Raw genomic sequence first — 45,720 nt, forward strand, 5'->3', positions numbered from 1 at the left:
GCCGTGGTGCCGGCCCCCGTCCCGACGGCACCCGCGACAGCTGTCCCGTCCCCCGTCCCGACGACGACGGAGCCGCCGCGCCCGATACCGACGGCATCGATCCCAGCGACCCCGACCCCCGCACCGACACCGACACCGACACCGTCGGCGCCGACCCCCGCTCCGACGGGTCCGCCGCCGACCGCACCGCCGACGGACACTCCTCCGACCCTCGCCCTGACCGCCGACCCCTCGGGGAGGCTCCTCCCCGACGCGCACGGCACTGCCGCTCCGGAGGCGGTCGTGACCGTCGAGGACGCGACCACGGGTGCGGCCCGCGCCTCGACCCGCGCCGACGCCGACGGCGCCTGGTCGATCGAGCCGCTGCCCCTCCCTCCGGGCGCCACGACGATCGTCGCCGTCTCCGGCGGGCGCAGCACCCCGCTGACCGTCCGGCTGCAGGCTCCCCGACCGCTCGCTCCACCGACGGCGAGCGCCGGCGACGGCGTCCCGCTCGTCGTGCTGTCGGCGACCGGACAGGTGGACGTGCTCGTCGACGGCGTCCTCCGGCGGAGCGTCCCGGCGCGGGCTCCGGGGTTCACGGTCTCACTCGACCTCGCCGGCGGCGAGCACCGCATCGGCGTGCGGTACGCCTCCGCGGACGGCCGCTACGGGGCCGAGGCGACCACGCGGGTGCGCGTCCTCCAGGACGCGCCCGCCAGCAGGGCCACGGCCAGCACGAGTCCCGCCGCGTAGACCACGGCGGTGCTCTCGAGGCCGAACGCCCCGTAGACGACCGAGCCGACGAGCGCTCCCGCTCCGATGCCGGCGTGAACGATGCCGTGTAGACCGCCGTCGCGGTGTCGCGGATGAGCGGATCCGCCACCTGCAGCAGCCGTGTCTGCAGCAGCGAGGGCAGCACCCCGAACGCCACTCCCCACACCGTGAACGCGGGCAGGGCGAGCAGCGGCTGCACCGGCGCGAGGTTGAGCACGACGGACGACACGAGGACGACGCCCAGCGCGAGCAGGAGGGCGGCGACCGGGCGGCGGGTGACCGCTCGCGTGCCGGCGATGACGAGTCCGACCGCTCCGGCGGCTCCGTAGACGAACAGCAGCGGCGACACCGCCCCGGCGGGCGCCTCCATCCGCTCGGTCGCGAAGGGGACGAGATAGGTGGTGAAGGCGTAGTGGCCGGTCATCGCCACGGCGACCGCGACGCACAGCACGGCGACCGAGCCGACGCCCCGGCCGGGCCGCAGCGCCTGGATCGATCCCGTGGTGGTGGTCGGGACGGGAGTCTCGACGCCCGGGAGCACGCGGAGGACCAGCAGGACCCCCAGGGCCATCAGCCCGGCCACGATCAGGAACGACACCCGCCAGCCGACGAGCTGCCCGAGCGCCGTGCCCAGCGGGACGCCGAGGACGAAGGCGAGCGTGCCGCCCGCGAAGGTCACCGCCACCGCCCGGCCGAGGTCGCGCGGGCGGACGAGGCGGGCGGAGTAGGCGCCGACGACCGCCCAGAAGAGCCCGTGCCCCGCGCCGCCGACGATCCGGGCGGCGATGAGGAGGGGGTAGCTGGGCGCGAGCGCCGTGGCCACCGTGCCCAGGGTCAGCACGACGAGGACCGCGATCAGGAGGGTCCGCCTGGGCACCCGACGGGTGAGCAGCGCCAGCGGAGTGCTCGAGAGCACCACGGTGAACGCGAAGACGGTGACGAGGAGACCCGCCTGCGCCGGGGAGACGCCGAAGGACGCACCGAGCTCCGGGAGCAGCCCGGTGGGCATCATCTCGGCGGTGACGGAGAGGAAGATCACGCTCGAGAGGACGAGGAGCGGCGGCCAGGGGAAGCGGTCGCGAGCGGTCGGGGGCGCGGTGCGGACGGGGAGGACGGGTGAGGACATCGGAGTGCTCCGAGAGGCGAGTCCTGCCGCGGCGGCGGCCCCGCTCGAGGCGGTGGCGGCCCGAGGGCGGGGGATCGGCTGCGCGCCGTCGTGCGCGCCCGGGGCCGCGGGGAGTGCCGACGACCGCTGCCAGCCTACCCGCTGGCCCGGGGAGGGGTCCAGGACGGGCGGCTCCTGGCCGTTATCCTGGGCGGATGCAGTCCGACCCCGCCGCGCCCGCCTCCGACCTGCCCGTGCCCGCCGGCACCGAGTTCGGCGAGGCCGGCGATCGAGGTCCCGGCAACCACTGGACCCTCACCTTCGCGTGCCCGGACCTGCCCGGCATCGTCCACGCCGTCTCGGGCGCGGTCGTGCACGCGCGCGGCAACATCACCGAGAGCCAGCAGTTCTCCAGCGCCGACACCGGTCGCTTCTTCATGCGCCTGCAGGTCGAGTCGCCGGTGACCCGCGAGGAGTTCGAACGGGCGCTCCAGCCCATCACCGAGCACTACGGGATGACCTGGCGGCTGGACGTCGTCGGGCGGCCCCTCCGGACCCTGGTGCTGGCCTCGACGGCGGCGCACTGCGTCAACGACCTGCTGTTCCGCCAGCGCGCCGGGCAGCTCGCGGTGGACGTGCCGCTGATCCTCTCGAACCACGGGGCGCTGCGCGACCTGGCCGAGTTCTACGGAGTGCCGTTCGAGTCGCGCGCGGTCGTGTCGCCGGAGTCGAAGCGGGCGTTCGAGGAGCGGGTCGTCGAGGTCGTCGAGCAGCACGACATCGAGCTCGTCGTGCTCGCGCGCTACATGCAGATCCTCTCCCCCGAGCTCTGCGCCCGTCTCGCCGGCCGCGCCATCAACATCCACCACTCTTTCCTGCCCGGCTTCAAGGGCGCGAACCCCTACAAGCAGGCGCACGCACGCGGCGTGAAGCTGATCGGCGCGACGGCCCACTTCGTCACGAGCGACCTCGACGAGGGACCGATCATCGAGCAGAACGTGGTGCGCGTCGACCACTCGCACTCCCCCGCGCAGCTCGTCGCGATCGGTCAGGACGAGGAGAGCCGCACCCTCACCCAGGCGGTGAAGTGGTTCGCGGAGGACCGCGTGCTGCTCGACGGGGCGCGCACGATCATCTTCAAGTAGCCGAGCCTCCGGCCGCCGCCGGTTCGGCGGGCGCGGCCCGGCTCAGCGGCAGCCTAGCGGCGAGCGCCAGCGGGATCGCGAGGACGGCCAGGACCGCGAGCTCGACGTCCCGCTGGTCCGGGGCGACGAAGGAGAGCACGAGCTCCGGGGCGACCATCGCGACGACGACGACGGAGTAGCTCGCCGCGATCCCTGCGACGACCAAGGCTGTCGCGAGGACGAGGGCCGCGATCGCGTCCCGCGCCACCCCGGCGATGCCGCGGGACGGGAACGCCCCGCACAGTGCGGGGGACCGAGGACGGCGAGGACCGGTGCACCGGGCCCCATCCAGCCGTTCGTCGTCGCCGCCGCGACGAGGACCACGAGGCCGAGGACGCAGGCGAGCGCCAGGAGTCGAGCCGGCGCCGTCCGCCCCGCCAGGGCCAGACCGGCGGCGACCGCGAGACCCGCCGCGACGAGGACCGTCGGATTCGAGAAGGGTCCGAGGAAGCCCTCGGAGAGGGGGCCTCCGCTCCACGAGACCGTGACCGCGTAGAGGAGGGCGAGCACCGCCGCGACGACGAGTGCAGCGGCCGTCGTCCTCCGACGGTCGCTCCGACGCCAGGAGTGGTGCGCGATGCCGTCGATCACGAGGTGCAGAGCCTCACCACGAGCGGGGTGCTCGCGGCCGTGGGCCTCCGCGTCGTCGAGGAGCATCCCGAGCACGACGTCGCCGTGCTCGCGCCGCCAGTCCTCCGGGTACCAGCGGAGGAGGCGGCGGTAGCTCCGCTCGGCGCTCATGCCGTCACTCCCTCGGGCCGCTCGGACAGGCCCGCCCGCGCCTGCTCGACCATCGTCTCGAGGCGGCCGAGTTCCGCAGCGAGGGCCGCGGCTCCGGCGCCGGTCAGCCGGAAGAACCGCCGCAGCCGTCCGTCCGACACCTCCTCGCCGTCGACCGCCACGAGCCCGTCGGCCGCGAGACGCTCGAGCGCGGAGTAGAGCGTCGGAACCTTCAGCACCGCCTCTCCGGAGGAGAGCTCGCGGGCCTCGGCCAGGATCGCGTAGCCGTGCCTCCTCCCCCGCGACAGCACGGTCAGGATCCAGAACGCCGTGGGCGGGAGAGCAGGTGTCATGATCGCGAGAGTACTCTTGTGACGAGAATAGAGGAAGCTCGAGCGACGACGGCGGCGTCACTCCCCCAGGGTGATGGCGCGGAGAGCGCGGACGTGCGAGTCGAACGCGGCGGCTCCGGCCCGGGTCAGCGACACCCACGTCACGCGCCGCGAGTCGCTCCGGGCGGAGGACGAGCTCTTGACGCTGCTGGTGAAGCCGGCGTCGGCGAGGACTTTCAGGTGCTTCGAGAGCGTCGCGTCGCTCACTCCGAGAGTGTCGCGCAGGACGCCGAAGTCGACCCCGTCGCCAGCGCGCAGCAGGCCGCAGATGCGCAGCCGGAGCGGTGCGTGGATGACCTCGTCGAACCGCGCCTCAGCGAACACGCCGCATCCGCTCGCGAGCCGCGGCGGTGAAGGCGAAGGTGGCGCCGACTCCGACCGCGAACGCCACCGCCGTCGGCAGGGCCACCCAGCCGCGCAGATCGAACGAGGCGAACCCGAGGGCGACGCTGTAGAGCGCAAGCACCAGGACGAGCGCCGCCCCGGTGAGCAGCCACGGCATCGCGCCGAGGCGTCCGAGCGCGACACCGGTCGCGCGACGGTAGGCCCAGAGCAGCACGGCACCGAGGGCGAGCGCGGGCAGGATCCCGCCGGGCAGGTCCTCGCCGGCGGCGGGGCGCACCACGAAGAGTGCGGCGACCACGCCGAAGCCGATGCCGAGCCACCAGGGGGTGCGGACACGGTCGGCCAGACGGGCGCGGTCAGCGGACAGCTCGCGGAGGATGTCATCGTTTTCCATGGTGGAAAGTCTTACAGAGACTTTCCGAGAGGGCAAGAGACTCTCGAACTCCGCCGAGGCGGGCCCGTTAGCATGGTCCGCGTGAATTCAGCGAGAGCGACCGCAGCGGACCGCGACCCCCGGATCGGCCCGAACGCCGTCGTGCGCTTCGTGCTCGAGCTGTTCGCCCTGATCACCTTCGGCCTCTGGGGCTTCAGCAGCTTCGATGTGCCGCTGAACGTCGTCGTCGGCATCGGCGCTCCCGTTCTCGCCGCTCTCGTCTGGGCCCTCTTCCTCTCGCCGCGCGCCGTCCTCGCGATCGACGTCTACGGCCGCTCCCTGATCGAGCTCCTCGTCTTCGGAGCCGCGGCGCTCGCCTGGCTCGATCTCGGGCAGCCGGTCGTCGCGATCGCGTTCGGCGTCGTCGCGATCGTCTCGGGCGTCATCGCGGGGCGCCGCTCGATCTCCTAGCCGCGCCGCCGACGACGGACGGCCGCCCCGCCGCTCCCGGAGGAGCGAGCAGGACGGCCGTCGTGTCGAGCGGAGCGACTACTCCGCCGCGGTCTCCTCACGCAGCGCCACGGCGCGGCGTCGGACTCCCGTGATGACCGCTCCGGCGCCGATCAGCGCCAGCGCGGCGGCTCCGAGGAGCCCTCCCTGGAACCCCGTCGAGGGCAGGTGACCCGGTCCACCGGTGCCGGGCAGGCCCGGTCCGGAGGTCGGCGCCGACGTCGGCACGGGGCCCGCGGTCGGACCGGCGGTCGGAGTCGCCGTGGGCTCCGGCGCACCGGTGGGCGCAGGGGTCGCGGTCGGCTCGGCGGTCGGAGTCGCGGTCGGCTCAGCCGTCGGCGTCGCCGTCGGCTGCGGTCCGGGCGAGACGTCCTCGGTCACGTCGACGCTCACGAGCGTCGCGAGTCCCGACTCCGCGTAGGCGATGCGCCCGAGGTACTGCGCGGGGCCCGCCAGATCCGACCAGGAGACCGAGTAGGACGTGGGCTCGCCGAGCACGGCGTCCACGGTCTCGGGCTCGGTGGTGAGCGAGCCGAGGCCGCCCTCCTCGGTGACGACGAAGCTGCGCAGGTCGAACGCGACGGTGTCGTCGGATCCGACGGCGTAGATGTCGGCGGTCACCCGGTAGGTGCCCGCGTCCGGCGAGTCGAGGTCGACCCGCTCGTCGGCCGACGCCGTGGCCGAGACGGCCTCGCCCACGGGCTCGCCCTCGGAGTCGAGCAGCTCGACGTACAGGTCCAGGTCGGACGTGTCGTCGATCGCGTCGAGGTCGAAGCGCGCGAAGGTCGCGCCCTCGGGCACCTCGATGCTCGTCACGAACGTCTCACCCGCGGGCAGGACGCCCGAGTGCCCGTCCTCGGCCGACTCGTCCTCGGCCAGCACTCCGCGGGCCAGACCGGTCGGGGAGAGCGGCAGCGCACCGTCGATGCCGGGCGTGATCGTGGCGGTCGTGGATCCGGTCGAACCGGAGCCGGAGACCTCGAAGGGCGCGTCGAGCAGTACCGGGCGCACGGCCACGGGGCTGCGCACCTCGTGCTCGGCGCTCGTCCACGTCAGGTAGCCCGTCGCGAAGTCGGCGAGCTCGGCGTCCTCGGTCGTGAAGGTCACCGTGTACTCGGCGCTCTCTCCCGCCGCCCCGAAGGACAGCGTCTGAGGCGAGACGACGGCGTCGATGCCGGGCATGTCGATCGAGGCGGTGTAGGCGCCGGGACCGGTCGAGGTGACCGTGCGGGTGACCGTCTGCGTGCCCGCGAGCGAGCCGATGGCGATCGAGGGCTGGTTGAGGTCGGACGGGTCGATGGCGTCGACCGCGAAGTCGGGGTCGAACACGTAGCCCGCGCCCTTGAGGAACGCGATCCAGTCGGTCGGGCCGCTCTCGTAGAGCAGTCCCGGGTCGAGGAACGCGGTCGGGTCGACGTGCCCGGCGCCCTGCGCGAAGACGTCGGTGGAGGGGTTCCCCGCCTGGTCGACGCTGTCGTACGCGGTCGTCATCATGGCCGACTTCACGGCCGACGGGGAGGCGGTCGGAGAGACGCCGAGGATCAGCGCGGCCAGTCCTGCCACGTGCGGCGAGGACATCGAGGTCCCCGACTCGAACGCGAAGGCGGGGTCGTCGCCCTCCTCGTTGAAGGAGTCGGCGAGGATCGCGACTCCGGGAGCCGTGAGGTCGGGCTTGAGCACGTCGCTGCCGTCGGCCTCGGCCGGACCGCGCGACGAGAAGCCCGCGACCTGCGGGACGGGGATCTCGGCGCCCGTGAGGTTGCCCTCGCTGAGCTCGACGGTGGCGCCGTCGGTGGAGGCGTACTCGGTGATCGCCTCGTAGGCCTGGGAGTCGATCTGGATGGTCGGGACCGAGTGGTCGTCGACGTGGAGCGCGTTGGGGGTCGGGTTCAGCAGCAGCATGCCGACGCCGCCGGCCCGCTCGACCTCGGCCGACTTCGAGACGCGGGCGGTGGTGCCCGCGGTGCAGGCCACGACGGTGCCCTCCACCTTCTCCGGGTCCAGCGTGCCGGGCGCGCAGATCTCGGGCGTCTCGGTGCCGGAGCGCACGACTGCGGCGCTGTTCACCAGCGGAGCCTCCAGGTCCTCGTGGACCGAGATGGAGCCGCCCACGAACGCCTGGCCGTCACCCAGGGTGGCGGTCGCGGTGTAGGAGGGGATCGAGGAGGCGGCGACCGTGGTGTACCACGGCGAGGCGTGGTCGAGGGTCGAGTCGCCGGGGCCGGAGTTGCCCGCCGAGGCCGCCACGAAGACGCCCGCCGCCGCGGCGTTCAGGAACGCCTCGTCGTAGAGGGTGAGCGTGGAGGTCGCGGAGCCGCCGCCGATCGAGAAGTTGATCACGTCGACGCCGTCCTTCACGGCCGCTTCGATCGCACCGAGGATGCCGGGGCCGGAGCAGAAGTCGTCGTCATCCGTGCCCTCGACGTCGCCGTTCCAGCAGACCTTGTAGGCCGCGACCTTCGCCGCCGGGGCGACACCCGAGATGGTGCCGTAGTCGTAGCCGTCGACGCTCGCCTCGACGTCCGCGTTGCCGGCGGCGGTGCTCGCGGTGTGCGAGCCGTGCCCGTCGGCGTCGCGGGGGGAGAGGAACTCGGGGTTGTCGTCCGAGCCGACCTTCTCGGACTCGCCGAGGAACCAGCGCGCACCGATCAGCTTCTGGCTGCACTCGTCGCCGTCCCACTGCTGGGAGGAGTCGGAGCCGGTCTCGCACGCTCCGACGAACTCGCCGCCGTCGGACTTGCGGTAGGTGATCGTCTCGCCGTCGGTGTACGGCGCCGCTCCGGGCGACGTGGCCAGGGGCGGTCCGTCGAACGAGGGGTTCTCGGGCGCGATGCCGGAGTCGATGACACCGACGACGATGCCCGCGCCCGCGGCGTCGACGCCGCCGACCGCGTTCCAGACGCCGTCCTCGCCCTCGAGGCCGAGGAAGTCGGTCGAGCGCTGCTGCCCGGTGTCGAGCACGGGAGTCCCCTCGCCCGGCTCCGCCATGACCAGCGGAGCGGTCTGCGCGGCTCCGGGGGCACGGTCGAGGGTGAGGTCCTCGATCTCGCGCACCTGAGCGACGTCCTTGCGGTTCGCGAGCACGCTCGCCTGCGCGGCGGTGAGGGTGGCCGAGAAGCCGTTGAGGGCCACCGTGTAGTGGTAGCCGATCCGCGCGTCGACGGCGGCGGCGACGGCGTCCTGGCGCTTCTCCAGGTGCTCGGCGTAGTCCTCCACCGGAGCGGAGCGGGCCTGCAGCTGCGCACCGGCGTCCGGGGCGGTGCGGGCGAAGCGGGCGTCGGTGCCCTCGTACGTCGCGGCAGACGGCTCGACGAGGGTGACGACGTAGTCGCCGTCGTCGAAGCTCTGCAGCGACGAGAGGCCGCCGACGAGCGAGGCGCTCCCGATCACGGGGGCGGCGCTGGCGCCCGTGGCGGCGAAGGCGGCGGAGGCGGCGACGCCGAGGACGGCGAGACCCGCGAGGATCCGCCTCTCCGCGCGTCGGACTCTCGGTGGGTGGAAGGGCTGGATCGGCAAACGAAGTCCTCTACTCGCAGTCGCTGGGAACCGGATCGGTTCCCGCATAGAAACGACCCTACGAACTCGATTGCCGGGCTCTGTTACGAACAGGTAACGAAGTACCCGGAAGGGTGACGCTTTCCGTTGGCACTCTCCGGGGTCGAGTGCTAAATTCGAGGCAGTTGAGTCGAGCCGACTCAACTCGAGATTCATCCGTTGCCAGACCGAATGGAGTGATTCCCATGGCCGTCACCTACGACCCCGTCCGCGAGCTCGACCGCTTCGCCTCCGCCCTCTTCGGCTCGGGCCAGGGCCCCCGCCGCATGCCGATCGACCTGTACCGGGACGGTGACCACTACGTGCTCACCGCCGATCTGCCGGGCATAGACCCCGGTTCCGTCGATGTGGACGTCGACGGGCAGCTGCTCACGATCCGCGCGCAGCGCACCGTCGCGAGCGGCGACGGAGTCACCTGGATCACCCGGGAGCGCCAGTCGGCCACCTTCGTGCGCCAGCTGAGCTTGGGCCAGGGCGTCGACACCGAGCGCATCTCGGCGTCGTACGACAACGGCGTGCTGTCGGTCACGATCCCGGTGTCCGAGAAGGCGCGCTCCCGCAAGATCGAGGTCGTCTCGACCTCGCACCCCGAGCAGGTGCAGCTGAGCGAGGCGCACTCGGAGTAGCTCGGACCCTCCGGCGGGGCGGCCTGCGCGAGCGGCCGCCCCGCCGTCACGTGCGGCGGCACCGCCGTACGCTGGCACCATGCGTGCCACGACTCCCGACGCCGCCGTCGGACTCCTGCTCCCCCGCGACCTCCCCGCCTCGCAGGTCCTCCCCTATGCCCGCCGCGCCGAGGCCGCGGGCTTCGACGAACTCTGGGTCGTGGAGGACCTCGGCTTCCGCGGCGGCATCGCCCAGGCCGCGGCCGTCCTCGCCGCGACCGAGCGGATCGTCGTGGGCATCGGCATCCTGCCCGCAGCGGCCCGCACCGCCGCCTTCACCGCGATGGAGCTCGGCACGCTCGCCGAGCTCTTCCCCGGCCGCGTCCACGCCGGCATCGGGCACGGCATGCCGCACTGGATGCGCGGACTGCGCATCTGGCCGGCCAGCCCGCTCACGCTCCTCGAGGAGCAGTTCGACGCCGTCCGCTCGCTGCTCTCGGGCGAGGAGACGACGCGCGACGGCCGCTACGTCGCGGTCGACTCGCTCCGCCTCGAGACCCCGCCGGCGGTCCTCCCGCCACTGCTCGCCGCGTCCGCGGCCCCCGCTCGCTCGAGCTCGCGGGCCGCATCGCCGACGGCGTGGTGCTCGCCGAGCCGGTGACCCCGGAGTACCTCGCCGCCGCCCGCGGGCACCTCGGCACGACGGGCCGCGTGGTCGCCTACAACGTGGCCGCCGTCGACGACGACGCCTCGGCGGCGCGCGACCTCGTCCGCCCGGGGCTGGAGTGGATCGGCGAGCCGGACTGGGCGCCGCACATCGACCCGCTGCCCTTCGCCGCGGAGTTCCGCGCCCTGCGGGAGCGGAGCATCGATCGGGCGGCCTTCGTGCGCGACCTGCCCGACGAGTGGGTCGATCAGCTGGCCGTCGTCGGCACTCCGTCGTCCGCCCGTGCGCGGATCGCGCAGCTCCACGACGCCGGCGCCGCGAGCGTCGTGCTCATGCCCTCGGGGCCGGATGCGATGGCGGCCCTGGATCGGCTCGCCCGCGTGCTCTGAGCACGTCCGGACCCCGGGAACGCGGTCGGCCCGCGGGATCCGAGGATCCTGCGGGCCGATGCGTGCTCTGCGAGCCGGAGGTCAGGCCGACATGCGGGCCTTGAGGTTCTCGTCGAGCGTCGCGAGGAACTCCTCGGTCGTCTGCCAGCCCTGGTCGGGGCCGACGAGCAGCGCGAGGTCCTTCGTCATCTTGCCGGACTCGACCGTCTTGATGACGACGTCCTCGAGGGCCAGCGAGAAGTCGATGAGCTCCTGGTTGCCGTCGAGCTTGCCGCGGTGCGCGAGACCGCGCGTCCAGGCGTAGATCGAGGCGATCGGGTTCGTCGAGGTGGGCTTGCCCGCCTGGTGCTGGCGGTAGTGGCGCGTGACCGTGCCGTGCGCCGCCTCGGCCTCGACGACGCTGCCGTCGGGCGTCGAGAGCACGGAGGTCATCAGGCCCAGCGAGCCGAAGCCCTGCGCCACGGTGTCGGACTGCACGTCGCCGTCGTAGTTCTTGCAGGCCCAGACGTAGCCGCCCTCCCACTTCATGGCCGAGGCGACCATGTCGTCGATGAGGCGGTGTTCGTAGGTGAGGCCGGCGGCGTCGAAGCGCTCCTTGAACTCGGTCTGGAAGATCTCCTCGAAGATGTCCTTGAAGCGGCCGTCGTAGGCCTTCAGGATCGTGTTCTTCGTCGAGAGGTAGACCGGGTAGTTGCGGGTCAGGCCGTAGTTCAGCGACGAGCGCGCGAAGTCGCGGATCGACGCGTCCTGGTTGTACTGGACCTGCGCGATGCCGTCGTCGGGGGCCTTGTAGACCTCGAACTTCATCGGCTCGGAGCCGTCCTCGGGGGTGAACTCGACGGTGAGCGTGCCCTTCCCCTTGAAGACGAAGTCGGTGGCGCGGTACTGGTCGCCGAAAGCGTGGCGGCCGATGATGATCGGCTTGTTCCAGCCCGGCACCAGGCGCGGGATGTTCGAGATGATGATCGGCTCGCGGAAGATCACGCCGCCGAGGATGTTGCGGATGGTGCCGTTGGGCGACTTCCACATCTTCTTCAGGCCGAACTCCTCGACCCGCGCCTCGTCGGGCGTGATGGTCGCGCACTTGACGCCGACACCGTGCTTCTGGATGGCGTGCGCCGCGTCGATCGTGACCTGGTCGTCGGTCGCGTCGCGGTGCTCCATGCCGAGGTCGTAGTACTCGAGGTCCACGTCGAGGTACGGGTGGATGAGGGTGTCCTTGATCTTCTGCCAGATGATCCGCGTCATCTCGTCGCCGTCGAGCTCGACGACGGTTCCCTCAACCTTGATCTTGGACATTGCTCTCCCATGGTCTCGTGAAGCGCCCCGCCTCTGCGCGGGACGGGCGGCTCTCGGCCGCGTCACACGGCCTCAGCCAGCTTACCCGAGGGGCCAACTGTCTCGACGTCGAGAGAGTTCCCGGGAGCGGCCGGGTCGCCTGACGACACCTCGTCCGCCCGGAGGATGCTGCCCGCCGACCGGCCCGCTAGATTGACCGCATGAGTGCACTGCGTCTGGAAGAGCTGTCGGCCTCGAACATCTCCGCCGTCAACGGCCTGAGCCTCAAACCCGGCCAGGAGCAGTTCGTCGCGCCGGTCTCGTACTCCGCGGCGGCAGCCGTGATCGATCCCGGCGCCGCCTGGCAGCGCGCGATCCTCGACGGGGACGAGCTCGTCGGATTCATCCACGCGCACTTCGACGAGAACGCCGCGGAGGAGTTCCGCAGCTGCATCTGGCGCATCAACATCGACGCGGCGAAGCAGGGCCGCGGAGTCGGCACCTTCGCCGTCCGCGCGGCCGCCGACGAGGCGCGCAGCCGGGGCTTCGACACCCTCACCGTCATCTGGGAGTCCGGCGAGGACGGTCCCGACCAGTTCTTCCGCTGGGTCGGCTTCGAGGTCGTCGGCGAGACCCCGTACGGCGAGAACATCGGGGCTCTGACGCTCTGACCCCTCGGGATCCTCGCGACGGGACGTCCGAGCGGATCGACTCCGAGCCCGAGGGCGCGCCCGACTTCGTCACGGCCGTTCTGACCGTCGTCGAGTCGATCCCGCCCGGCCGCGTCATGGCCTACGGAGACGTCGCCGCGGTCCTCGGGACGCGCGCCGCCCGCGCGGTCGGCACCGTGATGGCCCGCTACGGCTCCGACACCGCGTGGTGGCGAGTCGTCCGCTCCGGCGGAGCCCCTCCGATCGGCCACGAGGACCGCGCCCGGGTGGAGTACGAGCGGGAGGGCACCCCCCTGGTCGAGACGCCGACCGGCTACCGCGTCGACGTGCGGACCGCCCGCTGGAGCGGTCCGCACGCGGGCGCCTGGACCGACGAGCCCGCCGGCCCCTAGACCAGCGAGTCCCGCCAGGCCGCGTGCAGCACGGCGAAGCGGCCCTCCCCCGCGATGAGGTCGGCAGGAGTCCCGTCCTCGACGATCCGCCCGTGCTCCATCACCAGCACGCGGTCGGCGATCGCGACCGTCGACAGCCGGTGCGCGATGATCACGGCGGTCCGGTCGGCGAGCAGCGTCTGCAGACCCTGCTGCACGAGCCGCTCGCTGGGGATGTCGAGCGAGGACGTCGCCTCGTCCAGGATGAGCACCGCCGGATCCGCGAGGAACGCGCGCGCGAACGAGATCAGCTGGCGCTGCCCGGCCGAGACGCGGCCGCCGCGCTTGTTCACGTCGGTGTCGTAGCCGTCCGGCAGCGACACGATGAACTCGTGCGCCCCGACCGCCTTCGCGGCGCCCACGATCTGGTCGTACGTGGCCGAGGGCCGGCCGATCGCGATGTTGTCGGCGACGGACCCCGAGAAGAGGTACGCCTCCTGCGTCACCATCACGATCGCCCGACGGAGGTCCTTCGGGTGCAGCTGTCGCAGATCGACGCCGTCGAGCGTCACCACTCCGTCGGTCGGGTCGTAGAAGCGCGAGAGCAGCTTCGCCAGCGTCGACTTCCCCGCCCCGGTCGATCCGACGAGGGCGATCGTCTGCCCCGCGGGGATGTCCAGGTCGAAACGCGGCAGGATCTCGCGATCCGCCGTGTACGCGAAGCGGACGCCCTCGAACCCGATGCGTCCGCGCGCCTCGTAGAGGTCGATCGGGCGCGCGGGGTCCGGCACGCTCGGCTCCTCCGCCAGGACGCCCGAGATCTTCTCGAGCGCCGCGGCGGCCGATTGGTAGGAGTTGTAGAACATCGCCATCTCCTCCATCGGATCGAAGAAGCGGCGCGTGTAGAGCAGGACCGCCAGCAGGGCCCCGATCTCGAGCCCGCCGTCGAGAACGCGGATGCCGCCCAGCAGCAGGACGACCGCGACGGTCACGTTCCCGATCAGCACGAGACCGGGATCGAAGGTCCCGAAGAGGGCGAACACGCGTTTGTAGGTGACGCGGTAGCGCTCGACCAGGTCTCCGAAGACCGACTCGTTGCGCTTCTCCGTGCGGAAGGCCTGCACGGCGCGGATGCCGGTCATCGTCTCGACGAACTGCACGATCAACCGCGACGACGCGACCCGCGTGCCGCGGAACAGCGCCTGCGACCGCTTCTGGAACCAGCGGGTCAGGATCGCGAGCGGCACGAGAGCGCAGGCGAGCACGAGACCGCTCGGCGGATCGAGCGACACGAGCGCGATGGCCACGAAGCCCATGTAGAGCGCGCCCTGCACGAGCTGGTTGATGCCCGAGTCGAGCAGCTCGCGGATCGAGTCGAGGTCGCTCGTCTGCCGCGAGATGATGCGCCCCGAGGTGTAGTTCTCGTGGAACTCGAGGCTGAGCCTCTGCGTGTGCAGGAAGACCCGCTTGCGGAGGTCCAGGAGGATCGCCTGGCTCACCCGCGCCGACAGCACCGTGTACCAGGCGACCAGGAGGGCGCCGGTGAGCCCGGTCAGGATGTACGCGCCGACCGCCAGCAGCAGCGGGGTCGCGTCGCCGTCGAGGACCGCGGGCAGGCCGTTGTCGATGCCGGCCGCGATCAGCGCCGGCCCTGCGACCTGCGCCGCCGTGGAGACCACGACCACCACCGCCGTCAGGATCAGGCGCACCCGCAGCGGACGCAGCAGCGATCCGAGGAGTCGCAGCGAGCGGCGGCGCATCGCCGCGGACTCCGCGCGCGTGAGGTCGTCGCGCTCCTCGAGGGAGCCGAGCGTGCTCATGAGGTCGTCTCCTGATCGATCGGGGCGGGCCGGGAGCCGACGCGCTCGGCGCCGGGGGCCCTGGACTGCTCGTCCTCCTCGAGGCTCGAGACGACGAAGCGGTAGTGGGGGCTCGTGGCCAGCAGCTCGCTGTGGGTGCCGACTGCGGTGACGCGCCCCTCCTCGAGGAGCGCGACGCGGTCGGCGAGCGCGACCGTGGACGGACGATGGGCGACGATCAGCGCGGTCGTGTCGCCGAGGACGCGGCGCAGGCCCGCCTCGACCCGGGCCTCGGTGTCGACGTCGAGCGCCGACAGCGGGTCGTCGAGCACCAGCACCGTCGGCCGCGCGGCGATCGCCCGGGCGAGGGCCAGCCGCTGACGCTGGCCGCCCGAGAGGCTCATCCCCTCCTCGCCGACCGTGGTGTCGAGGCCGTCGGGGAGGGAGTGCACGAAGTCGGCCTGGGCGATCCCGAGCGCCTCGAGCAGCTCCTCCTCGCTCGCCTCGGGCCGCCCGAGGAGCACGTTCTCGCGCACCGACGTCGAGAAGAGGGTGGCGTCCTCGAAGGCCATGCCCACGTGGGAGCGGAGCTCCTCGCGGCGCAGGCGCCGCACGTCGACGCCGTCGATCTCGATCGAGCCGGCGGTCACGTCGTAGAGGCGGGGAAGGAGCGCGGTCAGCGTCGTCTTGCCCGATCCCGTCACTCCGACCAGCGCCATCGTCTCGCCCGGCTCGACCTCGAGGTCGACGCCGTCGAGGAGGTCGACGGTGCCGTCGGGCGCGTCCTGGTAGCGGAAGTGGACGTTCCGGAACACGACCCGGCCGCGCGGCCGGGCGATCGTCTCGGGCGACTCCGGGTCGGTGATCGTGTTGCGGCTGTCCATCACCTCGAAGTAGCGGTCGACGGCGGTGCGCGTGTCGAAGGTCATCGACAGGAGGAAGCCGATCGACTCCACCGGCCAGCGCAGCACCGTGGCGGTGGCGAAGAAGGCGAACAGCTCGCCGACGCTCAGCTGCCCGTCGGCCGCGAGCCACACTCCGCCGAGCAGGCACAGCGCGAACGCGACGTCGGGGACCAGGAGGAGGATCAGCCAGATCCCCGCGATGGCCTTGGCCTTCGCGATCTCGGTGCCGCGCAGCAGCTCCGCCTGGCCGGCGAAGCCCTCGAGGGCGTGCTTGCCGCGGCCGAACGCCTTCAGCACGCGGATGCCGTGCACCGACTGCTCGACGGTCGTCGCGAGATCCCCCGCCTGGTCCTGACTGCGACGGGCGATGCTCGAGTAGCGCTTCTCGAACAGGAAGCCGTAGATCCAGACGGGGATCGAGCAGACGATGAAGAGCACGCCGAGGATCGGGTTCCAGTACACGAGCACGCCGAAGCCGACGACGATCGTCAGAGCGTTCACGACGAGCAGCACGAAGCCGAAGGCGATCCAGCGGCGGATCAGGCTGAGGTCGCTCACGGCGCGGGACAGCAGCTGCCCGCTCTGCCAGCGGTCGTGGAACGAGACGGGCAGGTCCTGCAGGCGCTGGTAGAGCGCGGTGCGCATCCGGGCCTCGACCCGCGTGCTGGGCGTCAGCACCATCCTGCGGCGCAGGGCGATCGCGACGGCCTCGAGCACGCCGAGCCCGAGGACCAGCAGCACGGGTCCGATCAGCGGTCCGAGGTCACCGGAGCTCGCTCCCTCGGTGAGCGGCCCGTCGACGAGGCGCTGGAGGACGATCGGGATCGCCAGCGAGACGAGGCTCGCCACGAGGGCGACCACGATGCCGAGGCTGAGGCGCGGCAGGGTGTCGCCGACGAACGGCAGCAGGCGCAGCAGCACCTTCAGCGTGCTGGGGCGCTGGACGGTCGGGGACGACTGTGCGGACGGGGAGGAGGGTGCGGACACAGGAGTGCTTTCGCGGCGAGGAGCGGAGGGCGCTGTCGGGCGCCGGAGAGGACGAGTGCCGCGGAGTCCGGCTCCGGGCAGCCTTGAAGGCTATACCCGGCCTCGCGGAGGTGTCCACCCGGCGCCGGCGCGGATCCCCCGTTCGCGCCTGCGGTCAGCGGACGCGGACGGAGAGGCAGGTCACGCAGCCCTCCAGCTTCTCGAACTCCGAGATGTCGACCGCGACGACGGTGTAGCCGAGCCCGCGGAGGAGCTCGGCGCTGCGGGGCGCCGACGCCGCCATCAGCAGGGTGTCGTCGTCGAGCACGAGACGTGCGCGCCGGGCTCCTCCGGCATGGGAAGGAAGGAGGGGAAGAGCCGCGGCTCGTCGACGACCGGTTCCCAGCCGATGACGGTGCCGTCCGGGAGCGCCGTGACCGCGCTCTTGAGGTGCAGCGCCTTCGTGAGCGGCACCGCGACCACCGTCCAGCCCAGCGGGCGGAGGATCGAGCGCAGCGCCGCGACGCCCTCGGCGTTCGTCCGACCGCCGCGGCCCACGTAGACGGTGCGGCCGATCTTCAGCACGTCGCCGCCGTCGAGGGTGGCGGGCGCCTCCAGGCGGTGCACGGTGAGGTCGAGGGCGCGCGCCGCCTCCTCGGCACCGGCGCTCTCGCCCCGGCGCGACTCGGCACCCGAGCGGGCGAGGACGGCGTGCGAGCCGAACACGACCACCGCGTCCTCGACGAAGACGGAATCGGGGTGGCCCGGCGCCGTGGCGGCCTGGACCGTCTCCCATCCGGCGGCCTCGAGGGCGTCGACGTACTCCTCCCACTGCGCCTCGGCCGCGACCTGGACGACGGGCACGCGCTCGAGGTGGGTGAGCTCTCCGTCGCCGAGGTCCGGTGTCGGCTGGCGGATGATCGCGATGCGGCGCGCGGGCGCCTCCCGCTCCTCCCGTCGCGGCGCCTGCGCCCGCAGGACCCGGCGACCGAGGGTCGCGGCGGCGAGGGTGAACGCCACCACGAAGAGGAGGTTCAGGCCGCCCAGCGTCGCCAGGATCGACATCCAGACGGTCCCGTCGATCGGGGCGCCGCTCGCGGACGCCTGCACGAGCGTGCCGGACAGCCCCCCGACGACTCCCGCGAGCAGTCCCGCGAGCGCCGCGGTCCACCGGCGTGCGAGCAGTCCGGCGACGGCCAGGACCGCCAGCACCACGAAGGCCAGGACGGTCGAGAGCAGGAAGTAGGCGTTCACCTGCGCCAGCGACGAGGGCTGCAGCTGGTTGCCGACGAAGAACGCGAGCAGGTTCGCGCTGTGCGCCGCGACCGCCGTGGCCGCCGCCGCGGCGACCGCCGGCAGCACCCTCCGTCCGAGCGAGGGGGCGGTCGAGGAGGCGGGTGTCGAGTCGGTAGGCATCCGCCGACCCTACGCGGTCTCCTCCACTCCTCCCCGACCGCCCCCTCGCCCCCTCTCAGCCACGCCGACGCGACTCGCAGCACCGTCCCCCGTCTCCCCCACGAAGCACCGCCGTGCCCGCACCTCCCGACCGGCCGCTCACCGGGCCCCATCCCCTGCCCGAGCACCGGATCACGACCACTCGCTCCCGCCCCCGACCCGACTCGGAACGCCCTCCACCCACCGCCCGGACCGCGACCACTCCGGGCTCCCGACAGCAACGCCGGCCGCCCACAGGACTCGACGCCCGCAGGCCGAGTACATGTCACGTCGACGCCCGCAGGGCGAGCACACGACAACTCGACGCCCGCAGGGCGAGGACACGACAACTCGACGCCCGCAGGGCGAGGCACCCCCGACGTCCCGGTAGGCCCCGACCGCGGTGATCCCGACAAGTCGATGCCCGAAGGGCGAGCCCACTCAGCGGGAATCGCGTGCCAGCGATTCACGCGGCGGGCGACGCACCCCGCTCCCTGGAACGCACCCCGTCGCGAACCCGACCGCGCCACGCCGCGCGAGGAGCGGCGTGGAAGAAAACACCCACTGAGCGCGAAGCGCTCAGTGGAAGAAGTGCCGCTCCCCCGTCGTGTACATCGTGATCCCGGCGCGCTTCGCCGCGTCGATGACCTCGGCGTCGCGCACGGATCCGCCGGGCTGGACCACGGCCTTCACTCCGGCGGCGAGGAGGACCTCGAGGCCGTCGGCGAAGGGGAAGAACGCGTCGGAGGCGGCGACGGAGCCGGGGGCGCGGTCGCCGGCGCGGGTGACCGCGAGGTGGCAGGAGTCGACGCGGTTGACCTGGCCCATGCCGACGCCGACGGAGGCGCCGCCCTTGGCGAGGAGGATCGCGTTGGACTTCACGGCGCGGCAGCCTTCCAGGCGAACTCGAGGTCGAGGAGCGTGTCGGCGTCGGCGGCCTCGCCGGCGACGAGCTCCCAGCCGGAGCTGACCTCGCCGGGTCCGCCGGTGAAGCGGTCGGGCTCCTGGATCAGGACGCCGCCCGAGATCTGCTTGAACTCGGTCTCGACGGGGGCGTAGAAGGACGGCAGCTGCAGCAGCCGCAGGTTCTTCTTCGTCTTCAGCACCTCGAGGGCTTCGGGCTCGAAGGCGGGGGCGACCAGCACCTCGGTGAAGATCTCCTTGACCGTCTCGGCCATGGCGAGGGTGACAGGCCGGTTCGCGGCGATGACGCCTCCGAAGGCCGACACCGGGTCGCACTCGTGGGCGCGGCGGTGCGCGGAGGCGATGGGGTCCAGGGCCTTCGTGCTCGCGATCGCGATGCCGCAGGGGTTCGCGTGCTTGATGATCGCGACAGCGGGGAGGACGAAGTCGTAGGCGGCGCGGACGGCCGCGTCGGCGTCGACGAAGTTGTTGTACGACATCTCCTTGCCGTGCAGCTGCTCGGCCTGGGCGATGCCGGTGCCGTCGGGCGAGACGTAGAGAGCGGCCTTCTGGTGCGAGTTCTCGCCGTAGCGGAGGACCTGCTTCAGGGTGCCGCGGATCTCGACGGCGCCGCCGAAGCCGGAGCCGTCGCCCTCCTGCCCGGCGAACCAGGCGGCGACGGCGGAGTCGTACGAGGCGGTGTGCGCGAAGGCGCGGGCCGCGAGGGTGCGGCGGGCGGCGAGGGTGGTGCCGCCGTCGGCGAGGGCGGCGATCACTCCGGAGTAGTCGGCCGGGTCGACGACGATCGCGACGTTCGCGTGGTTCTTGGCCGAGGCGCGGACGAGCGCCGGGCCGCCGATGTCGATGTTCTCGACGACGGTCGCGGGGTCCGCTCCGCCGGCGACCGTCTCGCGGAACGGGTACAGGTTGACGACGACGAGCTCGAACGCGGCGATGTCGAGCTGCTCGAGCTGCTCGCGGTGCGAGGCGAGGCGGACATCGGCGAGGATCCCGGCGTGCACGGCGGGGTGCAGCGTCTTCACGCGGCCGTCGAGCGACTCCGGGAAGCCGGTGACCGAGGAGACGTCGGTCACGTCGTGGCCCGCGTCGCGGATCGTGGCGGCCGTCGATCCGGTCGAGACGAGCTCGACACCGGAGGCGGCGAGCGCCGCCGCGAGCTCGAGGAGCCCGGTCTTGTCGCTGACCGAGATCAGTGCTCGGCGGACGGGGACGACGTCGCGGTCGTCGTAGCTGCTGGGGTCGTGGGCGGTGATGCTCATGCTCGGGCGAGCTCCTCGAGATCGACGGTTCCGTGGGCGATGTCGAGCACCGTCTGCACCAGCAGGCGTCGCTCGATGGTCTTGATGCGCTCGTGCAGAGCGTGCTCGCTCTCGCCGGGGAGCACGGCGAGGCTCTCCTGGGCGATCACGGGGCCGGTGTCGACGCCGGTGTCGATCACGTGCACGGTGACCCCGGTCTCGGTCGCGCCGGCCGCGAGCGCGTCGCGGACGGCGTGGGCGCCGGGGAACAGCGGGAGCAGGGCGGGGTGGGTGTTGATCATCCGGGGGCTGAGGGCGTCGACGACGACGGGAGGGAGGATCCGCATGAATCCCGCGCACACCACCAGGTCCGGCTCCCACTCGCGGATGCTCGCGAGCAGCTCCTCGCCCCACGCGTCACGGGAGGCGAAGGAGTGCGGGGTGACGGTGAAGGACGGGACGTCGAACGCCTCGGCGTGCCGCAGCCCCTCGGCGTCGGTGTCGCTGCCGACGGCGACCACGCGCGCCGGGAAGCGGTCGTCCCGGGACGCCTCCAGGAGGGCGCGGAGGTTGGAACCGCCGCCGGAGATCAGTACGACGAGCTTCAGCACTGCGCAAGTCTAGGGGGAGGCCTCCGCCCGGGACCACCGCGCTCAGTCGCGCGAGGGCTTGCCCGCGGCGAGGCCGAGTCCGGCGGCGAGAGCGAGCTCGAGTGCGGCGATCGCGCCGACGACGAGTGGATCCGGACCCACCTCCGCGAGTCGCCCCGGGCCCGCGGAGCCCGCCGCCGCCCAGGCGAGCAGCCCGAGGACGACGCCTCCGACCACTCCGGTGCCGGCCGCCGCGACGGCCCCCCAGCGCAGCAGCGGTCGACCGTCGAGCGCCTCGATCAGCGGGCGGCGGACGCGCCACCCCGCGAGGAACCCGGCGAGGATCGGGACGAGGAGTCCGAGGAACCCGAACGGCAGGTCTCCCTGCGGCAGGGCGCCGAGGAACGGGATCGACGGCACGGGACCGAGCAGGGTCCCCGCGGGTCCGACCGACGAGCCCGCGCCGAGGGCGAAGCCCGGCCCGATCAGCCAGCTCGCCGCCCAGATCACGAGGTCGGGCACGAAGGCGAGCTGCCCGAGCGTCAGCACCAGGCCGCCGAGCGCCTCCGAGCCCAGGCCCTCGTAGAGCGCGACGACCGACGTGTACCCGACGACGAGGAGCACGGCGACGAGTACCGCGGCCGCACCGACGACGCCGGCCGCCGCCAGCGCTCCCGCTCGCAGCGATGCGAGCACCAGCGGGAGTGCGGGATCCGGCAGCCGGGCCGCCGCGTCCGAGACGAGCTCGCCGAGGCGGTCCCTCTCGCCGCTGCGGGAGGAGTGCAGGACCGCGCCGATCGCGACGCCGAGGCCGAAGACGAGCGGCGGCAGCACCGTGCCCTGCACCGGGGCGATCGTCGCGGCCTCGGTGGCGGAGCCCAGCGTCACCAGGAAGGCGATCGCGAGGTAGGTCGCGATCGCCACCGTGAATCCGATGAAGCGGAACGGCGACTCCTGCGCCCGCCGGCCGGTGCGGGCGCCGAGGAGGATCGCGAGCACGGCGAAGGCGAGGGGCGCGATCGTGACGGTGAAGGCGTCCGCCCCGCCCGGCAGCCCCAGAGCGAGAGCCGACTCGGGAGCGAGGCTCGCCCGCAGGTCGGCGCCGTGGCCCATCAGCCAGGAGTCGGCCGCCAGGCGCCAGAACACGGCCCAGTCGACGGCCGTGTCGTACTGCACGGCCCACAGCACGGTGAGCGGGACGAGCGGGATCGCGATTCCGAGGAGAGCCGAGAGCGCGGCGTCGAAGGCGGCGAGGAGGGCGACGGTGATCCGGTTCATAGGCGCGACGAGCCTACCGGCGGGTCGGGGTCCGGCTGCGGCGCCGCGCGCGTCCCCACGCCCTCGGGCCCGGTCGATGCGATGCCGCGCGCTCCGGTCGCCCGGCTCGGAGGATCTGCGGCTGCTGGTCCTGCTGCTGCAGCGCCCGGAGCGCGGCCGGCGCGATCGACGGCGTCCCGCCGGCTAGCGCTCGGGGGCCCAGCCCAGCTCGGGCGCGATCCGCTCGGCCACGGTTCGCAGGATCCGGCGGTGCGACTCCACGCCGCCCACCGCCGGGAGAGTCACCGTCAGCGCGTCCGCCTCCGCGAGGGCCGGATCGGCGGCGAGCGACGCGACGATCTCCTCCGGCGAGCCGACGTGCAGCGGGCTGAAGCGCATGGGGGCCGCGATGATCGAGCGGTCGGCGGTGCGCGGAGTGCCGTCGTCGTTCATCCGCGCGAGGTAGCCGTCGATGAAGGGGCGGTGCGCGCGCTCGTCGGCGTCGTCCAGGAGGGGCAGGACGATGCGCCCGGCGGTGACCCTCGACGTCCGCTCCGGATGCGCGGCGCGGAACGCCTCCCGGTAGGCGCGGATCTGCACCGCCTGCTGCTCGGCGAACGGCAGTCCAGTCTCCTCGGTGTTGAGGGTCGAGACCTGCAGGTGCATGCCCTGCTCGCCGGCGCGCACCGCGGAGGAGACCGTGCCGGCGCCGTACCAGATCCGGTCGGCGAGTCCCGGGGCGTGCGGATGCTGGATCAGCGGATCGCCGACCGGTACCGACATCAGCGCCGACTCCGCGATCCCGAGCACCTCGCCGGACAGGGCCTCCCGCAGCCGACGGATCCGCTCCTGCGCCTCGGCGCGGAACTCGCCCTCGCCCTGTCCGAAGACGCCGTCGAAGACCGACGCGAGGTGCGCGAATCCGCTGCTGACACCCAGGTCGAGACGGCCGCCCGACAGGAGGTCGACGGTCGCGGCGTCCTCGGCGAGGCGGATCGGCGCCTCGTACCGTGCGCCGATGACGGCGGTGCCCAGGCGGAGGCGCCGCGTGCGCTGCGAGGCGGCCGCGAAGAAGGTCATCGGAGAGGCCAGGAAGCGCTCGAAGTGGCGCACCCGCACCCAGCCGGTGCCGTAGCCGAGCTCCTCGGCGAGCTCGAAGAGGGCGAGCCCGTCCTCGAGGCTGCGCGCGGCGTCGCCCGGCTTCTCGGGCCCCTCCGGGTACGGGACGAAGGTGAGGAAGTCGAGGCCGGGTCTGCGGGTCACACCGCGACGGTACTCCGGAACGCGCGAACGGGCGGGATCGCTGCCTGAGCAGTGGATCCCGCCCGTTCGGACGCGCCTGTGGAGGCTAGAGCGAGGCGTAGACCTCGCGCAGCAGCGCGGCGGTCTCGGACGGCGTCTTGCCGACCTTCACGCCCGCGGCCTCGAGGGCCTCCTTCTTGGCCTGCGCGGTGCCCGCGGAGCCCGAGACGATCGCGCCGGCGTGGCCCATCGTCTTGCCCTCGGGAGCCGTGAAGCCCGCCACGTAGCCGACGACAGGCTTGGTGACGTTGGCCTTGATGAAGTCGGCCGCGCGCTCCTCGGCGTCGCCGCCGATCTCGCCGATCATCACGATCGCCTTGGTCTCGGGGTCGGCCTCGAACGCGGCGAGCGCATCGATGTGCGTCGTGCCGATGATCGGGTCGCCGCCGATGCCGATGGCGGTCGAGAAGCCGAGGTCCCGCAGCTCGTACATCATCTGGTAGGTCAGGGTGCCCGACTTCGAGACGAGGCCGATGGGGCCCTTGCCCGTGATCGTCGCGGGGGTGATGCCCACGAGCGACTCGCCGGGCGTGATGATGCCGGGGCAGTTCGGGCCGATGATGCGGGTCTTGTTGCCCTTCTCCTGCGCGTACGCCCAGAACTCGGCCGAGTCCTGCACCGGGATGCCCTCGGTGATGACGACGAGGAGGCCGATCTCGGCGTCGATCGCCTCGATGACGGCGTCCTTCGAGAAGGCGGGTGGGACGAACGCGATGGAGACGTCGGCGCCGGTGGCCTCGATGGCCTCCTTGACGGTGCCGAAGACGGGCAGCTCGACGTCGCCGTGGGTGACGGTCGTGCCGGCCTTGCGCGCGTTGACGCCGCCGACGATGTTGGTCCCGGCCTTCAGCATCAGCGCGGTGTGCTTGGTGCCCTCGCCGCCGGTGATGCCCTGGACGATGACCTTGGAGTCCTTGGTGAGGAAGATCGACATGCTTGTTCTCTGATTCCTTGAGTCGTCGGGTCCGTTACGCGGCGGCGAGTTCGGCGGCCTTGTCGGCGCCCTCGTCCATGGTCGCGGCGAGCGTGATGAGCGGGTTGGCGGCGGCCTGCAGGATCGCGCGGCCCTCCTCCACCTTGTTGCCGTCCAGGCGGACGACGAGCGGCTTGGTCGCGGTGTCGCCGAGGATCTCGAGCGCCTGCAGGATGCCGTTGGCGACGGCGTCGCACGCGGTGATGCCGCCGAAGACGTTGACGAAGACGCTCTTGACCTGCTCGTCGCCGAGGATCACGTCGAGGCCGTTCGCCATGACCTGGGCGGACGCTCCGCCGCCGATGTCGAGGAAGTTGGCGGGCTTGACGCCGCCGTGGCGCTCGCCCGCGTAGGCGACCACGTCGAGGGTCGACATGACGAGTCCCGCGCCGTTGCCGATGATGCCGACCTCGCCGTCGAGCTTCACGTAGTTGAGGTCGTTCTCCTTGGCCTTCGCCTCGAGCGGGTCGGCGGCGTCCTTGTCCTCGAGCGCGGCGTGCTCGGGGTGGCGGAAGCCGGCGTTCTCGTCGAGCGAGACCTTGCCGTCGAGCGCGACGATGTCGCCCTCCTCGGTGAGGACGAGCGGGTTCACCTCGACGAGGGTCGCGTCCTCGCCGGTGTAGACGTCGTACAGCTTCACGAGGACCGGGGCGACCTTGCCGATCAGCTCCTCGGGGAACTTCGCCGCGCGGGCGATCTCCTCGGCCTTGGCGAGGTCGATGCCCTGGCCGGCGACGACCTCGACGCGCGCGAGCGCCTCGGGGCGCTCGACGGCGAGCTGCTCGATCTCCATCCCGCCCTCGTAGGAGGTGAGCGAGAGGTAGGAGCGGTTCGCCCGGTCCAGCAGCACCGAGAAGTAGAACTCCTGCGCGATGCGGGCGCCGCCGGCGACCATGACGCGCTTGACGACGTGGCCCTTGATGTCGAGGCCGAGGATCGACTTCGCGGCCTCCTCGGCGTCGTCGGCGGTCTTGGCGACCTTGACTCCGCCGGCCTTGCCGCGTCCGCCGATCTTCACCTGCGCCTTGACGACGGTCACGCCGCCGAGCTTCTCGGCCGCGGCGCGCACCTCCTCGGGCGTGTCGGCGACGATGCCGGGGAGCACGGGGACGCCGTACTTCTCGAACAGATCACGGGCCTGGTATTCGAAGAGATCCACGCTGCATTCCCATTCCGCGCCGAGCGCGCTTGCGTTTCGAGTCCGATGCGGCCCGTCTGCGCCGGAGTCTCGGCACAGTCCTGGGCCGCGACAACTCTACTCCGCACGCACGGAGCGCTTCCTTCGCCGCGTAGCGTGGTCGCATGCCCCTGCTCCGTCGCCGCTCCCGAGTGCAGCGCGACGTGTTCCGCGAGGGCGTCTTCCTGATCGCCGGCGCCCGGGCGATCCTGCTGCAGATCGCGCACCCCGCGGTCGGCGCCGGCGTGGCCGAGCACTCCGACTTCGTGCACCGGGCGCTCGGACGCCTGCACGGCACCCTCTCCTACCTCTACGCGCTGCACTACGGCTCCCCCGACGACGTCCGCGCGGTGCGCCGCCGGGTGAACCGGGCGCACGGCCCGGTCCGGGGCCCCGGCTACAGCGCCTTCGATCCCGAGCTGCAGCGCTGGGTCGCCGCGACCCTCACGCAGTCGATGCTGCAGCTCTACGAGGGCGCGTTCGGGCCGATGACCAGGGAGCAGGCGGACGACCTGGTCGACCGCTCGCGCGTGGTCGGCACCTCCCTGCAGATGACGGACGCGGCGTGGCCCGCCGACCGCGCAGCCTTCGACGCCTACTGGGACGAGCAGGTGGAGCGCCTGCACGTCACGCCCGAGGCGCGCCGCGTCGCGCACGACCTCCTCGGCGGAGCGATCGCCGCGTGGTACCTGCGTCCGCTCGGCCCCTACCTGCGGCTGATCACCGCAGGGCTCCTCCCGCCGGCGCTGCGGGAGCCGTTCGGCTTCCGCTGGAGCGAGCGGCAGCAACGGCGCTTCGACCGGGCGCTCGGACTCACCTTCGCCGTCTACCGCAGGCTCCCGACGGCGGTGCGGACGTCTCCGAGCCGGTTTTACCTGGCGCAGGTGCGCCGGGAGTCCTCCCCCTAGAACCCTGCCGTGATGCTCCAGCCGGCGTAGGCGGCGAGCTCGAGACCCAGCGCCTGCGCGGCGGCCTGCGCCTCCTCGACGCCCCGCTCGTCGCGCACGTCGACGGCGATCGGCACGCTGTCGCCGAAGCCCGCGACCGAGACCCGGGCGCTCGTCGGTCCGCTGTAGAGAGGGACGTGCGCGTCGGCGGTGCGCACCCCGACGACCCTCGACCCGGTCGCCTCCGCGATGATCGCGAGGGCGAACGGAGCCGTCGCGATCGCATCCGTGTACAGGGTCGCCTCGCCTCGCATCTCACGACCCTACGGCGGAGCACGGATCCGCCTCCAGCACTCCCGCCGGCGCCCCCGGTGGAGGAGAATGCGGCTCGGAGCAGCACTCGATGAGGAGGCGCAGCATGGACGCGGTCGTGGTCGGAGTCAGCGGATCGGATCGGAGCACGGACGCCCTGCGCTGGGCGCTCGACTACGCGCGGGGGCATCGCCTGCCCGCGGAGCTCGTGAGCGTCGTCGAACCGGCGCGCGGCCGGATCGCCGAGGCGGCGGCGGAGCAGCGCCGCGCGGCGGGCGCGGTGCTCGAGGAGGCGCGGGCCCTCGCCGAGCGGGAGTACGCCGGGGTGCCGGTGCGGGTGAGGCTGCTCGACGGCGATCCCGTGCACGTGCTCGCCGAGGCGGCGCCCGCCGGCGCCCTGCTGGTGCTCGGGGCGCATCCGCTCTCCCGTCGCGGACTCTCGGTGGCCGCACCGGTCGCCGTCCGGGTGGCGGCCGCCTCGCGGTCGGCGGTGGCGCTGATCCCGGGCCCGGCGGATCCGGGGCGCAGCGGAGTCGCGGTCGGCGTCGACGGATCCGAGGTCTCCCTCGAGGCGATCACGCTCGCGGCGAAGGAGGCCGACCGGCTCGGCGAGCCCCTGCTCGCTCTGCACGCCTGGCAGCTGCCGGGCGCCTGGGCCGACTCCGTCCCGGTCGAGCGGCGGGTGATCGACGCGATCGAGGAGGACGAGGACCTCGTCCTCTCCGAGTCCCTGGCGGGCCTCGGCGATGCGTGCCCGGATCTCGAGATCCGCCATCTGCTCGTGCGCGGCAACCCCGTCGAGAAGCTGAGCGGCATCGCCGCCCAGACGCGGCTGCTGGTCGTCGGCAGCCACGGACGCGGGGCGTTCCTGCGGCTGCTGCTCGGCTCGGTCAGCCACAGTCTCGCGCTGACCGTGCCCGGCCCCCTCGTGATCCTCCGCCATCGCGCTCTGACGCGCTGAGCATCCGGTGGGATCCCTTGAACGGGGCACGCGCCGGTCCTACCGTGAACCACCCGGCATCCGCCGCGGCTGTCGACGACGACGGGAGCGCACATGAGCATCGCCGAACCACGACCTGCGGAGGCTCCCGCGGCCCCGCCCGCCTCGACCGGGACCGGCACCCTCTCGGTCGCCGCGATCCTGGCGGAGGCGGCGCGACGGACGCCGACCACGATCGCGATCCGGGTGGGTCCGCTCGCCCTCGACTACGCCACCCTCTGGGACCAGACCCGGGCCTACGCCGGAGCCCTCCGCGCCCACGGGATCGGGCCCGGCGATCGCGTCGCGCTGCTCGTGCCCAACGTGCCCGACTTCCCGCGGGGCTACTTCGCCGTCCTCGCGCTGGGGGCGGTGGTCGTGCCGGTGCACGCCCTGCTCAAGCACGACGAGATCGCGTACGTGCTGCGCGACTCCGGCGCCTCGGCGCTGATCTGCGCCGCACCGCTGCTGCCCGAGGGAGCGGCCGGGGCCGCCCTCGTCGACGTCCCCGTGCTCAGCGTGATGGTGCCGGACGGCACCGCGTCGCCGTTCCCGCGCCTCGAGGATCTGGCCGCGGAGGCCGCCCCGATCGACGGCTACGTCCCGCGCGACCCCTCCGACACCGCGACGATCCTCTACACGAGCGGCACGACGGGCCGTCCGAAGGGAGCGGAGGGGACGCACTTCGCGATCGTGTCGCAGTCGGACGTGCTGCTGATGAACACCTTCGACCTGCACCGCGGGGACGTCGTGCTCGGCGCGCTGCCCCTGTTCCACACCTTCGGGCAGGTCTGCGCCATGAACACGGCCTTCCGCACGGCGGCGACGGTGGTGCTGGTGCCGAAGTTCGACGGCGACGCCGCTCTCGAGGCGATGATCGCGCACGAGTGCACGGTGTTCGAGGGCGTGCCGACCATGTACGTGGCGCTGCTCGACGCCGCGACCAGGCGACCCGACCGCCCGCCGCTGCGCTACGCGGTCTCCGGAGGAGCGTCGTTGCCGCTCGCGGTCATCGAGCGGTTCCGCGAGGTGTTCGGCGTCGAGATCTACGAGGCTACGGGCTCACCGAGACCTCGCCCGTCGCCACCTTCAACCACGTGGGCGTCGCGCCGCGGGCCGGCACCGTCGGCACTCCGATCTGGGGCGTCGAGGTCGAGGTCGCCCGGCCGGAGGTCGCGGACAGGATCGAGCTGCTCCCCCGCGGCGAGCTCGGCGAGATCGTCGTCCGCGGCCACAACCTCATGAAGGGCTACCTGGGCAACGCGGCGGCGAGCGCCGAGGCCGTCGTGGACGGCTGGTTCCGCACCGGCGATCTCGGCACGAAGGACGACGAGGACTACGTCCGCATCCTGGACCGCACGAAGGACATGATCATCCGCAACGGCTACAACGTGTACCCGCGCGAGGTGGAGGAGGTGCTGATCGGCCACCCCTCCGTCGCGAACGCGGCGGTCTTCGGAGTGGCGGACGAGAAGCACGGGCAGGAGATCGTCGCCGCCGTGGTCCTCGCGCCGTCGGCCGAGGTCGGGGCCGACGAGCTGATCGCCTTCGCGAACGAGCACCTCGCCGCCTTCAAGTTCCCCCGCCGCATCGAGTTCGTCGACGCTCTGCCGCTGGGCCCGAGCGGGAAGGTGCTGAAGCGCGAGCTGGTCGCCCGCTACTCCTGACCGCGCCGGGAGATGCCACTCCGTCACGCCCCTCGCGGCGTGTCTCGTACCGCAGTGGCATCTCGCAGCAGGGAACCGTCAGCCGGGCAGCGACCAGACCACGGAGGCGATCGCCGCGCCGGTCGCCGCGCCCGCCACGACCTGCGCGGGGGTGTGCGCGCCGAGCCGCACGCGCGACCAGCCGGTCCAGAGCAGGACGGGCGCCGACAGGAGCAGCGACCACGGTCCGTAGGCGATCAGCACCACGACGGCGCAGGTCGCGACGACCGCGGCATGGCCGGACAGCTTCCACGCGAGGTTGACCACTCCGACCGCCACGACGACCGCGACGGTGACGAGGCCGAAGGTGGTCACGGCGGCGGGAGCCCCGAGTGCCGCGAGCAGCACGAGGCCGACCACGATCGACACGAGCGCCAGGGCGATCGGCAGAGCGCGCTCGCGTCGCTCCGGGACGTGGTGATCACCCGTGATCCGCCCGGCGCGCAGCAGCAGCCGGACCGCGAGGTACGGCAGGACGCCGACGAACAGCGCAGCGAGCGCACCCCACCCCACGCCCAGGAGGGGAGGATCGGCGACCCGCGCCCCGACCGCGATCGGCACGACGACCGCGAGCACCGCCGGCGAGAAGGCCTCGGTCGCGAACCGCGCCGCGGCCTCGCTCCGGGACCCGTGCCCGAGCGGCCTCACGGGGCCGCGCGCCTCACAGCTTCTCGATCGGAGCGACCTTGATCAGCAGCTTCTTCGCGCCGACCTGGTCGAACAGCACGTGCGCGACGCGCTTGGAGCCCTCGCCGGTGACCGCGTTCACCCGGCCCTCGCCGAAGTCGGTGTGCCGGATGCGGTCGCCCGCGATCAGCTCGAGGTCGCCGTTGTCGCGGACCATCCCGGTGATGCGGTTGGGGAACTCGGCCTTGGCCTTCGGCGCCGCGGCGAGCGCCTCGCGGAACTCGGAGTTCGAGCGGGAGCGGCCGAAGCCGGGGCGCTGCGCGTTCAGGGCGCGCGGCTGGGTGCCTCCGCGCGACGTCGCCGCGCCGGGCGACTGCCGCCACTGGATCAGCTCACCGGGGATCTCCTGGAGGAAGCGGCTCGGCATGGCCACCGACGTCTCGCCGTACTGGGCGCGCGTCATCGCCAGCGAGAGGTAGAGCCGCTTGCGCGCGCGGGTGATACCGACGTAGAACAGCCGCCGCTCCTCGGCCGGACCGCCCGGCTCGTTCGCCGAGATGCGGTGCGGGAGGAGGTCCTCCTCGATCCCGGTGAGGAACACGGCGTCGTACTCGAGGCCCTTCGCGGTGTGGAGGGTCATCAGCGAGACGGTGCCGGAGTCGTCCTCGAGGTCGTCCGCTGCGGCGACGAGCGACACCTCGGTGAGGAAGTCGACCAGGCCGCCGTCGGGGTTGTTGCGGGCGAACTCCTTCGTCACGGCGATGAGCTCGTCGACGTTCTCGGCGCGCGCCTCGTCCTGCGGATCGCGGCTCGCCCGCAGCATGTCGAGGTAGCCGCTGCGCGTCAGGAGCGCCGTGAGCACCTCGTGCACCTTGGCCTCGCCCTCGGGGCGGCCGGGGTCGAGCATCATCGCGCACTCGTCGAGCAGCGTCGCGAGGTCGACGATCGCCTTCGTGACCTTCGGCCCCATCCCGAGCGACCCGGCGTTCCGCATCGACTCGCGGAGGGTGACCCCGTTGGTGTCGGCGAACGACTGCAGCTGCGCCTCCGTCGCCGGGCCGATGCCGCGCTTGGGGGTGTTCATGATGCGCCGCAGCGCCAGCACGTCGGCCGGGTTCGCGACCGTGATGAGGTACGCGAGCGCGTCCTTGATCTCGGCGCGCTCGTAGAACTTCGTGCCGCCGAGGATCCGGTACGGCAGCGCCGAGCGGATGAAGATCTCCTCCAGCGCACGGGTCTGCGCGTTGGTGCGGTAGAAGACGGCGATCTCGTCGTACCCCGTGCCGGCCGCGTGCAGCCGCGCGATCTCGTCGACGACGAACTGGGCTTCATCGTGCCCGGAGTAGCCCGTGTAGCCGATGATCTTCTCGCCGTCGCCGCTGGAGGACCAGAGGTTCTTGGCGCGTCGGTCGAAGTTGTTCGAGATGACCGCGTTGGCGGCCGACAGGATGTTCTGGGTCGAGCGGTAGTTCTGCTCGAGCAGGATCACCCGGCAGCCGGGGAAGTCGCGCTCGAACTCGACGATGTTGCGGATGTCCGCGCCGCGGAACGCGTAGATCGACTGGTCGGAGTCGCCGACCACCGTCAGCGAGGCGCCGGGGATCGACCCGTCGGCCGTGACCGGGCCGCGGTACGGACGGTCGAACTGCGCGGCGTCGATCGTGGCCCGCGGCACCGGCCGGGTCAGCTCGTGGATCAGCGAGTACTGGGCGTGGTTCGTGTCCTGGTACTCGTCGACGAGCACGTGGCGGAAGCGCCGCTGGTACTTGGCCGCGACGTGCGGGAAGGCGCGGAAGAGGTAGACCGTCTGGGCGATGAGATCGTCGAAGTCGAACGCGTTCGCGCTCTCGAGAGCCCGCGAGTAGGCGCGGAAGACCTGGAGGAACATCTCCTCGTTCGGATCGCTCAGGTTCGCGGTGCGCGCGTACGAGTCGACATCGGCGAGCTCGTTCTTGAGCTTCGAGATCTTCGAGGAGGCGCTGGCGACGGTGATGCCGAGCGAGTCGGCCTCGAGGTCCTTCACGATCCGCTTGAGCAGCGCTCGCTGATCGCCGGAGTCGTAGATGGTGAAGGAGGAGGTCATGCCGAAGTTCTCGGCCTCGCGCCGCAGGATCCGCACGCAGGCGGAGTGGAAGGTCGAGATCCACATCCCCTCGGCGCTCTGCCCGACGAGCTTCTCTACGCGCTCGCGCATCTCGGCCGCCGCCTTGTTGGTGAACGTGATCGCGAGGATCTGGCTCGGCCACGCCTCGCCGTTGCCGAGCAGGCTCGCGATGCGGCGGGTCAGCACGCTGGTCTTGCCCGAGCCGGCGCCCGCGACGATCAGGAGCGCGTCACCGCGGTACTCGACCGCCTCGCGCTGCTGCGGGTTGAGCCCCGCGACGAGCTGCTCGTGCGCCGGATCGCTGAAGGAGGCGCCGTCGCGGCCGGGTGCGGCGAGGACGACCGGGGTGGCTCGGGAATCGCTCGGATCGAAGAGGAAGCTCATGTCCCTCCGAGTGTAGATCGACCCTCCGACACCCGGGGCCGGGTCAGACCGCCCGGGGGCGGGCCGTCGACGCCGTCAGCGAACCGCCCACGTCCAGCCCGCGCCAGGCGAGCGAGAAGCCCACGAGGGCGATCGTCGAGGTCGACACCGCGAGCAGCTGCTGCAGCGCGAACGCCGTGAGGTCCTTGGTGTCGTCGGGGTAGTACTGGATGCCCTGCACCGCGAGTCCTGCGAGGACCACCACCACGACCGCGGAGCAGACGACCAGCAGCCGGTTCACCCCTCGGCGCGTGCTGCGGCGCGGCGCCCGGCCCAGCTGCGCCCGCGTCGAGAGCCAGGCGCAGGCGAGCGAGGCGGAGGTGAGCGCCACGAGGTCCGCGCCCAGCACGTCGCTCGCGCGGTGCCAGGACGCCGCCATGGTGAGGTTGCCGACCATGATCACGACCGCGCCGCCCAGCAGCAGGACGACCGTGCGCCCGCGCGCCGGCAGCACCATCGCCAGCGCGAAGACGACCGAGACCGCGGCGGCCGTGTGCCCGCTCGGGAAGCTGCCCGCGGTGTACCACGCGTCGGTCTCGACGAGGAGCGGCCGCTCGAGGACGACGTTCTTCAGCAGCTGGGTGAGTCCGGCCGTCAGCACGATCGAGCCGACGGAGGCGATGGCCAGGGCGGGGCGCCGGCGCAGCAGCGCGATCGAGGCGGCCAGGAGCGCTCCCGCGATCATCGACACCGGTGTGACGTCGGCCAGCGCACCGGCGGCCGCGCCCGTCGCGCGTCCGAAGACGAGGTCGGCCCCGCGGAGCCCGGAGTTCTCGGCCGCCTGGCCCTGCGGCGTCAGCACCGCGATCCAGTAGACGAGGGCGACCCCGAGAGCGGCGAGCACGGCGGAGGTGATCCAGCGGCGGGTGATGCGGGCGCGGGTCGACACGGGGCTCCTCCTCTCGATGCGGGGCGATCGGCGGGGGTCGACCGCCGGGGTCCGATGATGGCAGTCGACGCTCCCGGTTCCCTCCATCCGCGCCGCGAGGTCGTGGATCAGGCCCCGGCGGCCGCGATCTCGAGCGCCAGGTCGGGATGGTCGGCGAACACCCCGTCCAGGCCCGTCGCCAGGATCATCCGGAACTCGTCCTGCCACGCGCCGAACGCGGCCGGGTCCTTGCCCCTCCGGTGCGCCTTCTCGAGGAACCGGTTCTCCGGGCGGAGCGTCCAGCAGTAGACCTCGAGACCGACGGCGTGCGCGTGGGCGACCAGGTCGTTGGGGCCGACCGCGCGCCCGGCCGAGTCGCGGGCGAAGAGCATCCGCTTGTCGACGCTCACCCCGTCCACGGTGCAGGAGAGGCCCCGGAGGCCCTGCGGAGTGACGAAGTCGGCGTAGGGGGTCGCATGCGCGCCGTGCGCGGCCACGAGGTCGGGAGCGGTGCCGGCGGCCTCGATCAGGAACACCCGCTTCGCCCCGACGCCGCGCACGCCGAGCCGCTCGAGCACCGTCTTCTCGAAGCTCTCGATGGTCAGGCGCGGATCCCGCGGCCCCCAGCCGGCGGCGGCGAGCTCCTGCTCCAGCAGCACGTCCAGCGGCAGGCCGATCGAGTCGAAGTAGTCGGCGTGCTTGATCTCGGCGACGAGGCCGGGAGGCGCGCCGGCCGAGTCCTCGCCCGCCCGGTCGAGGAGCGCGAGCAGATCCGAGAAGCGCAGGAGCGGGAACTGGCCGTCGAACGTGGCACTGGACGGACGGACGGCGGGCACCCGCTCCCGCGCCCGCAGCTCGGAGAGCTCGGCCCAGGTGAAGTCCTCGGTGAACCAGCCGGTGACGTCCTTCCCCTCGATCCGCTTCGTAGTGCGGCGGTCGGCGAATACGGGCCGGCGCTCGATGTCGGTGGTGCCCGAGATCTCGTTCTCGTGCCGCAGGACCAGCACGCCGTCGCGGGTGGCGACCAGATCCGGCTCGACGGCGTCGGCTCCGAGCGCGATCGCGAGGTCGTAGGCGGAGCGGGTGTGCTCGGGACGGTATCCGCTGGCACCGCGGTGGCCGATGACGAGCGGTCGGAGTCGGTCGGGCATGCCGCGATCCTACGGGCGAGGACTCGGTCTCCTCGTGGGGAATAGCCAGACTCTGAGAGCTGTTCTCAGATACTGTGGAACACATCGTCGGAGTCCTCTCGGAGGACCCGGCGGCACCACAGCATCCCGACCACACCGCGACTCAGCTCCGTTGATCCACCGGACACCAGCGCACCTGAGAGAAGAGGAACCATGGCAAGCAGCAATCCGGCCTTCGGGCGTCCGGAGTTCAGCAACCGCGGCTACGCCGGCCGCGTGCAGGACCTCCCCGACGTCTCGTCCGACACGCTGGACCAGATGTACAACCGTCCGGCCGCGAGCTCGCTCGAGACCGACCGGATGACCGTCGAGGACACCCTCGCGAAGACGGCGCTCGCGTTCGTCGTGCTCCTGGCGGGCGCGGCCGTGGGCTGGTTCGTGCCGGGGCTCATCCTCCCCGCCGTCCTCATCGCGCTGGTCCTGGGCATCGTCAACGCCTTCAAGAAGGTCCCGAGCCCCGCCCTGATCCTCGCTACGCCCTCACCCAGGGTGTCGCGGTCGGTGGCATCTCGCGCTTCTTCGAGACGGCGTACGAGGGAGCGGTCGTCCAGGCTCTCCTCGCGACCGTCATCGTGATCGGCGTCACCCTGGCGCTGTTCATGAACGGCAAGATCCGCACCTCGCCGAAGCTGAACAAGATCTTCTTCATCGGCATGATCAGCTACGCGGTGTTCTCGCTCGTGAACCTCGGCCTCGGCCTCTTCGGCGTCGGCGGCGGGTTCGGTCTGCGCACCGGATTCGTCGGCATCGTGATCGGCCTCATCGCCATCGCGCTGGCGACCTACTCGCTCGTGATGGACTTCGAGTTCATCCAGCAGGGCGTGCGCAACCGCGCCCCGCGCATCTACGGTTGGACGGGCGCCTACGGCGTCCTCGTCACCGTCGTCTGGATGTACCTCGAGATCCTGCGACTCGTCGCGATCTTCCGCGAGTAGTCACGGCACCACGTCCGCACGGGCGCTCGACCTCCGGGTCGGGCGCCCGTCGTCGTTCCGGCGGTGATCCAGGCGCGCCTGGCACCATGGAGTCGTGACCGCCTCCTCCCCCGCCCGGATCGTCGGCCTCGACGTCGCGCGGGGGCTCGCCGTGCTCGGCATGTTCGCCGCCCACCTGGCCCCCAGCGGCCGCGAGATGCCGTGGGACGGGCGCAGCTCCGTCCTGTTCGCCGTCCTCGCCGGCGTCTCGATCGGCCTCATGACCGGCGGCGCGGGGAGGTCGACCCGGCCCTGGCTCGACACGGCCTCGATCCTCCTGCGCGGTCTGTACCTGCTCGCGATCGGCGTCGCGCTCAGCCTGCTCGGGACGCCGGTCGCGGTGATCCTGTCGCACTACGGGCTGATGTTCTTCGTGGCCGCGCTGCTGCTCTTCCTGCCGAGAGCGCTCCTCGCCGCGCTCGTGGCGGTCTTCGCCGTCGTCGGGCCGATCGTCGTCGACGAGCTCGTCCTCCGCGGCACCCCGTGGCTGGCGCTGCTCACGCCCGACCAGGCGCTGATCGCCCGGCAGCCCCTCACCTGGCTGACGCAGTACTACCCCGTGCCGTCGTGGCTCGCCTACGTCGTCCTCGGACTCCTCGTCGCCCGATGCGACGTCCGCTCGGCGACCACCCAGCGCTGGCTGGTGATCGGCGGCGCGGTCTCGGCGCTGGTGGGCTACGGCGGAGGGATGCTCCGCGGCGGCCCCGAGACGGTCGAGGCCCACGCGAGCACCACGGCCGAGCTGCTCGGCGCCGGCGGAGTCGCCGCGATCGCGATCGGCTTCCTGACCGCGCTGGGGCAGCGCTCGGGTGTGTTCCGCCGCCTCGCCGCACCCCTCGAGGCCGTCGGGGCGATGCCGCTCACGATCTACTCGCTGCAGCTCGTCCTCCTCGCCCTCTACCTCATCCCCTACGAGCCGTTCGACTTCGACGCCTGGCGCGGCTGGGACATCCTGCTGTACTTCGCCCTCGGCTCGATCGCCTTCGCGATGCTCTGGCGCCAGTACATCGGTCAGGGCCCGCTCGAGTGGCTCCTGGCGCGGGCGTCGCTGCGCCCGACGTCCCGGTCCCGCGTCCGGGCCCTGGGCTAGGGTGGGCCGATGATCACGCGACGCGAAGCCGCTCAGCGCCTCGACATCCCCGTCGAGATGGCGGCCCGCCACGGTCTCGCCGCCCGCCTCACGGAGGAGGAGTTCGCCGCCTTGGAGCAGGACCCGCCGCCGTGGCTGGTCCAGTCCCGCGAGAACCGCACCGGCAAGCGCCCGGTCTGGGTCACCCTCGACTGCACCGTCTGCGGCCGCTCCGAGGCCGCGCGCCCCAAGAAGTGGTGGCCCGACTTCACCTTCCTCGTCTGCGAGGACCACTCCCCTGATGAGTGGCCGCACCACCCCGACGGTCACCGCCGCGACGAGTACGACGGCATCGGCACCCGCTTCGTCGGCGTCGTCGACAGCCCCGCCTGACCCCGCCCGGAAACGCCGAACGGGCCCCCTGAGGGGCCCGTCCACCGCTGTCCCGCCGCGGGTCTCCGCGCGGTCAGCTGCAAGGCGGAGGAGGAAGCGGTACTGGAAGTACCGCGCCCGACGACAACGCCGCGGATGGCCGTGCGGAGACCCGCGGCGTCACTCCCATTCGATCGTGCCCGGGGGCTTCGACGTGACGTCGAGCACGACGCGGTTGACTCCTGCGACCTCGTTGGTGATGCGGTTCGAGATCCGCGCCAGCAGGTCGTAGGGCAGGCGCGTCCAGTCGGCGGTCATCGCGTCCTCGGAGGAGACCGGCCGCAGGACGATCGGGTGGCCGTAGGTGCGGCCGTCGCCCTGGACGCCGACGGAGCGGACGTCGGCGAGGAGCACGACCGGGCACTGCCAGATCTCGGAGTCGAGGCCGGCGGCGGTCAGCTCGGCGCGGACGATGGCGTCGGCCTCCTGGAGCAGGTCGAGCCGCTCCTGGGTGACCTCGCCGACGATGCGGATGCCGAGGCCGGGGCCGGGGAACGGCTGGCGGCCGACGATGACCTCGGGCAGGCCGAGCTCGCGGCCGATGGCGCGGACCTCGTCCTTGAAGAGGGTGCGCAGCGGCTCGACCAGCGTGAACTGCAGGTCCTCCGGCAGCCCGCCGACGTTGTGGTGCGACTTGATGTTCGCGGTGCCGGTGCCGCCGCCCGACTCGACCACATCGGGGTAGAGGGTGCCCTGCACGAGGAAGTCGATCGAGGCGCCCTCGCCCTGCGCCTCCAGGACGAGCGCCTCGGCGGCCGCCTCGAAGGTGCGGATGAACTCGCGCCCGATGATCTTGCGCTTCTGCTCCGGGTCGCTGACGCCGGCCAGTGCGTCGAGGAACTGCTCGCGGACGTCGACGGTCACCAGGCGGACGCCCGTCGCGGCGACGTAGTCCTCCTCGACCTGGCGGCGCTCGTCCTTGCGGAGGAGTCCGTGGTCGACGAAGACGCAGGTCAGCTGGTCGCCGACGGCGCGGTGCACGATCGCCGCGGCGACGGCCGAGTCCACTCCTCCGGAGAGGCCGCAGATGACGCGGCCGGAGCCGACCTGCGCGCGGATCAGGGCGACCTGGTCCTCGATCACGTTCGAGGAGTTCCAGTCGTTCGGGATGCCGGCGGCGCGGTGCAGGAAGTTCTCGATGACCGCCTGCCCGTGGGTGGAGTGCTTCACCTCGGGGTGCCACTGCACGCCGTAGAGGCGGCGCGCGTCGCTCCCGAACGCGGCGACGGGGGTCGAGGTGGTCGACGCGAGGACGTCGAACCCCTCCGGCGCCTTCGCGACCGAGTCGCCGTGGCTCATCCACACGGTCTGGTCGGCCGGCTGCTCGCCGAGCAGCACGCCACCGTCGGTCGAGATCGCGGCGTCGGTCGCTCCGTACTCGCGGAGGCCGGTGTTCGCGACCTCGCCGCCGAGCGCCTTGGCCATCACCTGGAAGCCGTAGCAGATGCCCAGGACGGGCACGCCGAGGTCGAAGATCGCGGGGTCGAGCTGCGGGGCGCCCTCCTCGTACACGCTGGAGGGGCCGCCCGAGAGGATGATGCCGACGGGCGACTTCGCGGCGATCTCGGCCGCGGTGACGTTCGAGGGCACGATCTCGGAGTAGACGTTCGCCTCGCGGACGCGGCGCGCGATCAGCTGCGCGTACTGCGCGCCGAAGTCGACGACGAGCACCGGCTGGGAGGCCAGCTGCGGGGTCGAGTGGGCGCTGGACTGCTCGCTAATGAGGGGCCTCCACGGAGTCGGTCGGGGCTTTCGGATCGGTGCCGGCGGTGCGGCGCGCGAGGTACTGCTCGACCTCGCGCGCGATGCGCCCCTCGACGAAGAAGGAGAGCGTCGGGATCACGCCGCCGAGCGCGATGAGCACGAAGCGGCTGAAGGGCCAGCGCATCAGGCTCCACAGGCGGAAGTCGGCGAAGAGGTACACGACGTAGAACCAGCCGTGGGCGATCAGGATGCCGGTCGAGAGGTTCGCGCCGGTGCCGCTGGACTCGAACTCGCCGCCCGGCACCTCGTACATCGGCGCGAGGTTCAGCACGCCCTGCTGCCCGAAGGCGAAGAGCTCGAGGTGGAAGACGTACTTCAGCAGCATCTCGGCGCACAGCAGCAGGAGCATCACGCCCGTGATGATCGAGGTCACCCGGTAGAAGCGCAGAGCGCTCCGGATCGCAGGGAACTGCGCGGGCTTGGGCTCGAGGGGCATGGGGTCCAGTTTACGGTGCGGCGGAGGGGGCGGGGGCGCGGCCCTGCTGCTCCGCCTCGAGCGCCTCCTCGACCTCGCGCTCCCACGCGTCGCGGACGAGGCGGTACCAGAGGTAGAGCGCGAAACCGGCGAAGACCACCCACTCGATCGCGTAGAAGACGTTCAGCCAGTTCAGCGAGAGATCCTGCTGACGGGCGGGCGAGTCGATCGCCTCGAGCCCGGCGAGCGGCTCGTCCGCGACGATGTAGCCCTGGTAGACGTCGGCCGGAGGGTCGGGCCAGCGGTTGATGAGCGCGGGGATCGAGAGCGCGGTGAGGGTCAGCGGATCCGCGCCCTCCTCCGGGGCCTCGGCCGCCTCGTTCGCGACCAGCCGGCCCGTGTACGAGGCCGGAGGGACCTCGTCGCCGGAGTTCAGGCGCTCGGCGACCGCGCGCGCCTCGCCCTCGTCGCGGTCCAGCCGTAGGCGACGACGAGGTCGGCGGTGCTCGTGCGGGTCCGGGCGAAGACCCACCAGCCGGGCTCGCCGGCGTTGAGGCGCCCGCCGATCACCTCGGCGCCGCCGGGGACGAGCGCCGACTCGGCCTCGACCCGCTGGCCGTCGGCCGTCGCGGTGATCGGGGCGGACGGAGCAGCCACGGTGTCGAGCGGGACGATCGTCTCGGAGACGCCCCCGTCGGGCTCGGCGGCGTCGATCGCGCGGCCGACCTGCCACTGGCCGAGGGCGGCGAAGAGACCGGCGATCACGAGTGCGAGCACCAGCGCGCCGATCCAGCGCGGGCGCCGGGCGACCTGCCAGACGGTGCTCTGCGTCATGCGCTCCTCGTTCGTGCGGGATCACGGGGGCCCACCGGGGCCGCCGGTGGACCCGACGAGCCTAGCCCGTGAGCGTGAGAGGTCCCCGGGATCAGTAGTCGGGCTCGACGGGCCTGCGCGGGCGCCGGTCCTCCGCGCCGTCCGACTGCTGCATCGCCTGGTCGATCAGCGCCTGGCGCATCGGATCCGGGAACTCGCCGTCGAGCTCGTCGTGCTCGCGCTCCCGGCGGATCGGGGCGTCGACGGGCTCGGCGAGCGCGGAGTCGGTCCGCGCGGGATCGGTCCGCGTCGGCCCGGTCCGGGTCGCCTCCGGAGCGTCGGCCATCGCGGCCTCGACGAGCGCGAACTCCTCCTCCTCGAGCGCACCCCGCTTCGCCGAGGCCCGGGTCGGCCGGTGCCGCCGCTCCGACAGGAACTGCCCGATGCTCTCGGACCGCGACGCGAGGATGGGGCCGACGATCGCCATGATCAGCACGTACAGACCGGCGAACGGCTGGATCCGGTCGTCGAGCCCCGCCGACAGCGACAGGGTCGCCAGGATCAGCGCGAACTCGCCGCGGTTGTGCAGGATGAACGCCGCGTTCAGTCCCGCCCGCGGCCCGAGCTTGTTGAGCCAGGCCACGAACTGACCGGCGCCGAGGTTCAGGACGATGGTCATGACGGCCGCCGCGAGGACCGGGACGACCACCTCGGGGAACGCGCTCGGATCCAGGCCCAGACCGAAGTTGACGAAGAAGAAGGCCCCGAACACGTCGCGGAGCGGGATGGCGATGTGCTCGACCCGAGCGCGGTAGCGGGTGGCGCCGATCACGAGGCCGATGAGGAACGCGCCGATCGCGTCCGTCACTCCGAGGATCTCGCCGATGCCGCCGAACAGCAGCGCCAGACCGAAGAACAGGATCGTGAAGAGCTCGTCGTCGCGCGTGCGGAACAGGCGGGACACCACCCGCCCGCCCCACCGGGCGATCGAGAACATCACCACCAGGAACGCGAACGCGATGAGCAGCTTCAGGATCACGGGCCACGGCTCGGTCTCGCCCGAGAGCACGACCGACACGATGGCCAGGTAGATCGCGATGAAGATGTCCTCGACCACCGTCACTCCGAGGATCATCGGAGTCTCGGGGTTGGCGAGGCGCTTGAGCTCGATCAGGAGCTTGGTCACGATCGCGCTCGAGCTCGTCGCCGTGATGCCGGCGACGATGAGCGCCTCCTGGCTGCCCCAGCCGAGCAGGAAGCCGAAGCCGAGACCGACGGCCATGTTCACGCCGATGTAGGTGCCGCCCGACAGGATCAGGCGGCCCGCGTTGCCGAAGAACTCGTCCTGATCGAACTCCAGCCCCAGGTTGAACAGCAGCAGGATCAGTCCGAAGACGGCCGTCAGCTCGATGTAGGTGGACTCGAAGTCGAGGGGGAACCAGTGGAAGTTCGGGCTCGCGAGCAGCCCCACGACCATGTAGATGGGGATCGCCGGGAGGCCGATCGTCCGGCCGAGACGGCCGAGCACGTAGGCGACGACGAACAGGATCCCGAGGACGATGAGGTCTTCACCGTGGTGCATCCTCAGGCTCCGGGCGCGTCGGCCGTCTTGTGGAACGCTCCCGTGCGGAAGAAGGCGAACGCCTTGGCGACCTTCTCGGGGCTGCCGGCGACCACCAGGGTGTCGCCCGGGAAGACGCGGAAGTCGGGCGCGGGCGCCGGGTTCGCGGCGTCCCCGCGCACGACCGCGACGACCGTCAGGCCGACGATGCCGCGGTCGGCGGGCTTGCCGAGCTGCTGCCCGGCGATGTGGTCGTCGTAGTCGACGGTGAACCAGTCGATCGAGAGGCCGGGGATCTGATCCAGCGCGGTGAGCGATTCGGTGATCTGCGTGCCGCCGAGCAGCTCGGCGAGGGTGTGCGCCTCGTCGTCGCTCAGGCGCAGGGAGACCTTCGCGCCGTCCTGGTCGCCCTCGGCGAAAGTGATGAGGTCGCTGTGGCCGGAGCGGTGCGCGATGACGCCGACCTTGCCGCCGTCGGCGGTGAGGAACGTGTGCAGCACTCCGACACCGGGCAGCTTGACCCTGCGGACCTCGACCATGCGTGCTCCATCCGCGCCCTGCGGCGCTCCTGACTCGGGATGCCTCCAGTTTAGGCGCGCCCGCTCCGCTCCCTCCCTCCGTTCGCCCCCGGGGGAACGTCGAGACGTCCTGGTGTCGTCGAGACGTCCACGTACAACTGGACGCCTCGACGGGAACAGGACGTCTCGCTCTCCACAGGGGGTGCGGACGGTCTCCACAGAGCGGCAGGACGGGACGTCCGGCCACGCGCTGGGATGGCAGGGTCGCCGGATGAGCAGGATGGAGTTGTACGGAGGCGACGCGTGCGCGCGGTCGAACGAGTTCGTCCGCCTCAGGAGAGGCGTCCACGTCCGCGCGCAGGAGTGGACCGCCGCGTCCGTCGACCGCCGATACCGAGCGCGCATCGACGCTGTGGCGGCGACGTGGACGGCTCCGTTCTTCCTCCGGGAGTCCGCCGCGGCGATCTGGGGGCTGCCGCTGGTCGAGCCGCTGGGCGAGACGGTCCATGTCGCAGCATCGCCCTCCGTGGGAAGTCGGCGACGCAACGGCATCGCCGAGCACGGGAGCGTGGAGGATCCGGAGCCTGTCGTCCTCGAGGGCTTCGCGGTCTCAGGACTCGCCCGGACCGTCCTCGATCTGTGCCGGTACTCCTCCTTCCGACGCGCGGTCACTGCCGCGGATCACGCGCTGCGCATGCGCGACCGCGACGGCGCGATCCTCCTCGAGCGATCTGAGCTCGAGGGGCGTGTGACCGACCTCCCCCCTCGCGCGCGCGGCCGCGCGGCAGCCGCCCGGGCGGTGGCCTTCGCCGACCCTCTCGCCGAGACTCCGCTGGAGTCGATCAGCCGCGTCGCTCTTCAGAGGGCGGGGCTGCCTGCACCCGTACTGCAGCGAGCGTTCCACGACGGGGACGGTCTCGCCGGAGAGGTCGACTTCTCCCTCGAGGGCACGGACGTCATCGGGGAGGCCGACGGCGCGCACAAGAACACCGATCCGCGCTTCCTGCGCGGGCGCACCCCCGAGCAGGCCCTGCTCGACGAGAAGCGCCGCGAGGACCGACTCCGCCTCCTGGTGAAGGGCTTCGTCCGCTGGGGCTGGCGCGAGGCCTACACCGAACGCCCCCTGATCACTCTCCTCGCCCGGGCCGGAGTTGGCCCGGACGAGACGTCCTCGAAGCGTCGAGACAGCCCGTTGCTGCAGGACGTCTCGACGCTGCGTGGACGTCTCGACTGAGGAGGCACCTGCCGGACGGGTCAGCTGGGCTGGTAGGGGGCGACGACGACCTCGACGCGCTGGAACTCCTTGAGGTCGGAGTAGCCGGTGGTCGCCATGGAGCGGCGGAGCGCGCCGATGAGGTTGGCGGTGCCGTCCGCACCGGTCGCGGGACCGTAGAGGACCTGCTCGAGGGTGCCGACCGTGCCGACCTGCACGCGGCGGCCGCGCGGGAGCTGCGCGTGGTGCGCCTCCTGGCCCCAGTGCCAGCCGCCGCCGGGGGCGTCGGTCGCGCGGGCGAGCGCGGAGCCGAGCATGACGGCGTCGGCGCCGACCGCGACGGCCTTCACGATGTCGCCGGAGGTGCCGAGGCCGCCGTCCGCGATCACGTGCACGTAGCGTCCGCCCGACTCGTCGAGGTAGTCGCGGCGAGCGCCGGCGACGTCGGCCACCGCGGTGGCCATGGGCGCCTGGATGCCGAGGGTCGCGCGGGTCGTCGACGCCGCTCCCCCGCCGAAGCCGACGAGCACGCCGGCGGCCCCCGTGCGCATGAGGTGCAGCGCCGCGGTGTAGGTCGAGGCTCCGCCGACGATGACGGGGACATCGAGCTCGTAGATGAACTTCTTCAGGTTCAGCGGCTCGGTGCCGCGCGAGACGTGCTCGGCCGAGACGGTGGTGCCGCGGATGACGAAGAGGTCGACGCCCGCATCGACGACCGTCTGGTACAGCTCGGCCGTGCGCTGCGGCGAGAGCGCTCCGGCGACGGTCACGCCCGCCGCACGGATCTCTGCCAGGCGCGCGGTCACGAGCTCGGGCTTGATCGGCTCGGAGTAGATCTCCTGCATGCGCTCGGTCGCCCGCTCGGCGGGGAGCTCGCGGATCTCGGCGAGCAGCGGCTCCGGGTCCTCGTAGCGCGTCCACAGGCCCTCGAGGTCGAGCACTCCGAGCGCGCCGAGGCGTCCGAGTGTGATCGCCGTCGCCGGCGACACCACGGAGTCCATCGGAGCCGCCAGGATCGGCGTCCGGAACCGGTACGCGTCGATCGTCCAGTCGACCGAGACCACCTCGGGATCGCGGGTGCGGCGGCTGGGCACGACCGCGATGTCGTCGAAGGCGTACGCGCGGCGAGCGCGCTTGGCGCGCCCGATCTCGATCTCAGTCACCGTGCCACTTTAGCCGGGCGCGCTCCTCCCGGACGGCGCCGCCGTCAGCGTCCGAGCGCGAGGCGGGTCGCGGTCTGAGCGGCGCCGGCCTCGCTCTTCAGGCGGCGGAGGAGCCGGTCGAGAGCGGCGGTGTCGGCGAATCGGACCCGGAGCAGGTAGTCGAAGGGACCCGTCACGTGGACGGCGTCGTGGATCGCCGCCACGGTCGCCGTCCACGCGAGGAAGGCCTCCGAGTCCGCGTCGGCCGCGAGCCGGACGTCGATGAACGCCTCCAGCCCCGTCCCGGGGTCCGGCGCGTCGGCCGAGAGCAGAACGCGGTAGCCGAGGATCACCCCCGCCACCTCGAGTCGGCGCACGCGAGCGGCGACGGCGTTCGTGCTCAGCCCGACCTCGCGGCCGATCGAGGCGAACGACGCCCGCGCATTCGTCTGCAGCGCGCCGATGATCGTCTCGTCGAGGGCGTCCATGCCGCCCAGTGTGCCGTGCAGCGGGACGATCGGCGACCGCGGGCGCGAGGGGCCCCGATGCTCTCCCCATGGACCTCCTCACCGCCGCCCTGACCGGCGCGCTCGTCGGACTCGGCCTGGCCGTGCCTCTCGGCGCGATCGGCGTGCTCCTCGTGACGGAGGGCGCTGAGCGAGGCGTCCGTGCCGCCCTCCCCGCCGCCGCGGCCGTCGCCAGCGTCGATCTCGCCTACTGCGTCGCGGCGCTCACCGTCGGCGCGGCGCTCGCCCCCACCCTGATCGTCTTGAGCCCCTGGCCCTCGATCGCCGGCGGCCTCCTCCTGATCACCCTCGGTGCCCGTGGCCTCCACCGGCACCTGCGACGCTCTCCCCGGGTCGCCGCCGCGCCCCTCGGACCCCACCGTTTCGCCCTCTTCGCCAGCCTGACCGCCGTCAACCCGGCGACCCTGCTCTACTTCCTCGCCACGATCACCGGGCACCCAGCCCTCGTGACCACTTCGGCGCCCACGACCGCTGCATTCGCCCTCTCGGCCGCCACCGCCTCGCTCGCCTGGAACACCGCTCTCACCGCGATCGGCGCCCTCCTCCGCCGCACCGCCGGCCCAGTCCTCCGGGCGGCCCTCCCCCTCGCCGGCCACTCCCTCGTCGCCGCCCTCGGCACCGCCTGATCCTGCAAGCGCTCCCGACCCCCTGAGGGCGCAGCCGCGGCGGGCCCCGCCCGTTTGCGCTGCCCCCCCTCCCGGCGCAGCGCG

The 45,720-nt window shown here is 72.3% G+C and carries 40 protein-coding genes and 4 pseudogenes; 14 read left to right on the forward strand and 30 right to left on the reverse strand.

Annotated features, from left to right (window positions below):
- Nucleotides 1-577: 577 nt before the first annotated feature.
- Complete coding sequence (locus tag B0T42_RS11435) at nt 578-1,882, reverse strand: MFS transporter (RefSeq protein WP_139344491.1); 1,305 nt, start codon at nt 1,880-1,882, stop codon at nt 578-580.
- A gap of 194 nt (nt 1,883-2,076) precedes the next feature.
- Between B0T42_RS11435 and purU the strand changes: the two genes are divergently transcribed.
- Entirely contained in the window at nt 2,077-3,006 is a 930-nt protein-coding gene (gene purU / locus B0T42_RS11440) for a formyltetrahydrofolate deformylase (RefSeq protein WP_077223260.1), read from the forward strand.
- Here the strand turns inward: purU and B0T42_RS19540 are convergent.
- From B0T42_RS19540 to B0T42_RS21335, 4 genes are all read right to left on the reverse strand, one after another.
- Nucleotides 2,999-3,253 carry a hypothetical protein gene (locus B0T42_RS19540; RefSeq protein WP_139344492.1) on the reverse strand — a complete coding sequence of 85 codons (255 nt, stop codon included), beginning with the start codon at nt 3,251-3,253 and terminating at the stop codon, nt 2,999-3,001. The genes purU and B0T42_RS19540 overlap by 8 nt on opposite strands.
- Before the next feature lie 529 nt (nt 3,254-3,782).
- Entirely contained in the window at nt 3,783-4,118 is a 336-nt protein-coding gene (locus B0T42_RS11450; RefSeq protein ID WP_077223262.1) for a PadR family transcriptional regulator, read from the reverse strand.
- Between the two features lie 57 nt (nt 4,119-4,175).
- Nucleotides 4,176-4,481: a transcriptional regulator gene (locus B0T42_RS21330; protein WP_236720243.1), complete on the reverse strand. Its 306-nt coding sequence runs from the start codon at nt 4,479-4,481 to the stop codon at nt 4,176-4,178.
- Nucleotides 4,471-4,896, reverse strand: coding sequence for a hypothetical protein (locus tag B0T42_RS21335; RefSeq protein WP_236720244.1), 426 nt, complete (start codon nt 4,894-4,896; stop codon nt 4,471-4,473). The genes B0T42_RS21330 and B0T42_RS21335 overlap by 11 nt, the downstream gene beginning before the upstream one ends.
- 81 nt (nt 4,897-4,977) lie before the next feature.
- On the opposite strand from B0T42_RS21335, the gene B0T42_RS11460 reads away from it, so the two are divergent.
- Nucleotides 4,978-5,346: a YrdB family protein gene (locus B0T42_RS11460; RefSeq protein ID WP_236720245.1), complete on the forward strand. Its 369-nt coding sequence runs from the start codon at nt 4,978-4,980 to the stop codon at nt 5,344-5,346.
- A 78-nt stretch (nt 5,347-5,424) separates the two neighbouring features.
- Here B0T42_RS11460 and B0T42_RS11465 read toward each other — a convergent pair whose 3' ends face one another.
- On the reverse strand, nt 5,425-8,901 hold the full coding sequence (locus B0T42_RS11465; protein WP_094742746.1) for a S8 family serine peptidase: 3,477 nt from the start codon (nt 8,899-8,901) through the stop codon (nt 5,425-5,427).
- 224 nt (nt 8,902-9,125) lie between these two features.
- Between B0T42_RS11465 and B0T42_RS11470 the strand changes: the two genes are divergently transcribed.
- Both B0T42_RS11470 and B0T42_RS11475 read left to right on the forward strand, forming a co-directional pair.
- A complete protein-coding gene (locus B0T42_RS11470; protein WP_056866559.1) occupies nt 9,126-9,566 on the forward strand; it encodes an Hsp20/alpha crystallin family protein in 441 nt (146 codons plus the stop codon).
- 79 nt (nt 9,567-9,645) lie between these two features.
- A pseudogene (locus tag B0T42_RS11475) lies at nt 9,646-10,601 on the forward strand (LLM class flavin-dependent oxidoreductase).
- An 81-nt stretch (nt 10,602-10,682) separates the two neighbouring features.
- On the opposite strand, the gene B0T42_RS11480 reads toward B0T42_RS11475, so the two are convergent.
- Nucleotides 10,683-11,900, reverse strand: a complete 1,218-nt coding sequence (locus B0T42_RS11480) for an NADP-dependent isocitrate dehydrogenase (protein WP_077223266.1) — start codon at nt 11,898-11,900, stop codon at nt 10,683-10,685.
- 200 nt (nt 11,901-12,100) lie between these two features.
- Here B0T42_RS11480 and B0T42_RS11485 point away from each other — a divergent pair, with 200 nt between their 5' ends.
- On the forward strand, nt 12,101-12,550 hold the full coding sequence (locus B0T42_RS11485) for a GNAT family N-acetyltransferase (protein WP_077223267.1): 450 nt from the start codon (nt 12,101-12,103) through the stop codon (nt 12,548-12,550).
- A gap of 35 nt (nt 12,551-12,585) precedes the next feature.
- Nucleotides 12,586-12,942 carry an MGMT family protein gene (locus tag B0T42_RS11490; protein WP_094742747.1) on the forward strand — a complete coding sequence of 119 codons (357 nt, stop codon included), beginning with the start codon at nt 12,586-12,588 and terminating at the stop codon, nt 12,940-12,942.
- Here B0T42_RS11490 and B0T42_RS11495 read toward each other — a convergent pair.
- From B0T42_RS11495 to sucC, 10 genes and pseudogenes are all read right to left on the reverse strand, one after another.
- Nucleotides 12,939-14,741, reverse strand: a complete 1,803-nt coding sequence (locus tag B0T42_RS11495) for an ABC transporter ATP-binding protein (protein WP_077223269.1) — start codon at nt 14,739-14,741, stop codon at nt 12,939-12,941. The two genes, B0T42_RS11490 and B0T42_RS11495, sit on opposite strands and share 4 nt — an antisense overlap.
- Nucleotides 14,738-16,612 carry an ABC transporter ATP-binding protein gene (locus B0T42_RS11500; RefSeq protein ID WP_077223270.1) on the reverse strand — a complete coding sequence of 625 codons (1,875 nt, stop codon included), beginning with the start codon at nt 16,610-16,612 and terminating at the stop codon, nt 14,738-14,740. The genes B0T42_RS11495 and B0T42_RS11500 overlap by 4 nt, the downstream gene beginning before the upstream one ends.
- 154 nt (nt 16,613-16,766) lie before the next feature.
- The gene (locus tag B0T42_RS22325) at nt 16,767-16,919 is read right to left on the reverse strand and encodes a hypothetical protein (protein ID WP_342418236.1); all 153 of its coding nucleotides are present in this window, start codon (nt 16,917-16,919) and stop codon (nt 16,767-16,769) included.
- Nucleotides 16,895-18,007, reverse strand: coding sequence for a dimethylarginine dimethylaminohydrolase family protein (locus B0T42_RS11505; RefSeq protein WP_342418237.1), 1,113 nt, complete (start codon nt 18,005-18,007; stop codon nt 16,895-16,897). The genes B0T42_RS22325 and B0T42_RS11505 overlap by 25 nt, the downstream gene beginning before the upstream one ends.
- Before the next feature lie 597 nt (nt 18,008-18,604).
- A pseudogene (purH, locus tag B0T42_RS11510) lies at nt 18,605-20,208 on the reverse strand (bifunctional phosphoribosylaminoimidazolecarboxamide formyltransferase/IMP cyclohydrolase).
- On the reverse strand, nt 20,205-20,798 hold the full coding sequence (gene purN, locus B0T42_RS11515) for a phosphoribosylglycinamide formyltransferase (RefSeq protein ID WP_077223271.1): 594 nt from the start codon (nt 20,796-20,798) through the stop codon (nt 20,205-20,207). Before purN ends, purH begins: the two are co-directional and overlap by 4 nt.
- Nucleotides 20,799-20,840: 42 nt before the next feature.
- Nucleotides 20,841-22,055, reverse strand: coding sequence for a cell division protein PerM (locus tag B0T42_RS11520; protein ID WP_077223272.1), 1,215 nt, complete (start codon nt 22,053-22,055; stop codon nt 20,841-20,843).
- A 183-nt stretch (nt 22,056-22,238) separates the two neighbouring features.
- Nucleotides 22,239-23,297 (reverse strand): LLM class flavin-dependent oxidoreductase, encoded by a 1,059-nt coding sequence (locus B0T42_RS11525; protein WP_158078107.1) that lies wholly within the window; start codon nt 23,295-23,297, stop codon nt 22,239-22,241.
- An 85-nt stretch (nt 23,298-23,382) separates the two neighbouring features.
- On the reverse strand, nt 23,383-24,270 hold the full coding sequence (gene sucD / locus B0T42_RS11530) for a succinate--CoA ligase subunit alpha (RefSeq protein ID WP_055787509.1): 888 nt from the start codon (nt 24,268-24,270) through the stop codon (nt 23,383-23,385).
- A 34-nt stretch (nt 24,271-24,304) separates the two neighbouring features.
- Complete coding sequence (gene sucC / locus B0T42_RS11535; RefSeq protein ID WP_055787504.1) at nt 24,305-25,468, reverse strand: ADP-forming succinate--CoA ligase subunit beta; 1,164 nt, start codon at nt 25,466-25,468, stop codon at nt 24,305-24,307.
- Between the two features lie 143 nt (nt 25,469-25,611).
- Between sucC and B0T42_RS11540 the strand changes: the two genes are divergently transcribed.
- Nucleotides 25,612-26,394 (forward strand): oxygenase MpaB family protein, encoded by a 783-nt coding sequence (locus B0T42_RS11540; protein ID WP_077223274.1) that lies wholly within the window; start codon nt 25,612-25,614, stop codon nt 26,392-26,394.
- Here B0T42_RS11540 and B0T42_RS11545 read toward each other — a convergent pair.
- Nucleotides 26,391-26,687, reverse strand: coding sequence for a hypothetical protein (locus B0T42_RS11545; protein ID WP_077223275.1), 297 nt, complete (start codon nt 26,685-26,687; stop codon nt 26,391-26,393). The genes B0T42_RS11540 and B0T42_RS11545 overlap by 4 nt on opposite strands.
- Nucleotides 26,688-26,791: 104 nt before the next feature.
- Here B0T42_RS11545 and B0T42_RS11550 point away from each other — a divergent pair, with 104 nt between their 5' ends.
- Nucleotides 26,792-27,646 carry a universal stress protein gene (locus tag B0T42_RS11550; protein ID WP_158078108.1) on the forward strand — a complete coding sequence of 285 codons (855 nt, stop codon included), beginning with the start codon at nt 26,792-26,794 and terminating at the stop codon, nt 27,644-27,646.
- 93 nt (nt 27,647-27,739) lie between these two features.
- Nucleotides 27,740-29,331, forward strand: a pseudogene (locus tag B0T42_RS11555) (long-chain-fatty-acid--CoA ligase).
- 78 nt (nt 29,332-29,409) lie between these two features.
- Here the strand turns inward: B0T42_RS11555 and B0T42_RS11560 are convergent.
- From B0T42_RS11560 to B0T42_RS11575, 4 genes are all read right to left on the reverse strand, one after another.
- On the reverse strand, nt 29,410-30,018 hold the full coding sequence (locus B0T42_RS11560; RefSeq protein ID WP_077223277.1) for a phosphatase PAP2 family protein: 609 nt from the start codon (nt 30,016-30,018) through the stop codon (nt 29,410-29,412).
- A 13-nt stretch (nt 30,019-30,031) separates the two neighbouring features.
- Nucleotides 30,032-32,485 (reverse strand): ATP-dependent helicase, encoded by a 2,454-nt coding sequence (locus B0T42_RS11565; protein WP_077223278.1) that lies wholly within the window; start codon nt 32,483-32,485, stop codon nt 30,032-30,034.
- Between the two features lie 43 nt (nt 32,486-32,528).
- On the reverse strand, nt 32,529-33,413 hold the full coding sequence (locus B0T42_RS11570; protein ID WP_077223279.1) for a phosphatase PAP2 family protein: 885 nt from the start codon (nt 33,411-33,413) through the stop codon (nt 32,529-32,531).
- Between the two features lie 107 nt (nt 33,414-33,520).
- Complete coding sequence (locus B0T42_RS11575; protein ID WP_077223280.1) at nt 33,521-34,543, reverse strand: glycerophosphodiester phosphodiesterase family protein; 1,023 nt, start codon at nt 34,541-34,543, stop codon at nt 33,521-33,523.
- Between the two features lie 192 nt (nt 34,544-34,735).
- Between B0T42_RS11575 and B0T42_RS11580 the strand changes: the two are divergent.
- The 3 genes and pseudogenes from B0T42_RS11580 (at nt 34,736) to B0T42_RS11590 (ending at nt 37,018) form a co-directional block, all read left to right on the forward strand.
- Nucleotides 34,736-35,517 (forward strand): annotated as a pseudogene (locus B0T42_RS11580) (Bax inhibitor-1/YccA family protein).
- 94 nt (nt 35,518-35,611) lie between these two features.
- Complete coding sequence (locus B0T42_RS11585) at nt 35,612-36,646, forward strand: DUF418 domain-containing protein (protein WP_077223281.1); 1,035 nt, start codon at nt 35,612-35,614, stop codon at nt 36,644-36,646.
- Nucleotides 36,647-36,655: 9 nt separating this feature from the next.
- Nucleotides 36,656-37,018: a DUF5997 family protein gene (locus B0T42_RS11590; protein WP_077223282.1), complete on the forward strand. Its 363-nt coding sequence runs from the start codon at nt 36,656-36,658 to the stop codon at nt 37,016-37,018.
- Nucleotides 37,019-37,177: 159 nt separating this feature from the next.
- On the opposite strand, the gene guaA is transcribed toward B0T42_RS11590, so the two are convergent.
- From guaA to B0T42_RS11620, 6 genes are all read right to left on the reverse strand, one after another.
- The gene (gene guaA / locus B0T42_RS11595; protein ID WP_094742748.1) at nt 37,178-38,743 is read right to left on the reverse strand and encodes a glutamine-hydrolyzing GMP synthase; all 1,566 of its coding nucleotides are present in this window, start codon (nt 38,741-38,743) and stop codon (nt 37,178-37,180) included.
- Between the two features lie 31 nt (nt 38,744-38,774).
- Nucleotides 38,775-39,257 (reverse strand): DUF3817 domain-containing protein, encoded by a 483-nt coding sequence (locus B0T42_RS11600; protein WP_077223284.1) that lies wholly within the window; start codon nt 39,255-39,257, stop codon nt 38,775-38,777.
- 10 nt (nt 39,258-39,267) lie between these two features.
- Entirely contained in the window at nt 39,268-39,768 is a 501-nt protein-coding gene (locus tag B0T42_RS11605) for a hypothetical protein (RefSeq protein WP_077223285.1), read from the reverse strand.
- Nucleotides 39,669-40,070, reverse strand: coding sequence for an SURF1 family cytochrome oxidase biogenesis protein (locus B0T42_RS11610; protein ID WP_077223286.1), 402 nt, complete (start codon nt 40,068-40,070; stop codon nt 39,669-39,671). The genes B0T42_RS11605 and B0T42_RS11610 overlap by 100 nt, the downstream gene beginning before the upstream one ends.
- 91 nt (nt 40,071-40,161) lie before the next feature.
- On the reverse strand, nt 40,162-41,631 hold the full coding sequence (locus B0T42_RS11615) for a cation:proton antiporter (protein ID WP_077223287.1): 1,470 nt from the start codon (nt 41,629-41,631) through the stop codon (nt 40,162-40,164).
- Nucleotides 41,632-41,633: 2 nt separating this feature from the next.
- On the reverse strand, nt 41,634-42,149 hold the full coding sequence (locus tag B0T42_RS11620) for a cation:proton antiporter regulatory subunit (RefSeq protein ID WP_055787452.1): 516 nt from the start codon (nt 42,147-42,149) through the stop codon (nt 41,634-41,636).
- A 259-nt stretch (nt 42,150-42,408) separates the two neighbouring features.
- Between B0T42_RS11620 and B0T42_RS11625 the strand changes: the two genes are divergently transcribed.
- Entirely contained in the window at nt 42,409-43,362 is a 954-nt protein-coding gene (locus B0T42_RS11625) for a hypothetical protein (protein ID WP_139344493.1), read from the forward strand.
- 20 nt (nt 43,363-43,382) lie between these two features.
- On the opposite strand, the gene B0T42_RS11630 is transcribed toward B0T42_RS11625, so the two are convergent.
- Complete coding sequence (locus B0T42_RS11630) at nt 43,383-44,504, reverse strand: GuaB3 family IMP dehydrogenase-related protein (protein ID WP_077223289.1); 1,122 nt, start codon at nt 44,502-44,504, stop codon at nt 43,383-43,385.
- A gap of 44 nt (nt 44,505-44,548) precedes the next feature.
- Nucleotides 44,549-44,971: an Lrp/AsnC family transcriptional regulator gene (locus B0T42_RS11635; protein ID WP_077223290.1), complete on the reverse strand. Its 423-nt coding sequence runs from the start codon at nt 44,969-44,971 to the stop codon at nt 44,549-44,551.
- Nucleotides 44,972-45,039: 68 nt separating this feature from the next.
- Between B0T42_RS11635 and B0T42_RS11640 the strand changes: the two genes are divergently transcribed.
- Nucleotides 45,040-45,636, forward strand: a complete 597-nt coding sequence (locus tag B0T42_RS11640; RefSeq protein ID WP_077223291.1) for a LysE family transporter — start codon at nt 45,040-45,042, stop codon at nt 45,634-45,636.
- Nucleotides 45,637-45,720 lie beyond the last annotated feature (84 nt).

It is taken from the genome of Rathayibacter rhapontici (assembly GCF_001995175.1).
Classification (GTDB): domain Bacteria; phylum Actinomycetota; class Actinomycetes; order Actinomycetales; family Microbacteriaceae; genus Rathayibacter.

What these genes read in the sequence shown, in the direction of transcription:
- B0T42_RS11435 (WP_139344491.1), bottom strand. Translation starts at nt 1,882, where the DNA reads ATGTCCTCACCCGTCCTCCCCGTCCGCACCGCGCCCCCGACCGCTCGC.
- purU (WP_077223260.1), top strand. Translation starts at nt 2,077, where the DNA reads ATGCAGTCCGACCCCGCCGCGCCCGCCTCCGACCTGCCCGTGCCCGCC.
- B0T42_RS11450 (WP_077223262.1), bottom strand. Translation starts at nt 4,118, where the DNA reads ATGACACCTGCTCTCCCGCCCACGGCGTTCTGGATCCTGACCGTGCTG.
- B0T42_RS21335 (WP_236720244.1), bottom strand. Translation starts at nt 4,896, where the DNA reads ATGGAAAACGATGACATCCTCCGCGAGCTGTCCGCTGACCGCGCCCGT.
- B0T42_RS11470 (WP_056866559.1), top strand. Translation starts at nt 9,126, where the DNA reads ATGGCCGTCACCTACGACCCCGTCCGCGAGCTCGACCGCTTCGCCTCC.
- B0T42_RS11480 (WP_077223266.1), bottom strand. Translation starts at nt 11,900, where the DNA reads ATGTCCAAGATCAAGGTTGAGGGAACCGTCGTCGAGCTCGACGGCGAC.
- B0T42_RS11485 (WP_077223267.1), top strand. Translation starts at nt 12,101, where the DNA reads ATGAGTGCACTGCGTCTGGAAGAGCTGTCGGCCTCGAACATCTCCGCC.
- B0T42_RS11495 (WP_077223269.1), bottom strand. Translation starts at nt 14,741, where the DNA reads ATGAGCACGCTCGGCTCCCTCGAGGAGCGCGACGACCTCACGCGCGCG.
- B0T42_RS11505 (WP_342418237.1), bottom strand. Translation starts at nt 18,007, where the DNA reads ATGCCTACCGACTCGACACCCGCCTCCTCGACCGCCCCCTCGCTCGGA.
- B0T42_RS11520 (WP_077223272.1), bottom strand. Translation starts at nt 22,055, where the DNA reads ATGAACCGGATCACCGTCGCCCTCCTCGCCGCCTTCGACGCCGCGCTC.
- sucD (WP_055787509.1), bottom strand. Translation starts at nt 24,270, where the DNA reads ATGTCGATCTTCCTCACCAAGGACTCCAAGGTCATCGTCCAGGGCATC.
- B0T42_RS11540 (WP_077223274.1), top strand. Translation starts at nt 25,612, where the DNA reads ATGCCCCTGCTCCGTCGCCGCTCCCGAGTGCAGCGCGACGTGTTCCGC.
- B0T42_RS11545 (WP_077223275.1), bottom strand. Translation starts at nt 26,687, where the DNA reads ATGCGAGGCGAGGCGACCCTGTACACGGATGCGATCGCGACGGCTCCG.
- B0T42_RS11550 (WP_158078108.1), top strand. Translation starts at nt 26,792, where the DNA reads ATGGACGCGGTCGTGGTCGGAGTCAGCGGATCGGATCGGAGCACGGAC.
- B0T42_RS11565 (WP_077223278.1), bottom strand. Translation starts at nt 32,485, where the DNA reads ATGAGCTTCCTCTTCGATCCGAGCGATTCCCGAGCCACCCCGGTCGTC.
- B0T42_RS11575 (WP_077223280.1), bottom strand. Translation starts at nt 34,543, where the DNA reads ATGCCCGACCGACTCCGACCGCTCGTCATCGGCCACCGCGGTGCCAGC.
- B0T42_RS11590 (WP_077223282.1), top strand. Translation starts at nt 36,656, where the DNA reads ATGATCACGCGACGCGAAGCCGCTCAGCGCCTCGACATCCCCGTCGAG.
- B0T42_RS11600 (WP_077223284.1), bottom strand. Translation starts at nt 39,257, where the DNA reads ATGCCCCTCGAGCCCAAGCCCGCGCAGTTCCCTGCGATCCGGAGCGCT.
- B0T42_RS11610 (WP_077223286.1), bottom strand. Translation starts at nt 40,070, where the DNA reads ATGACGCAGAGCACCGTCTGGCAGGTCGCCCGGCGCCCGCGCTGGATC.
- B0T42_RS11615 (WP_077223287.1), bottom strand. Translation starts at nt 41,631, where the DNA reads ATGCACCACGGTGAAGACCTCATCGTCCTCGGGATCCTGTTCGTCGTC.
- B0T42_RS11620 (WP_055787452.1), bottom strand. Translation starts at nt 42,149, where the DNA reads ATGGTCGAGGTCCGCAGGGTCAAGCTGCCCGGTGTCGGAGTGCTGCAC.
- B0T42_RS11625 (WP_139344493.1), top strand. Translation starts at nt 42,409, where the DNA reads ATGGAGTTGTACGGAGGCGACGCGTGCGCGCGGTCGAACGAGTTCGTC.
- B0T42_RS11635 (WP_077223290.1), bottom strand. Translation starts at nt 44,971, where the DNA reads ATGGACGCCCTCGACGAGACGATCATCGGCGCGCTGCAGACGAATGCG.
- B0T42_RS11640 (WP_077223291.1), top strand. Translation starts at nt 45,040, where the DNA reads ATGGACCTCCTCACCGCCGCCCTGACCGGCGCGCTCGTCGGACTCGGC.